Below are 57,238 nucleotides of genomic sequence, written 5' to 3'. Positions count from 1 at the left end.
GTCAGAACATGGTGTTGTCGTTGTGGGAGGTGGGTGGGATCACCTGGAGGACGTCCCAGTGTTCGACGATCTTGCCGTCTGCGTCGAAACGGAAGATGTCGATGCCGGCGTATTCCTCGGCGGGCCAGGTCTGGTGGCAGTGCAGGATCACGTGGTCGCCTTCGGCGAAGGCGCGCTTGACCTCCACTCGCTTGCCCGGGTACTCGGCGGCCATACGCTCGAAGTAGTCGACGAAGGCCTGCTTGCCGTCGCCGACGTGTGGATTGTGCTGAAGGTAGGTGTCGCCCGCGTACTGGTCGATGGCGTCTGCGGGGCGGCACTGGTTGAACATCAGGTCGTAGAACGCCTGAGCCGTGGCCTTGTTCTTCTCCGGGCCGATCATGGTGCCACCGTAGGGTCGGGTGCCGGGTGCGGCGCGGTGAGTGCGTCGAGCAGGTGGTCGGCGTCGGCGGGGACGGACAGGGTCCGGCCGGCGAGGTCGGTGGGGGTTTCGGGGTGGGCGGGGTTGACGCGTACGAGGCGTGCGTGGGGGATCCGGCGGGTGAGGTGTTCGCCCGGCCGTCGGATGACGCCGGGGGTGTTGAATCCGGCGCCGAATTCGAGGATGAGCAGGCAGGCGTCGGGTGCGGCTGTCAGCCAGTCGTGGAGGCGGCGGCCCGCGGGGAGATAGGGCTCGTCGACGAACTCGGGGCCGATGCGGACGTTGATCTCGATCTCGCCGCCGCAGTTCGGGCAGCTGGGCAAGGGGCCGGTGACGGCGCCGGTGCCTGGGTCGTACGTGGCGAGGAGCTGTGCGACGAGGGGGTGGGTGTCCCAAGTGGCCCGGGTGCAGGGGGTCGTGCACTGGTAGCGGCCGTAGTCGCCCTGCGGGGTGAAGATCCGGTCGGGGGCGAAGCCACCCCGGGCGAAGAGGGCGTCCACGTTGGACGTCATCACCCAGTGGTCCTTGCCGGCGACCAGGGAACTCAGGCGCTGGTAGAGGGGGTTGGGGTCCGGGGAGAAGCGGATGTCGTCGATGTGGACGGCCCAGTAGCCCCACCACAGCTCGGGCGGCAGGGGGACACCGACGAGGTAGCGGGAGCGCAGGCCGAGGCGGTGCAGGGCGGGGAAGAGTTCCCGGAAGCGGTCTTCGTCGCCGTAGTCGTATCCGGCGGCGGCGCTGAGTCCGGCCCCGGCGGTGATCAGGACCCGGTCGGCCTCGCCGAGCCAGGCGCGTATCGTCCCGGCGGCGGCTTCCAGGTCGAAGACGGACTCGTTCATCGGGGCTGGACTCCTTCGGTCAGTGCCTGGACGTAGGCGGCGCGGTCGTGGTCCGCGTACACGTTGAAGACCACCCGGTCGAGTCGCCCGGGGTGGAGGTCGAGCCACTCGGACACGGCGTTCAGGGCGGTGCGGGCGGCGGCCGTCCTGGGGTAGCCGAAGACGCCGGTGCTGATGCCGCAGAACGCGACACTGCGGATGCCGCCCGTGTCGGCGGCGAGGTCGAGGCAGGCACGGTACGAAGCCGCCAGGGCCCGCCGGTGCCGCGGGAGCACGGGCCCGTCGACGATCGGACCGACGGTGTGCAGGACGTAGCGGGCGGGCAGGTGGTAGCCGCGGGTGATCTTGGCTGTGCCGGTCGGCTCAGGGTGTCCCTGGAGGGACATGACGGTGTGGCAGTCGGCGCGCAGGCGGGGGCCCGCCGCGGAGTGAAGGGCGTTGTCGATGCAGGGGTGCATCGGGGCGAAGCAGCCGAGCAGGGCGCTGTTGGCGGCGTTCACGACGGCGTCCGCGTCGAGGGCGGTGAGGTCTCCCTGCCACAGCACCGTCCGGTCGGCGGCCCGGTACGTGGTGGCGGGAAGTGTGTCGCGGACGGTGGGCAGCGAGGCCGCGTCGGTGGTGACGCGGGCCAGCCGTTCACCGGCCAGGAGCGCGTCCAGCACCTTTGCGGCCCGGGTGGACAGCGGGTCCGGTTCCCGGACCGTCAGCACGGCGCGCAGAAGGAGCCGAGCGGCGGCGTCGTCGATCCGGTCGGCTGCTGCCGCGCCGGGGCGCAGCCAGGACCTGGCCGCCGCCGGGTCGTCGGCCAGCAGCGCGAGCGCCTCGCGTGCGAGACCGGCGGGCCGGGTGTCCGGGTCGTGGCCGATGCCGGGGCCGAACGGTTCGTCCAGGGCGACAGCGGCCCGGTAGGCGGCGAGCGGCAGGGAAGTCGGGCACACGGCGGTCCTCCGGGCGGTGAGCTCGTGCCGGGTCGAAGTGGGACGGGTCCGTCGAACGGCGCGCCGTCGTGCCCCCACTCCCGGGGCGTAAGGGCACGACGGCGGGTGAGGGTCTTTCAGGCGGGTTCGAGGGTCCCGGTGTGCAGTTCGGCGACGCGCCCGTCGCCCGTCTCGTAGGTCCAGAAGGCGTGGACCGTGAGGGCGTCGAGGTTCATGAGGTGGGTGATCGTCATGCCGGACGTCTCCACCCGGCCGAGCATGAACAGCCCGGGGGCCACCTCCGCGGTGTGGAGGGTGACGGTCTCCTCGGAGCCCTTGGCCGGGCCCTCGGTGGTCTCGTAGTGGAGGGTGGTGCCGTCGGCCGTGTAGGTGTTGCGGAAGACGACCCCGTTGTCGACGCGGAAGACGAAGGTCTTCCCGGCGTAGGTGAGCTCACTCATCGAGTTTCTTTTCTCGCCGGCGGTGTGCTGCTTCAGAACAGGCCGTTGGTGTGGGGCAGTTCGGCCGGGATCGGGGAGATGACGTCCCAGTGCTCGACGATCCTGCCGTCCTGGACGCGGAAGAGGTCGTAGTAGGCGACAGGGACGCCGAACTCGCCCTCGGACTGGAGCAGGACGAACTCGCCCTCGGCGATGACCTTGTGGACGGTCTTGTAGACGAGGTTCTTGCCCTGCTCGGCCCACTTCGCGGCGGCGGCGCCGAAGCCGTCGAGGCCGTCGGCGGCCTCCGGGTTGTGCTGGTCGTACGTCTCGGTGGATATGTAGTCGGTGAGCACCGAGTAGTCGGCGCCGACCAGGACCTTCTGCGCGAACTCGGCGACCAGGGCCCGGTTGGCCTCGGTCTGTTCGGGCGCGGTGACCTCGGCGCGTCCGTCGGTCTGCGAGCGCCCGGAGGCGGTGTTCTCGACCAGCGGGGTCAGGGCGTCCCAGTGCTCGGCGAGCTTGCCGTCGGCGTCGACGCGGAAGACGTCGAAGGCGATCAGCGGGGCGGGCCCGAAGCCGTGGTAGGTGCCGTGCAGGGCGACCAGGTCGCCGTCGGCGATCACCCGGGCGCCCTCGTATCCGAAGCCCTCCGGCAGGCCGGCGACCAGTCGGCGCAGGGCCTCGGGGCCGTCGGCGGCCAGGGTGCTGTGCTGGGTGTAGCCGGCGGCGACCCAGCGGTCCACCGCGCTCGGGTCCTTCCGGCCGAACAGTTCGCCGGCGGCGGTCAGGACGGTCTTCTTGGCGTTGCTCATGACGGTTCCTCAGGAATGTTGGGAGGTCCGGGAGGACGGGGCGTGGCCAGGCGTCGGCCGAGGGCGGAGATCGGGGAAGCGGCGGGGGAGGCCGCTCCGCCCCTCCGGTCTGTGCTGTGCGGGGTGTCCGAGAGCAGAGTGGTGCAGGAGAGGAGGCGCAGGCGGCGAAGCGTGCGGAAGTCGGCGCGGCCTTCAGCCGACCGGCCGAAGAGCTGAAAGCCTTGGCCACGGCGTCCGCGTTCGGGCCGGGCGCGACGGCCAGTTCCCGGCAGGCCGCTGTCTCGGACAGGCCGCGGCCGTCTACGAACCACGCTCGCCGCATTGTCTCGGCCGCTTCCGGCCCGCTGACGCCGGGCCGGTCGTGGCACGGTCGTAGCCCGTGCCGAAGGCGACTCCGGTCAGCCGCGTGACGGCGGCCGACAGATGCGCACAGGCCGAGATCAGCAGCACCCGCACCGGTGTGGAGACCGGCCGACACGACGTTGAACCGGACGCGGTGAGAGGTCTTCCCGGCGAAGGACGCAGCGTGGGCCGAAGCCGTGACACCGGGCGCCCTACGCGTCGAAGGCGTACGTCAGACCTACCCGACTGCCGAAGGCATCCCGTTCCTCCTCTCTTACTGTTTTCCGACATCGACCGATGCCGGAGGGGCTGACCTCTCCAAACTATGGCTGCTGAACAGGATGAATCGGATACGCTGGCGACTAGTGATGGTCAAAAAGCGACATGATGCCTCCCGAGGGGTCCTGGAGATCTCCTTCGCGGCACCCGTCGGCACCCCCGCCGGCGTCGAAGTGCTGTCCCTCGCCGACCTGCGCCACCGTGTATCCGGCGAGCGGCTCGCGGCGCCCCAGCGCCCGGACTTCCACCACCTGATCGCCCTCACGGGCGGAGCCCTCGGGCACACGGTCGACTTCACCGCCTACGCCCTCGAACCCGGCTCGTGGCTGTGGGTTCGCCCCGGTCAGGTGCAGCAGTGGGGGGACCTCGCCCACGCCGAGGGCACCCTGATCCTGTTCCGCCAGGACTTCCTCGACCCGGCCACCACAGCGGGCGCCCGCACCGAAGACCCGCACGCGCCGGTCCTCCGCCGGCCCCTGCCCGAGGACGCCCGGGCCCTGCGACGGGCCGCCGACCATCTCACAGCCGAGTTCCACGCCCTGGGGCGCCTGCCCCTGGAGATCCACACCGCGGCCCTGCGCCACCTGCTGGCCGTGCTCGTCCTGTGCCTGGCCCACCTCACCGCGCCTGCCGGCAGCCCCGCCCCCGAACCCGACACCACCTACCTGCGCTTCCGTGACGCGGTGGAGAGGAACTTCATCCGCACCCGCCGGGTCGAGGACTACGCCGAAACGCTCGGCTACTCGGCCCGCACCCTCGCGCGCGCCACCCTCGCCGCGGCCGGCCTGGGCGCCAAGGAGTTCATCGACCGCCGCGTCGTCCTCGAAGCCAAACGCCTGCTCGCCCACAGCGATCAGAGTGCTGCCAGAATCGCCGACCGCCTGGGCTTCTCCAGCGCCACCCACTTCAGCAAGTACTTCCACCAGCGCACCGGCCAGACTCCGATCGCCTTCCGCGACACGGTCCGCGGGCACACCCCGAGGTGACACATATGTCCCGCCGCGCTCGAAGTTCTCGACGCCAATACGCCGCCGACCCGTGCCTGCCGGCTGCAAGAACGCATACCGGAGCGGTAGGCCGGCGTCTGCCGGTGCCCTGCCGAACTGCCCTGCCGTCCCCTCAACCGCCCTCAGCACCCGCGACCGGCGCATGACTCCCAGCTTCCGGACCACGCGACATTTTCCGGAGGACAGAGGGCGGCAGTTTCGGGACCCCGCACTTCATCCCCCACATGACAACGGAAGCCTGTTCAGCGCGCATCTGGAGGGGGACGCCGGCGTCCGCGAGCCGGGTCAGTCCGGTGTGGCGGAGATCGTGGCGGCGCAGATGCTCGTAGCCGAGCCGGGTGCCCCCTCGTCCCAGTGGGTCGCGTCGCCCAGGACGACGGAGAGGACGGGCTGCGCCACGAGCGGGCGGATCTCCTCGATGATGGGAACCTTCCGGGCGTGCTTTCACTTGATGCCCTTGGGAGGTCGTTCCCGCTGTCGAGAAGGACGGCCGGACCAAGGGGCGGATGAGTGGAGCGGGACGGGGTGTCCATCCCGCGGCCCAGGTGGGCGCGTGCGGCGTAGTTGCGTCGGCGAAGACGGTGGTGCCGGGGCGCGTGGAGAGGTGTCGAAGGGCAGGCCGTCGTTGCGGGCGCTGCCCCGCGGAGTGGTCCATCGGTCAGCTCGCCGCTGTGGGCGGGGCGGTTGCGGCGCACGGCCTCGGTCCAGCGCCTCAGGTCGGCGGACCTGCGTAGATCTGCGGTGCAGTTGAGGGGAGACAGCGCTGCCCTCGTGGCGAGCGTGCTGTTGCGGCTCCCGGATCAGGGGCACAGGCAGCGGGTCCGGCTGGAACGGGCCGCAGTGGCTACGGCGGCCCGTTCGGCCGGCGTACCTCGCCTCCTCATCCGCCTCCGGTCGCCGAAACGGTCCCCTGAGCAGGGTCTCCGGGTGCCAGGGAGCGGCCGTGTCCGGGAAGGCGCGCCCGGGTCAGGAAGCAACGACGCCGCATGGCGATCCGCACGTCGAGCAGGGCGGTGCCGCAGCCTGTGACCAGCTCCGGCCCGGAGCTCCCGTTGCGCCCCGTCTGGTGCGGCGAAGTCCACACGGCCGCCTCGCGGGCTCACCCCGAGCCGCGGCAGTGGTGGGGTGCACCTCCCGCAGGGGACTCGCAGTGCCTCGGCAGCAATGGGCCGTTGGGCACGGCCTGTGACCTGTCGGGCTCATGCTTCGTGCGGCGCACGGTCAAAGACTGGATGTGGATGAGGAGTTGACCAGGCGTCAACCCGGCGAGGAGGAGAGAAGAGCCGAACGTTGATGCCGAGCACGCTGTCCGCATTCCGGCGGAGTCACGTGTTGCCGACAGACGGCACCACGCTGCAGCTCCGGCCGGCGCGGACCGATGCCCACGCGCGGGTGCTGCACCCGTACCAGGAACTGTCGCCGGAGAGCCCGCGATTGCGGTTCCTTCACGTCAGTCGGCACCCACCGGGGCAGGCCGCCGCGCCACCCGTCGCGATCTCCAGCCGCACGCCTCTCGCTTCGCGGAGTCGCTTCCGGAGGCCACCCGCGCGGCCCACGTGGTCGTACACGCAGCGCACTGTCCGGGCGTACCCGCACCCGTCTGCCCAGAACGGCGGATGGGATCGGTGGACGAAGGACGAGGCACGAAGCACGAAGCACGAAAGGAAGAAAGGGCGATGATGTATTGCAGGATCAAGGACGTCATGACCCACGAGGTCGTGCGCGCCCATGGTGAGACGCCGTTCAAGGCGGTTGCCCGACTGCTGTCGGGCAACCGCATCAGCGGGTTGCCCGTCGTGAACGACGAGGAGAAGGTTGTCGGGGTGATTTCCGAAACCGACCTCCTGCAGCACCAGGCGCATCAGACCGAGGGCTACGGGAGCAGGCGCGTCCGTCGGCCGAAGCTGACGCGCTCGGCCCGTACGGCCGCGGCCAAGGCTCGGGCCACGACCGCCGATCATCTGATGACGCGGCCCGCGGTCACCGCCACTCCGGAGCACTACGTCACGGAGGCCGCACGGATCATGCGAGAGCACGGCGTGGAACGTCTGCCCGTGGTGGACGACAAGGATCGTCTGGTCGGCATCGTCACCCGCGGTGACCTGCTGCGGGTCTTTCTGCGCACGGACGAGGAGATCCGCCGCGAGGTGTCCCGGAGGGTGGCCCTGGGGCTCGACGTTCCCCGCTACGTGGTGGACGTCGCGGTCGATGAGGGGGTGGTGACATTGAGAGGACATCTGGAGCGGCACGACGCCGTCGGACTCGCGGTGCGGATCGCCGGTCACGTGGACGGGGTCGTGGGGGTCGTCAGTCGCCTGACCCATCGCCCGACCAGCGCTCGGACACGGTCCGTCGTCGGGGCCCCCGGCCACATGTGAGGACGAACCCACGTCTGCGGGCAAGCGGTGCCGCAGGGTTTGCGTGTAGTTCACCGTGTCCGGCCGGGACAGGTCGATCGTGGAAGACGATGATCTCCATCTCGTGGGCCTGGAGGGACTCCGCAGGCCCGTCGACCCCTTGGGAGAGTCGTTCGCCCCGTCCCCGGGAGCCGCACGTGGTGCGGGAGTTCGAGGCGGGCCAGTGGGGCGGCGAACGGGGAGCGGCTTCGTCCGTACAGCTCCTCGTCGTCGACACCCCCAATGGTCGTACAGGGCGGCGATCACGGATGGCCGTGTGGTGTGTCTCGTGGGCGGCGCCGCTTCACCGTCTCGCCGCGCCCGACGCGTCGGGAACGAGTGCGTGCCGACTCGGCAACCGGCCATGTCGGCGGCCTTGATCCGGCCGAGCGCGGTGTCGATCACCGTCAGCACGGACGTCGTCGGAATCGAGATCGGTGCCGCTCTTTGCATGACGTACGACGGCGTGTTCGTGACCAACGACCGTGTCGTCGAGGACGCTGCCGGCCCGGCAGCTGATGCGGGAGCAGGAGACTCGCCCCGGCGGCAGGAGGACATCGGGTCGTCAGACGGTCTGTTCGGCCCTGGTGCTCCGGCGGTGACGCGCCTGTACTGGAGGGGAAGGGCGAACGGCAGAGGCCGGCGCCAGGGAGGGCCGAACGATGGGCATCAGCGGTGACTGGTACAACGAGATCGGCTCGCACATGCGGGTCACGTTGGACCCGGGCGGCTGCGTCACAGGCACCTACGTCTCGGCCGCCGGACACGCCGTCGGAACGTACCCGCTGGTCGGCAGGTGCGAGGCGGCTGCCGATCCGGAGCACGGGACCCCGCTCGGCTGGACGGTGGTCTGGCGCAACGGGCGGACCGACGCCGGGTCGGTGACCAGTTGGAGCGGTCAGTACTACGACGACGGACCGGAGCGGATCTGTGCCACCTGGCTGCTCACGGCCTCCGCGACCGCGGCCAACACCTGGGAGGCCACGGCCGTGGGGCAGGACGTCTTCACCCGTGAACCGCCCTCCCCGGAACAGACCGGGCAACGGCTGCGGCACACGGGAACCGTCTCCGAGCCGGACCCCGTCGGCGAGGTGACGCCGGTGTGAGGCGCACCCCGGCCCGGGGGCGGACGTCAGGCGATGGTGACGCTGTCGTCGAGGTAGACGTCCTGGACGGCGTGGAGGAGTTCGATGCCTTCGGCGGTGGGCCGCTGGAAGGCCTTGCGGCCGGTGATGAGGCCGGTGCCGCCGGCCCGTTTGTTGATGACCGCGGTGCGGACGGCCTGGGCGAGGTCGTCCTGGCCGGACGAGGCGCCGCCGCTGTTGATGAGCCCCACGCGGCCCATGTAGCAGTTGGCCACCTGCCAGCGGGTGAGGTCGATCGGGTGGTCGGTGGTGAGGGCGCCGTACACGCGGTCGTCGGTCTTGCCGAAGCCGAGCGCGCGGTAGCCGCCGTTGTTCTCGGCCTGCTTCTGCTTGACGATGTCGGCCTCGATGGTCACGCCGAGGTGGTTGGCCTGGCCGGTGAGATCGGCCGAGACCGCGTAGTCCGTGCCGTCCTTCTTGAAGGCCGGGTTGCGCAGGTAGCACCACAGCACGGTGAACATGCCCATTTCGTGGGCGCGGGCGAAGACCTCACTGGTCTCCCGCAGCTGGCGGTCCGACTGCTCGGAACCGAAGTAGACCGTGGCGCCGACGCCGATCGCGCCGAGGTCGAAGCACTGCTGGACGTCGCCGAACATGATCTGGTCGTAGTGGTTCGGGTAGGTCAGCAGTTCGTTGTGGTTGAGCTTCACGATGAACGGGATCCGGTGCGCGTAGCGCCGCGACACCGCGCCGAGCACCCCGAGTGTGCTGGCGACCGCGTTGCAGCCGCCGTCGAGGGCGAGTTCCACGATGTTCTTCGGGTCGAGGTAGCGGGGGTTGGCGGCGAACGCGGATGCCGCGGAGTGCTCGATGCCCTGGTCGACCGGCAGGATCGACACGTAGCCGGTGCCGGCCAGCCGGCCGTGGTCGAAGAGGGACTGCAGGTTGCGCAGAACCCGGGGCGAGCGGTCGGTCGCGGCCACGACCCGGTCGACGAAGTCACCTCCCGGAAGCACCAGATCGTCCCCGGGAATCCCGTGAGCGGTGTGGGTCAGCAGGTCTTTGGCCTCGTCGCCCAGTAGGGCCTGGATGTCGGTCATCGTCGTACCCCCAAGAGGTTCGTACGGCCGTCTCTCGGCTCACTGCCCACCGTGCGCCGCGGCGTGATCGTCCGGCAGAGCCGGTAGGGCCCCCGAAGGGGGTCGAACGGCCCTGGTTTCAGCCGAAGAACACCCCGAACTCGTCGTACAGCGCCGGATCCACCACCTTGGTCCTGCCCCGTGTCTCGTCGAGGGGGACACGGACGATGTCGGTGCCGCGGAGGGCGACCATGGTGCCGAAGTCTCCGTCCCTGACCGCGTCGACGGCGTGCAGCCCGAAGCGCGTGGCGAGCCATCGGTCGAAGGCGCTCGGGGTGCCGCCGCGCTGGACATGGCCGAGCACCGTGGTCCGGGCCTCGGTGCCCGTGCGCTTCTCGATCTCCTGGGCCAGCCACTCGCCGATGCCGGACAACCGGACATGGCCGTACTCGTCCAGCGACCGGTCCTTGACGATCATCTGGCCTTCGACGGGGACGGCTCCCTCGGCGGCCACCACGATCGGCGCGTAGTTGATCCTGAACCGGTCCTTCACCCACGCGCAGACCTGGTCGATGTCGAACGGCCGCTCCGGGAGGAGGATCACGTTGGCGCCGCCGGCGACGCCGGCGTGCAGGGCGATCCACCCGGAGTGGCGGCCCATCACCTCCACCACCAGGGTCCGCATGTGCGACTCGGCGGTGGTGTGGAGGCGGTCGATGGCCTCGGTGGCGATGCCGACGGCCGTGTCGAAGCCGAAGGTGTAGTCGGTGCCGGCCACGTCGTTGTCGATGGTCTTGGGAACGCCGACGAGCTTGATCCCCTGCCGGCTCAGCTCCGTGGCCGCGCCGAGGGTGTCCTCGCCGCCGATCACGACGAGAGCGTCGACCTGGTGCGCGGCCAGGGTGTCCCGGACGCGCTGCACTCCGTTCTCGTGCTTGAGGGGGTTGGTGCGGGAGGAACCGAGGATGGTTCCGCCGCGTGGCAGGATCCCTCGTACTTCGTCGATGCCCAGCGGCGTCACCTTGTCCTTGAGCGCGCCGAGCCAGCCGTCGCGCAGGCCGATGCATTCGAAGCCGTACTGCTGGACGCCCTTGCGGACGACGCTGCGGATCACGGCGTTGAGACCGGGGCAGTCACCGCCGCCGGTCAGCACTGCGATCTTCATGGCTTCCTCCCTCTCCCTCCGGGCGGAGGGAGGTCTTCGATCTCGGCGTGATGCGCCGCGGGCCGCCTTCGCGTTCGGCGGAGCGTTGGCCCACCTCCGCGGATGTGCACCCGGAGCCAGGTGTCTCCCTCCATGATGAGCGCCTCAGAACCTGGCGGCGACTCGCTCTGGGCCCGTCATTGAGGACCTTCGGCCCCGTGACCGGCCTCCGTCGGAGGCCGGCCCGTGTGAGCGTTACCGGCGCCTGCGACAGCTCCTGTGCCGCTCACTTCCCGGCAGGGGCCGTACTGGAGGTGTGGAACCGGTGTCCGATGTGCGCGGAGACCGAGACCACGCCGTCGACGTTGCGGCAGAGCCGTTCGATGACGGGGACCAGGCTGTTCGACTCGACGGTTCCTTCGAGGGTCACCTTCCCCGCGTGCACCTGGACCGCCACGTCCGCGGGCGCGAGGCACAGGGTCCGCTCCAGTACGTCCTGGGTGATCTCGTCGCGGATGGCGTCGTCCCGACGCAGGAAGATCCGCAGGAGGTCACTGCGGCTGACGATGCCCTTCAGCCGGTCCGCGTCGTCCACCACGGGCAGACGCTTGACGTTCCGCAGTGCCATCAGCCGGGCCGCCTCGACCACGGTCCACTCCGGACCGGCGCAGACGGCTGGGGCGGACATCAGCTCCTCGGCCGTGGCGCCCTCGGCCTTGGCCCGCTCCCAGGCCTCCAGGTGCGGCAGCGGTGCCCGGCTGGACGGGTCGTTCTGGGCGGAGCACTTGCGCAGCAGGTCCGCCTCGGACACCACACCCACGGGGTGGTCCATCTCGTCCACCACGGGTACCGCGGTGATGTCGTTCTCGGCCAGCAGCTCGACGATCTCCTTGAACGGTGTGTCGCGCCTGGCACGGACGACGACCCGGGTCATCAGGTCGGCAACAGTACGGTGCCGCATGTCGTCCTCCCTTCGTGGTGTGACAACGGACGCAGTCTCATGTCGAGCGTGTCAGTGGCAGGTCGTCCGCCGGAGAGCCGTCCGGGACCTGTTTCAGGGCCGGACGGCTCTGAAACAGGTCCGTCCGGTCCCCCTGACCAGGGTTCCTGAGCCCAAGCGGCCGCGGCCCACGCGTGCCATGTTGGACACAGGAGCGGATCGAGGAAGCGGGTGACGATCATGAATGCCCAGCTCGGTGACGTACTCGTCGTCGAAAGCCCGACCACCGGAGTCGGCAAGCGCGACGGCGAGATAGTCGGACTCCACCACGAGGACGGAACGCCCCCCTACGAGGTGCGCTGGTCGGACACGCACGAGGTGACCCTCGTGTTTCCGGGTCCCGACGCGCACCTGCGCCATGTCGAACGCACCCAGGGAAAGCCGGTCACCGACCTCGGCGGGGCGGCCCCGCACTGAGGCGTGCACCACGGCTCCTGCCGGGGACGGCCGGGACGCGACGACGGCCGGTGTCTCCCGGGGCCGGGCCGTCACCGTGTGCTCCGGCCGCCCGCCCGCGCCAGTGCCTCGCGGACCCGGTACAGGGCCGATCGGCCCTCGCGAGACACCGGCCGCTACCGATATGCCAGAAGTGAGGCGAAGATCCGCATGCCCCGCCCCCCGGCCCAGGTGCCGACATGGGGTCAAGAGGCATGCAGAGGAAGGGAGTTGACATGCCTGGCATGCTTGAACGGCGCAGGCCGACGCTGACCGACCTGTTCGACTGGCTGGATTCGGGTCTCCCCGCCAGGCGGGGTGGGGCCGGAGCACACGGCATCCGTGTAGAGGAGCGGCTCACCGACGAGGCGTACTGCCTGCGGGCGGAGCTTCCCGGCCTGGATGTCGACAAGGACATCCGGATCGGCATCAGGCAGGGCGTGCTCACACTGAAGGCGGAGCGCGGCGAGGAGACCGGGGAACGGCACCACACCGAGTTCCGCTACGGCACCTTCGCCCGCTCCGTGCGCCTGCCACGAGGTGCCAAGGAGGACGAGGTCACGGCCGAGTACAAGGACGGCATTCTCACCGTCACCGTGCCTCTCACCGCCGGGGAGAAGCCACCGGCCACCCGCATCGAGGTCCGCCGCGCCGAGTGAGTGTCGGACTTCTGTGGACAACGCCGGTGCGTGGTGCCTCCGATACGCCGCGCACCGGCTCGGGTGCGCGCCGCCGCCCGGAGCGACGCCGCGCGAGAACTCATCCGTTCCACGCCACGGAGGGACACGATGTCAGAGCCGAAGGCCGGCCCGCCTTTCGCCGTTCACCACCGCCGGGACGGCCGACGGCAGCTCATCGAGCTGTACGGCGAGATCGACGTGCTCGCCGTACCGTCCGGCAGTGACCTCCTCGACGACACACCCGGCGGGGCGGGCGCGGACGCCGAAGCCGTGGTCGACCTGCGAGACGTGACCTTCATCGACGGCAGCGGCCTGGACGCGCTGCTGCGGACGGCCGAACGGCTTCGGGCCCGCGGTCACACCCTCGCCGTCGTGGTCACGAACCCGTTCCATCGACGCCTTCTCCACCTCGTCGATCTCGGTCCCAACGTCACTCTGCACACCGCCGTCCCCGAGGCCGACCGGACCCGCGCGATGCCGGGCCCCCTCGCGGTTCGCGCCCGCTGACGCGCCTCGCGCGCTTCCGGGGACTTGACGTCACGGGACGGACAGGGAGGCGACGAGGCGTGCGCCAGCCATCTCGCGGCTCTCGAACGCCCGCGGTGGGGGAGTGCGTGGCCGGGGTGCAGGCCCTGCTGGACGCCCCACGCGATCTGGGTACCCCGGTGCCGGACGATGTCCGCGTGCCCTGGGACCTCGTCCTGCCCGACGAGGGCACCGGCCGACGCCACATGAGCCGGATGCAGGAACCGCAGGCCGACGAGGGTCTCATCCCCGGCGGGACGGGGGGCGAAGCCCCGCGTGACCGCTCAGGGCGCCCCCTGCTGCTGACCGCCCTCGTGGGTCCGACCAGCTCGCGACGCACGGTCGCTCGTCGCAACAGAGGAAGCCGCGTCTGTACGGCCTGTTCGACCGGCTGCGCCCATCGGACAGGCGGCGTGCTCCTGGGGGGTTCACCGGGCGCCTCTGCGAACCGGCGACGAGAGTCGGCGGGCCGTCTCGTGGTTCGCGGTCGGCGCTCTGCCCGGGAACTGCCGGTGCGGTCCAGCCGGGCTGCCGTTCGGCGTCGTGGCGGGCGTGCCCATGGTGAGGTTCCTTGCGTACGAGCACAGCGCCACCATCCCGCCGCACGGAGCCGGGGCCAGAGCCGATCGCGGGTCCGGTCCTCACACCCCGGGGCGAGGCAGGCCGCACTCGACCACGGCGGTGCGACCGTCCGCGGGAGCCGCCTGCACTGGGGCCGTGCGTCCCGGTACGCGGTACCAGTGGCCCCTGTCCTGCCTGCGTGCTCGCGCGGATGCTGGTGCCGAGAGACGGACTGCGACCGAGGGACGGTGATCGGTGATGAGCGGATCGTCCGGCGGTCGTGTCATCGTCGGCGTGGACGACTCCACGGCCGGCCTGCTGGCCCTGCGGGCCGCCGTGGCACAGGCCAGGGGACTGGACCGGGAACTGATCGCGATACGCGCCTACCCGGCGCCGGCCGGAGGCGGCACCGCCTGGCAGAGTCCGTCCGATGGGCGATTGCCCCGCCTGCCGCAGCCTCCGACGTCCGGAACCTGGCACCGGCTGCGGGCCGCCTGCGAGGAACGGGAACTGGGTGCGGTGGAGCGGATCTTCGAGCAGGCGCTGGGTGGCGTTCCCCAAGACGTGCGCGTCCACCAGGTGGCGTCGGTCGGCCCACCCGGCCGGGTGCTGGTCGCCGCGGCGCACCGGGACGACGACCTGCTGGTCGTGGGCGGGCTCACCGCACGCCGCCTGCGACGAGTCCGGCCGTGGCGCTGGTTTCGCTGCTCCACGTGCCGTTACTGCACTGCACACGCCACCTGCCCGGTGCTCACGATTCCCGTGAGCGGCCCCGCCCGCTGGAGTACCGGCAGCCTCCGACACCGGGACTCCCCGGAGAAAGCCCTCGACGTCATGCGACAACCACTTCATCCCAGGGAAACGATCCGTGACACCGATACCGAAGCTGCCGGCACGCACGGCTGGCCCACGCGGGCGTGCTGCTGCTCCGCCCCGCCACAGGTCAAGGTCCTCATGCCGTTTCGCAACGGCCGCCCGGTCGACCTGTACCTGTGCGGCCACCACTACCGGGCCTCCATCGACACGCTGGTGCTCGCCGACGCGACCACCGTCTTCCGGGACCGGCCGTCGGCCGTATCGCTCTCCGGGCACGGCTAGTTGACCGTTCGTACGCCCAACAAGCAGGCGGTGGGCGGTGGTTGGGTGATTGTCGTGGGTCACCGCCGTGTCCCTTGTATCCCTTGTGTCCCGCCGCATTCGACGCATTCGATGCTTCGACCGCACACCGTCGACGTGTGGGACTCGCCCTCGCGTCCTTGAACTCCTCCGGCACACGAACTCCTCCGGCAGACCGCGAGACCGGGCGGGCGCTGTGTCTCCTCGGAGGACAGGACCCGCGCGGTCAGCCCTTCTCCGGGTTCGGGGGATTCGCCGGTGCCGGAGTCCCGGCGGACGGCCGCGACGGCAGCGCCGCGAATGCCAGTACGGCTCCGCCCGCGGCGACCGCGGCACCCACGGTCAGGCCCAGGCTCATGCCACTGACGAACGCCGAGCGGGCCAGTGCCGCGAGCAGCCGGCCGGAAGTGCCACCCACCCGCTGGGCGAGTTCCAGCGCCCCGCCGAGCGAGCCGAGCACGCTGTCGGACAGGGCCTGCGGGAGGTGGTACGGCGCCAACGGCGGCCCCATGCGGTCCTGGTAACGGGTCGTCAGCAGACTGCCGATCACGGCGACTCCGAGCGCGCCGCCCAACTGCACGGAGACGCCGTTCGACGCCGACCCCACTCCGGTGTCGCCCGGCGGCAGCGTGCCCATCAGCGAGTCGAGAGAGGCCGGAACCACCAGCCCCGCGCCCAGACCGAGCAGCAGCATGCCGACGAGTACGTCCCCGTACGTGGCGGTGACGTCCGCGCGGGACAGCTGCCACAGCCCGCCCGCGACGACCAGCAGCCCCGTTCCTACGACCACCTTGGTGCCCACCGCACGCACCAGTACGGGCGACAGCGGTGCCACCACCGCGAGCAGTCCGGCGACGGGCAGGATACGGACGCCCGTGGCCAGGGCGGAGTAGCCGAGGCCGAACTGCAGGTACTGCGTGAGCACGAACAGCGCCCCGAACAGCCCGAACATCGCCAGGGCCACGGAGGACGTGGCGAACGAGAAGCGCCGGTCGGCGAAGAATCCCAGGTTCAGCATGGGATGGGACGTGGCACGTTCCCACAGCGCGAAGCACACCAGCACGACCACCCCGGTCCCGCCCGCGCCGAGCACGATCCCCGACGACCAGCCGCGTACCGGCGCCTCGATGATCGCCCACAGCAGCAGCCCCAGACCGGCGATCGACAGCACCGACCCGGCCGGATCGGGCCGCAGCGCGGCGGGGTTGCGGGACTCCGGCACCAGCAGCCGTGCGCACACCAGACCGGCCAGCGCGAAGGGGATGTTGACCCAGAAGACCGATCCCCACCAGAAGTGCTCCAGCAGCAGCCCGCCCGCCACCGGACCGATGGCGATGCCGAGCCCGCTGGTGGCGGCCCACATGCCGATGGCTCGGCGGCGCTCGCCGGGATCGCGGAACACGTCCGTGATGATCGACAGGGTGGCGGGCATCATCATCGCCGCGCCCACCCCCATCCCGGCGCGCGCCGCGATCAGCATCCCCACCGAGCCGGAGTAGGCGGCCCACGCCGAGGCGGCCCCGAACGCCGCGAGTCCGGCCGTGAAGACCCGCCTGCGACCGAAGCGATCGGCACCGCTGCCCGCCACCAGCATCAGTCCGGCGAACGCCAGCGCGTACGCGTCGACGATCCACTGCAACTGGGTTGTCGTCGCGCCGAGTTGCTTCACCAGCGTGGGCAGGGCGACGTTCAGGATGGTGTTGTCCAAGGTCACGATCAGCAGCGACACACACAGCACCACGAGAGCGATCCAGCGGTTCCGTCCGCCGCCCGCCTCTGGTGCCGGGGCTGCCTGGGGCATGTCACGCACGTTCGTCATGCCTCCATCGAGCGCCTCGCCAAGCTCGCCCGGCCAGGTACCGAACGTCCCGTCCAAGGGCCGGGTGGCCGGTACACGGGCGGGCGAACGCGGGCTCACGCCTGTGCCCTTCTCCAGGGGACCGCGACGCCGGGCACGGGCCCGGCGCTGCGACACCGGGTGGCACGGGCTTCTCAGTCCGGGATCTCGTCGGCCTTGCCGACCACGACGGCGAAGAGATCGGCCATCCCCGCGAGCGAGGCTTCCTGCAGCTCCGCGGCGGTCACCGGTGTGCCGTCCGCTCCCGCGAGTTCGCGAGTGGCGGTCGCGGCGGCCACGACCGTCGGCCGGTAGCCGAGGTTGAAGGCGTCACGTGCCGTGGAGTTGACGCACATGTGGGTCATGAAGCCGACGAGGACGAGGTCCTGGCGGCCTGTCTGCCGCAGCCGTTCGTCCAGGTCGGTCCCGAAGAAGGAGCTGGGATGGTCCTTCGTGACGACGGGCTCACCCGGGGTGGGCGCCACCTCGGCGCTGATCCGGCCGACGTCGGCACCGAGATCGTAGGGTGACCCCTCGCCCGCGTCGTGCCTCACGTGGACGACCGGGATGTCGGCCGCACGCGCCCGGGACAGCATTCGGGCCGCTTCGGCCAGCGCGTCCTCGACGCCCTCCAGCCTCATGACACCCCGCCGGTAGGTGTTCTGACAGTCGATCATGATCAGTACGGAGTCCTTCAGCGCCGCCGGCCGGTCGGCCAGGCCGAGCAGACTGCGCAGGGTCGCTGATGCGGGCATGGTCCTCAGCTCCTTTCACGTCCGATACCAGGACACTGGAACCGCCAACGCTGCAACCGCGCTGCACTCCGAACAGACCTGTTCCCGACGGTGTTCCGGCCCTGCTGTCCGGCCTCCGCGTGAGGGCCGGACGGCCCCTGGGCGGAGGCCGTCGACCCGGCCAGTCTGGAACGACGGCGCTCAAACGCGCCGCGGCGGACCGTGGAACGTTCCGTCACGAACACGTCCGGAGGTGAGTGATCGATGTTGGTTCACGACGAGTTGGTGCGCGCTCGACACGCCCTCGACGACCTGGTCCGAGTGGTGGATCGACTCCGGATCCCCCTCGGGAACGGCCTGGACATCAGCCGGGTCCGAGTGGACGCCGATCACCTGCGAGCGGATCTCGACCTGCTGCGGCGGAGCGCGGCGGCCGAGGAGCCGACTCCGGATCCCGCGCAGCCGCAGATCGTCTTCATTCCCCGCACGCCGTACGACCCCTCGATGTGGGCCGGTTGCGAGGACGAAGGCATCGGCTCGTGCCGCGGCCCTGAACGGCAGCCCAGCCCGGCACACCGGTTCTCCCGCCGGACCTCAGGTAGGGCATGAGACCAGATGCCACGGCGTGGCACCACTCGGCGGGACACCGTCGATAGCGCCGGTTTTGTTCGTGCGGTTCGCTCGATGCCTGTGTGCGCCCGGACCTTGAGCCCTTTCCACCCTCGGGCTGATACGTGGTGAAGGACGAGGACGGCCGTCACGACGTCGGTGATCCGGTTGGTGGTGCAGCGGAGTTTCCGCAGGAGGCGCCCGCTCTTGGGGGTGGCCGTGGACTGCCTGCGGCGGCTGCTCTGCCTGGAGCCCCGAGGCCATGCCGACATGTTCGGCGGCTTCCTCACTCCACCGGACGACGCGGGCGCGGATTTCGGCGTCCTGTTCTGGCACAAGGACGGCTTCTCGTCCGCGTGCGGGCACGGCACCATCGCGCTCGGCGCTTGGGCGGTCGAGAGCGGCCGGGTCGCGGCCGACCCGACCGGCGTCACCGACGTGACGACCGACGTTCCGTCCGGCCGGGTCGTGGCGCGTGTCCACACCGAGGCCGGGCAGTTCACCGCGGTCGACTTCGTCAACGTGCCCAGCCATGTGCTCGCCACCGACGTCGAGAGCGGGACGAGCCGGGGAAACGTCCTCGGCGACCTCGCATACGCGGGCAGTGTCTACGCCCGCCTCCGGGCCGCGGACGTCGGCCTGAGCGTGGAGCCGCGCGACGTCGACGCGCTCATCGCCCTCCGCAGAGAGGTGAAGTCCCTGCTCACCGGCGCGCCGTACGCCCAACACCCCACCGACCACGGGCACAACGGGATCTACGGAACGATCCTCTACGACGAACTGGACGAAGAGGCGAACGGCGATCTCGACCAGCGCGGCGCGACCGTCTTAGCCGACGGCGCGCTCGACCGGTCGCCCTGCGGATCCGGCTCCGCGTCACGGGTCGCGGTACTCGCGGCAAGCGGAGCGCTCAGGATGGGAAGGCGGCCGCAGCACGAGTCCGTCGTGGGTTCGCGTTTCGTCTGCGCGGTCGTGGCCGAGACCACGGCGGACGACGGAACGGCGGCCGTCGTACCGAGCGTGACCGGCATGGCCTACCCCTGCGGTTCGAGCCGGTTCACCGTTGATCCCAGAGATCCTCTCGCGTCAGGATTCGTGCTGCGATGACATCCCTCAAGCATCTTCCGATCCTCTCCGCCGACGACGTCGAGCGGGCACTGACCCGGGAGCAGGCGGCAGCGGCCCTCACCCGCGCGCTCCGGGCGGGACTGGACCCGAGCGAAGACCTGGAACGGTCCGTACTCGAAGTGACCGGCGGCCAGTTGCTGCTCATGCCGTCGGCGCGGACATCCGCCGTGGGCCTGAAGACGGTGACGCTCGCCGCGGGAAATCCCAGCCGCGGACTGCCCCGGATCCAGGGCGCCTACCTGCTGTTCGGCGCGGAGACGCTCGAACTGCGGGCGATCATGGACGGGATCGCGGTGACGAACCTCCGGACACCGGCCGTCTCCGTAGCGGCGACCGGTCCGCTGCTCACCCGGTTCACCCGCCCGGTCGAGCTGGTGGTCTTCGGCGCGGGTCCCCAGGCGGTCGGCCACGTGGACGCGATCCGGGCCGTCGACTCGGTCGAACTGGCCGACGTCACCTACGTGGTGCGCCACCCCGAGCGGGCCCGCGAGCAGCTGTCGCCCGGCGCCGCCGTCGTCGCCGCGGACTCACCGGACCTGGCGGCGCTGCTCGGGCGGGCACAGGTGGTGGTGTGCGCAACCAGCGCCAGTACGCCGCTGTTCGACTCCGCGCAGCTGGCGGACGGTACGGTCGTGATCGCGGTCGGATCCCATGAGCCCGAAGTGCGTGAACTGGACGGCCCGTTGATGGCACGTGCACACGTCGTCGTCGAAGACGTACGCACGGCGCTGCGCGAGGCCGGGGACGTCGTGCTGGCGATCCGCGAGGGCCACCTCGACGCCGACGAGCTGATCCCGATGGCGGACGTCGTCCGGGGTACGCGAACGCTTCCCCAGGACCGTATCGCGGTCTTCAAGAGCGTGGGGATGTCCTGGCAGGACCTGGTCGTGGCCGAGGAACTCATCGAGCGGCACCAGCGAGGCAGGTGATCCGGCGCGGCCGGAACCCCCGGCCGTCGGTCGCACCAGGTGCGCCGCCCCGCGACCCCGGCGGGCCGCACCGTCGCCGCCCCCCGACGTCCGACTCGCCTGCCGTCGTCGCTTTCCCGCCAATCGCCGGCCATGTCCGCGACGGCCGGGCCCACGGGTTCGCGCCAACTGCCTCAGCCGTACCCGGAGCGGTGAACTCCCCTTCCCCGTGCGGTTGATCAGTGTCGATCAGCGTCGATCAGTGTCAGGACCCGTGGGTTGCCAGTGCCAACGGTCCGGAAAACTCCCCGCCGTCACTCGGCGCAGGGCATGTTTTCCGTCCCCGGTGCACCTGCGGGCAGTCACAGATCTATCGACTCGGCGTCAAATGTTGTGCACAAATTCCACACAGACCTCTCTCCAGGCGGGCACACATGGTCTAGATTGACCTTGCTTCGCACGGTGTGACACCGGGCGACAAAGGATGATCTATGGGTCCGGCGATGCGGATGGCCAGCAGTTGTGCCGCTCGCGTCGGACTTGGGGGTGATCGATTCTGTTAGCCCGAGGGGGGCTTGGGGCGTGGAGAGCATCCGAGGTTGCGACGGGTTCCCGTGCGCTTCAAGAGGCTGGCAGGGCCTTTGGGTCCGGTGTTGCCAGGGTGGGTTGTTCGCGAAGATCTGATGTGGGCGGGACGTCGTGCGCCGGGGGCGCGGACTTCCCGAGGGGGAACAGCGGAGTGCGAGCTTCCGTGAGGGAGCTGCAGCGCGGGGGGCGGGGGCCTCCCGCAGGGGCGGGACAGTGTGCGGCGATCACGTCAAACCACTGGGGACCTTGGGGGGTTCTGTGCGACAGGGGGGAATAGTCGGGCCTTTTCCGTCGGCGCGCGAGCGTCTGGCGAACGGGGCGATCGGCCAACCGGCGATCGAATGGGAGCAGCGGTACAGACGTACCGTGATCATCAGCGACACCGTGGCCACCGCTTGCGTGGTGGCGTCGATCGGTGGCTTCTTCGGGGCCCGGGACGCGGCCAACTGGCATGAGAAGTGGGGCATTCTCGCCTTCGGCACCCAGGTGCTGGTGCTGGGCGCGCTGGCGGTGAGCCGCTCGTGGTCCCCGGCCGTACTCGGCCAGGGCGCCGAGGAATTCCGCCGGTTGGGACGTTCGCTGTTCACGGCGACCGTCGTGCTGGCGCTCGGCGGGATCGCTCTGACCTCGCGCAACATCAAGCTCTGGATCTTCGTCGCGATCCCCGCGATCGCGATCGTCACCATGACGGAGCGGTACGTGCTCCGTCTCTGGCTGCACAAACAGCGCTACGAAGGACGCTGCCTGAGACCGGTGCTCGCCGCCGGGAGCCCGGCGACCGTGCGCGATCTGATCAGCCGGACCCGCAAGTTCCCGCACCTCGGCTGGCGGGTGGAGGCCGTGTGCACGACGGACGGCCGCGGGGTCGACGGCGATCAAGGCGGCCTCGACGGCGACCAGTTGGACGGAGTGCCGGTCATAGGGCTGCTGGAGGACGTCGCCAAGCACGTCCGCCACGACGGCTACCGGGTCGTCGCGGTCACACCGGACCCGCACTGGTCACCGGACCGGCTGCAGCGCCTGGCCTGGAACCTCGAAGGCAGCGACGCCGAGATGATCGTCGCCCCCGTGCTGATGGAGGTGGCCGGCCCGCGGCTGCACGTCGACGCGGTGCTCGGGATACCGCTGCTGCGGGTCAGCATGCCGACGTTCACCGGAGGCCGCCGGGCGATCAAGGAGGTCGTCGACCGGTTGGGCGCCGCGATCCTGCTGCTCGTGTTCGCTCCACTGATGATCCTCGTGGCGCTGTTCGTGCTGACGGACAGCCGGGGCGGGGTGTTCTACCGCCAGCGCAGGGTCGGCAAGGACGGCCACGAGTTCACCATGCTCAAGTTCCGCAGCATGGTCGCCGACGCCCACCGGGGACGCGCGGAGCTCGCCGACCGCAACGAGGGCGCGGGCCTGCTGTTCAAGCTCCGCCGTGATCCCCGGGTGACCCGGGTCGGAACGGTGCTGCGCCGGTACTCGATCGACGAACTCCCGCAGCTCTTCAACGTGCTCACCGGGTCCATGTCGCTCGTCGGACCCCGGCCCCCGCTGCCGGAGGAGTCCGCCGCGTACGACCCGGACATCCGAAGACGGCTGCTGGTCAAGCCCGGGCTCACCGGCCTGTGGCAGATCAGCGGACGCAGCGACCTGCCGTGGGAGGAGGCCGTCCGCCTCGACCTGAGGTACGTGGAGGACTGGTCGCTCGCCCTCGACACAGTGATCTTGTGGAAGACCTTGCGTGCCGTGATCCACGGGCAGGGGGCCTACTGATGCGCGGGGGTCGTCCGACCGGCGCGCGGAACGCAGGCCGCAGGGGCCTGCCTGGGGGGAGAGACCGGTCATGAGAGTCAGCGTCTTCGGGCTCGGCTACGTGGGCTGTGTGTCGGCCGCGTGCCTGGCCAGCATGGGCCACGAGGTCATCGGGGTGGACGTCAACCAGGTGAAGGTCGACCTGGTCAACGACGGCAAGGCACCCGTGGTGGAGGAACGTATCGGCGAACTCATCGCCGAAGTCGTACGGACCGGAGCGCTCCGCGCCACCGACGACGTCCGCGAGGCGATCGCGGGCAGCGAGGTGTCGCTGATCTGCGTGGGCACCCCGTCGGAGCCCAACGGCAGCCTGTGCACCACCTACTTGGAGCGGGTCACCGAGGAGATCGGCGCCGCGCTCGCCGAACGGGGCGGACGGCAGACCGTCGTGTTCCGCAGCACCATGCTCCCGGGCACCTGCCTGAACCTGCTGGTGCCGATCCTGGAGAAGCACGTCGGCGGCACCGCCGGGGTGGACTTCGGGGTCGCGGTCAACCCGGAGTTCCTGCGCGAGGGCACCAGCGTGAAGGACTTCTTCGACCCGCCGAAGACCGTCATCGGTGAACTCGACCCGGCGAGCGGCGACGCGGTGGCGGCGCTCTACGAGGGTCTGCCCGGCGAGGTGTTCCGGGTGCCGGTCCCGACCGCCGAGGCCATCAAGTACGCCGACAACGCGTTCCACGGCCTCAAGATCGGCTTCGCCAACGAACTGGGCGCCGTGTGCCAGGCCCTCGGCGTGGACTCGCACCAGGTGATGGACGTGTTCCTCGCCGACCGCAAGCTGAACATCAGCCCCGCCTACCTGCGCCCCGGCTTCGCCTTCGGCGGCTCCTGCCTGCCCAAGGACCTGCGCAGCCTGGTCCACGCGGCACAGCGGGCAGACGTCTCGGTGCCCATCCTCTCCCACGTGCTGGCCTCCAACTCCGACCACCTCCAGCGCGCGGTGGACCTGGTCGAGCGCACCGGCAAGCGCAAGGTGGGCCTGTTCGGACTCTCCTTCAAACCCGGCACCGACGACCTCCGCGAGAGCCCGCTCGTCGAACTCGCGGAGCGGCTCTTCGGCAAGGGCTACGACCTCAAGATCTACGACGCCAACGTGAGCCTCTCCCGGCTGCTCGGCGCGAACCGCGAGTACATCGAGAGCCGGCTGCCGCACCTCGCGCAGCTGCTCGCCGACTCCGTCGACGAGGTGCTGGAGCACGCCGAGGTGTGCCTGGTGGGGACCAAGGACCCCGCCGTACTGTCGGCGCTGCCCCATGCGGGCGGACCGGCGATCATCGACCTCATCCGCCTTCCCGACGCCGAGGCGCGCCGGACCGAACCGGGGTACACAGGCCTTGCTTGGTAACGAGACCAGTGGCGACGGCACAAAGCGTCGCGCGCTGATCCTGGTGGAGAACCTGTCGGTCCCCTTCGACCGGCGGGTGTGGCAGGAGTGCGCCACGCTGCGCGACGCGGGCTGGGAGGTGCACGTCATCTGCCCCCGGGGGGAGAAGCGGGACACGGAGGCCGAGGCGGTGATCGACGGGGTGCGGATCCACCGCTACCCGTTGCGCGCGGCCACCGGAGGACCGGCCGGCTATCTGCGGGAGTACGGATCGGCGCTGTGGCACACGCTCCGGCTGGCCCGCAAGGTCGGCCCGGTCGACGTGGTGCACGCCTGCAACCCTCCCGACCTGCTGTTCCTGCCCGCCCTGTGGATGAAGCGGCGCGGCGCGCGCTTCGTCTTCGACCAGCACGACCTGGTGCCCGAGCTGTACCTCTCGCGGTTCGACCGCGGTGAGGACCTGCTCTACCGCGCCGTGTGCGCGCTGGAGCGGCGGACCTACCGGGCCGCGGACATCGTGCTCGCCACGAACGAGAGCTACAAGGACGTCGCGCTGCGCCGCGGCGGCCAGCGGCCCGAGGACGTCTTCGTGGTGCGCAGCGCGCCCGCCACCGACCGGTTCCAACCGGTGCCGCCGGAGCCGGAGTTGAAGCAGGGCAAGCCCCATCTCCTGTGCTATCTCGGCGTCATGGGCCCCCAGGACGGCGTCGACTACGCCCTGCGGGCCCTCGCGAAACTGCGCGACGAGGTCGGCCGGACCGACTGGCACGCCGTCTTCGTCGGCGCCGGCGACGCCTTCGACGCGATGGTCGAACTGTCCCGCGAGCTCGGTCTCTCCCAGCAGGTGGAGTTCACCGGCCGCATCCCGGACGCCGACCTGGTGCGCTACCTGTGCACCGCCGACGTATGCCTTTCCCCCGACCCGCACAATCCGCTCAACGACGTGTCGACCATGAACAAGGTCCTGGAGTACATGGCGATGGGACGGCCGATCGTCTCGTTCGACCTCCGGGAGGCCCGCGTCTCCGCCGGTGACGCCGCCGTCTACGCGCCCGCCAACGACGAGGCCCAGTTCGCCAAGCTCGTCGCGCTGCTCCTCGACGACCCGGAGAAGCGGGCCCGGATGGGCACGATCGGCCAGGAGCGGATCAGCGGACCGCTGTCCTGGGAGAACTCTCAAGCGTCACTGCTCGCCGCCTATGCCGCCGCCTGCCGGGACCAAGCCCCGGTGTCGGCGGGTGGGCCGCTCCGTACGGGGAAGAGGCCGCACCATTGAATGACGACACGATCCGCCTGGTCACGATCGGACGGATTCTCCGGCGGCGCTGGCGGCTCCTCGCCGTCCTCGCCGTAGCGGGCGCGCTCTTCGGCTACGGCACCTCGGTGCTGCTGCTTCCGCCGCGCTACACGGCAGAGGCATCGGTCCTGCTGCCGGGCCAGTGGGAAGAGCGCGAACTGCTGACCCAGGTGGACATCGCCACCAGTTCGGCGGTGGTCGACCGTGCCGCCGCCGCGCTCAAGTGGCAGGGCGTCGACGGCACCGAACTGCAGAAAGACGTCAGCGCCAAGGCTGACGACGGGAACATCATCAAGGTCTCCGGCACGGCCGACACCCCGGAGCGCGCGCAGCGGCTCTCCGACCAGCTGGCCCAGCAGTTCGTCACCTTCGCCACCCGTATCGCGGGCGGCGACACCGACCCCGCGGCGGACACGGCGACAGCGGCGCTGCGGAAGCAGGTGGCCGAGACCAACCGCCGTATCACCGAGCTGGCCGAGGCGGCCGATCCGGGGCAGACCGTGGAGGGCGTGCAGGCCCGCACGGAGCTGGAGGGCCTGCGCACCGGGCTGCAGGACGCCATGAAGAAGCTGGAGGAGGCCAACCCGGCGAGCGCCAAGGCCAACATGGTCGTCATGGGGCCGGCGCCCCGGCCGAACGGCGCGGCAGCGCCGACGAGGACGCAGCTCATCGTCGGCGGGGCGCTGCTGTTCTTCGTGCTCGCGGTCGTGGGCCATCTCGCCGCCGCGCGGGTGAGCCGCCGGCTGCGCACCGAACCGGAGATCGCCGCGGCGCTCGGCTCGCCGTTCCTCGGCGCCGTCGACGTGCCCGGCGACCGGCACGGGCACCGGCCCGAGAGCCACGGCCCGCGGACCCGGCTCCGTCGGCTGCTCGGCACCGACGTCCGGTGGGACGTGCCGGCCCCGCAGCGGTCCGGCGACGAGGCCGAGCGGCGGATCCGCTACCGGCGGGTGTGCGCCCGCCTCCGGGACCAACTGCCCGCCCCCCGGCGGCTGCTGGTCGTCGTACCGGAAGGCGACGAGGTCGCCCGGCTGGCCGCCGGACAGCTCGTCGCCGAGGCCATCGGTGACCCGCAGCTGCGGATCGTGGAGGTCTCGGTGGACCGGCCGATCGTGCCGGACCGCGACACCGAGTCCGGTGCCCTCGCCGTCCTCAGCGCGGGGAGCTGGACCGCCGGGGAACTCGCCGGCATCGCCGAGGCGTGCGTGGACGGCGGCCACGAGCTCGTCGGTGTCGTCGTCGCCGGCACGGTCCGTATCCGGTCGGCGGAGACCACCGACCGACTTTCCGACGACGCCACTTTGACGTTCGCGGTACACGGCCGCGCGACAGGAGATTCAGCGTGACGACGAGCACGACTTCGGAGTCGTCGGCCGCCACCCCGCTCCTCGACCTCCAGGCGCTGGTGGTCGCGGTGCGCAGACGCCGCCGGCTGTGGGGCGCCATGGCGCTCCTCGGACTGCTGGCCGGCGCGGCCGTGGCGGTCCTGCTGCCCCCGGCCCCGGCCGCCGTGACCAAGGTGCTGGTCGCGCACCAGGAGGACCAGCCGAACGACACCGGCACGCTGATCCGCACGGACGCCCAGCTGCTGGCGACCTCGCGGATCGCCGGTGCGGCCCTGAAGATCCTCAAGTCCCCGGAGAAACCCGAGGACTTCATGAAGGACTACCGGGGCACCGGACTGACCAACAACGTCCTTGAGATCGATGTGACCGGCAAGACCGACGCGGAAGCGGTGGCCCGGGCCAAGGCCCTGGCCGAGGCGTTCGTCGCGGACCACGCCAAGCGCATCAACGACATCGCCAACGCCAACGCCCAGGGCCTGCTCGATCAGCAGGCCCGGATGCAGGCGGAGCTCGCCGACGTCAACAAGTCGATCGGCGGCCGGTCGCCCGACACCGACCCCAAGGACGCGGCGAACCTGGAGTCGCTCTTCGCCCGGCGGGCCGAACTCACCTCGCAGATCTCCGACTTCGGCCAGCGCGCCGAGGAGGCCCGCGTCGGCGCGCCCCAACTCGTCGCGGGGACCCAGATCGTGGACGCCCCGCGCGCGGTGGCGCACTCCCTGCCCAAGGCCCTCGTCACCGACGGCGTGATCGGCCTCGTCCTCGGGCTCTTCCTCGGGCTCGCGCTGGCCGCGGTCGGAGTGGTCGTCGCGGACCGGCCCGTGCTGCGCCGGGACATCGCGGCGAACCTCGGCGCCTCGGTCATCGCGGAACTGCCGCGCCGGTCCGGCAGGTTGTGGCAGCGGCGGCGGACCCGGGTGGCCCGCGAACGGCTCACCACCACGCTGGCCCGCACCGCGCGCGGATCGGCGGAACCGCTGTCGCTCCTGGAACTCGGCTGCGCGCGCAGCACGGCCGGGATCGCCCTCGGCCTCGCCCGGGCACTGGGGGAGGCCGGACCGGTGACCGTCGTCGACGGCCTCCCCGGCACCCAGCTCTCGGGCCGCCGGCCGAAACCGGGAGACCCCACCGTGGTCGGCGGCGAACATGCCGCCACCGTGTCCCCGCAGGACCAGCGGATCGGCGTCGGCTCGGTGGCACCCGGCACGGCGTGGACCGACCTCCAGTACCTCGGCACCCGCACCGTGCTCGTCGTCCGCGCCGGGCACGGCGACGCAGCCTGGCTGCACACCGTGGCCCGGCAGCTCGCGGACCAGCGCATCCCGGTGATCGGTGTCGTACTGATCGACCCCGATCCGCGCGACCGGACCGACGGCACCCTGTGGGACGGGCTGGCCAACGCGCTGCGCGGCCGGACCGAGCGGCCGACCTGGCAGAACGCCGGGGGTACCTCCCACGCCGTTCAGGCAGTGGGGGACGGCCGGCGGCTCACCGAACGGCAGCCGATACGGGCCGCACGGGTCCCGGACAACGACCAGGAGGTGCGGTAGACGTGTGTGGCATCGCGGGCACATACCGATGGCCGGACGGAAAGGCCGTCACCGACCGGCTCACCGACACCCTCGCCCACCGCGGCCCCGACGGCTCGGGCCGCTACGGCCACCCCCTGGGCGACGGCGAGGTGCAGCTCGGACACCGCAGGCTGGCCATCGTCGACCTGTCCGAGACCGGCGCCCAGCCGATGGTCTCGGACGGTCTCGCCCTGACGTACAACGGCGAGCTCTACAACGCGCCCGAACTCCGCGCCGAGTTGGAGGCCACCGGGGTGCGCTTCCGCGGCACCTCCGACACCGAGGTGGTCCTGGAGGCCTGGCGGCGCTGGGGCACCGACTGCCTGCCCAGGCTGCGCGGCATGTTCGCGTTCGGCATCTTCGACGAGCGCACCGGCGACCTGGTGCTCGTCCGCGACCAGCTCGGCATCAAGCCGCTGTTCCTGCTCCGGCGCGGCGAGGGCCTGATGTTCGCCTCCGAGCTCAAGGCGCTCGCCGCCGCGACCGGCAAGTCGCTGGAGGTGGACCACGCGGCGCTGGTGGCGTCCCTGCTCTACTACTGGGTGCCGGACTCGCGCTGCGCGTTCCGCGAGGCGGAGAAGCTGCCTCCGGGCAGCTGGCTGCGCTGCCGGCCCGACGGCCGGGTGGAGCGCGGCAGCTTCTGGAACCTGAAGGACGTCGCCGCCGAGGGCCGGGACCGGGCGCTGGCCGGTGAACAGCCCGACCTGGCCGCCATCGTCGAGGAGTCGACCCGGCGCCACCTGATCTCCGACGTGCCCGTGGCGACCTTCCTCTCCGGCGGCCTCGACTCCAGCTATCTCACCGCGCTGGCTGCCCGCCACCAGCCCGGGATCTCCGCCTACACCATCGGGTTCCGCGCCGAGGACGCCAAGTTCGAGGCGATGCCCGACGACCTGCGCTACGCCCGGCAGGTCGCCGGGCAGTTCGGTGTCGACCTGCACGAGATCGAGATCGCCCCGAACGTGCTCGACCTGCTGCCGCAGATGACGTACAGCCTGGACGAGCCGATCGGCGACCCCGCCGCGATCAACACGTACCTGATCTGCATGGCCGCCCGGGAGGCCGGGGTCAAGGTGATGCTCTCGGGCATGGGCGCGGACGAGCTGTTCGCCGGGTACCGCAAGCACTTCGCCAACCTGCTGGCGCTGCGCTACCAGCGCGTCCCGCGACCCCTGCGGCGCGGGGTGTCCGGGGTCGTGGACCGGCTGCCGGTCGCCTCGGCCCGGCGCGGCTACCGGTCGGTGCGTTTCGCGAAGCGGTTCCTCTCCTTCGCCGATCTGCCGGAGGAGACCGCGTTCCGGCGCAGCTACACCATGTACGACCAGGACGAACTGCTCGCCCTGCTCAACCCGGACCTCGCCGGGACGGTCGACGACGTGGTCACCGAACACACGGACGTCTACCAGGACAACGACCTCGACGACTTCGTCAACCGCATGTGCCTGACCGACGCCCGCATGTTCCTGCCGGGCCTGAACCTCACCTACACGGACCGCTCCAGCATGGCCGCCTCCACCGAGGTCAGGACGCCGTACGTCGACGTCGAGGTCGTCAAGGCGGCGTTCGCCATCCCCGGCAACCGCAAGATCGTCGGCCGGCAGGGCAAGGCCGTCCTCAAGGAGGCGGCGACCTCGGTCCTGCCCCGCGAGATCGTGTACCGGCCCAAGGGCCTGTTCAGCGCCCCGCTGCGGGCCTGGATGAGCCGGGACCTGGCACCGCTGGTGCGCGAGGTGGTCAACGACGGCGAGCTCGTCCGGTCCGGGCTGCTGCGCCGCGACGCGCTGGCCCGGATGGTCGCCGAGGACGCCGCCGGACAGGCGGACTACTCCAAGCATCTGTGGCACGTACTGACCCTCGAGTACTGGTATCGCGACGCGACCTCTGGCTCCGCCCAGAGCACTCGGTCGACGGCTTAGGAATCAGGAGTTCTGGTGAAGCAGGTTGTACAGAACTACAAGAGCGGCGAGCTGGCGGTGCTCGACGTTCCGGTACCGGGGTGCAAGCCGGGCGGGGTGCTGGTGCGCAGCGCCTACTCGCTGATATCCACCGGTACCGAGCTCATGAAGGTCTCCGAGGCCGGCATGTCGATGCTGGGCAAGGCCCGCTCCCGGCCGGACCAGGTGGCCAAGGTCATGCAGAGCGTGGCCACCAACGGGGTGCCCGCCACCTACCGCAAGGTGATGGGCAAGCTGGACTCCTACACCCCGCTGGGCTACTCGCTGTGCGGGGTGGTCGAGCAGGTCGGCGCCGGGATCGACGACGTGAAGGTCGGCGACCTGGTGGCCTGCGCGGGCAACGAGCACGCGCTGCACGCCGAGTTGAACTGGGTGCCGAAGAACCTCTACGCCCCGGTCCCCGAAGGCCTCGCACCCCAGCACGCGGCCTTCGGCACCGTCGGCTCGATCGCGATGCAGGGCGTCCGCCAGGGCGAACCGCAGCTCGGCGAGGTCGCCCTGGTCATCGGCCTCGGCCTGATCGGACAGCTGGTGGTGCAGCTCCTCACCGCAGCGGGCGTCCGCGTGGTCGGCGCCGACCCGGACCCGGCGCGCTGCGAACTCGCCGAGCGCCTCGGCGCCGCGGCCTGCGGCGACCCCGCCTCCGCCGCCGTGGAAGCGGCCGTAGCCGAACTCACCGACGGCCACGGCGCGGACCAGGTCTTCCTGGCCGCCGGCGGCGGCAGCAACCAGCCCGTCGAGCTGGCCGCCCGGCTCGCACGGGACCGCGGCCGGGTCGTCGACATCGGCAAGTGCCGCCTCGACCTGCCGTGGAACGCGTACTACGAGAAGGAACTCGACGTCCGCTTCTCGCGCTCCTACGGCCCCGGCCGCTACGACCCGTCGTACGAGCTGGAGGGCCGCGACTACCCGATCGGCTACGTCCGCTGGACCGAGCGCCGCAACCTGGCGTGCTTCCTCGACCTCGTGGCCCGCGGCAGGGTCGACGTGGACCCGCTGGTCTCCCACATCGCCGACTTCGACGACGCGGTGGAGACGTACAAGCGCCTGAAGGACGGCGAACTCAAGGCCGTCGCCGTGCTGTTCCGCTACCCCGAGCAGACGGAGGAAGCGGGGGAGACGGAGGTCCCGTCGGTGGCCGTGCCCGCGGTTCGCCGCGGCGAGGGAACGGCCGCTCCGGCCCGGTCCGCGAAGAGTCCGGTGCGCCTCGCGTTCGTCGGTGCAGGCAACTACGCGACGTCGATGCTGCTTCCGCACCTGACCCAGCGCGAGGGCGTCGAGCTGTCGACCGTCGTGACCACGACGGCACTCTCCGGGGCCAATGCGCAGCGGAAGTTCGGCTTCGCCAAGGCGACCACCGACCTCGACGCCGTCCTCGGTGACAAGTCCGTGGACGCCGTGTTCGTGGTCACCCGGCACAGTTCGCACGCCGAACTGACCCGGCAGGCACTGCTGGCCGGCAAGACCGTGTTCGTGGAGAAGCCCCTGGCCCTCACAGAGGACGAGCTGGCCGGCGTACTCGCGGCGGTGGAGGAGTCCGGCAACGACCGTCTCCAGGTGGGCTTCAACCGCCGCTTCGCGCCGCTGCTGCAGGATGCCAAGGAGCGGTTCGGCGCCCGGACCGGTCCGGCGAGCCTGCGCTACCTCGTCAACGCGGGCAAGCTCCAGCACGGCAGCTGGTACCTCCAACAGGGCGCCGAGGGCTCGCGGTTCGCCGGCGAGGGCGGCCACTTCATCGACACGGCGAGCTGGCTGCTCGAAGCCGACCCGGTCTCCGTGTACGCCACGGCCGCGCCCGGCAACGAGGACCTCCAGGTCGTCCTGCGCTACCCGGACGGCTCCACCGCCACCATCAGCTACGTCACCACCGGCGCCCCCGGTTTCCCCAAGGAGACGCTGGACCTGGTCGCGGACGGCAAGGTGCTGCGGCTCGACGACTTCGTCCGTGCCTCGGTCCACGGCCGCAAGAAGTGGGTCAGTTCGCGGCTGCCCAAGGCCAGGGACAAGGGCCAGAACGCCGAACTCGCCGCGTTCATCAAGGCCGTGCGGACCGGCGGGCCGATGCCGGTGCCGCTGGAGTCGCTGGTCGCCACCACGGCGGCCACCCTCGCCGTGGGGCCCGGCCTGGCCGGCGGCGCGCCGGTGACCTTGGCGAGGACGCCATGACCATGAGCGCGGGCTGGTACCTGCGCCGCCTCTCCCGGATGGGCCCGCGTGAGATCGCGGGCCGGGCGGGCGACACCGTGCGCAGACGGCGCTGGCGGTCGGCGCGGCCCGACTGCCCGAGCGTGACCGGCGCCCGCTTCACCGCCGTCCTGCCCGCAGGGACGATCGCCGAGGTGCCCCCGGACGCCGCGAAACGTCTCGTCGCCCAGGCTGACCAACTGATGGCCGGGTACGCCGAGTTCTTCGGTGTGGACCGCGACGACCTCATGGACCCGGACTGGTCGTACGACCCGAAGACCGGGCGCCGGGCCCCGTCCGGCTACGCCTTCGACGTGCCGTACCGGAACGAGGAGTTGGCCGGGGACATCAAGCAGATCTGGGAGCCGTCGCGGCACCAGTACCTCACCGTGCTCGCCGCCGCCTACGCGGTCACCGGGGACGAGCGGTACGCCGAGCGCGTCGCCGCGCACCTGCGGTCCTGGTGGGCGGCCAACCCGCCGCTGCGAGGCGTGCACTGGATCAGCGGCATCGAGCTGGGCATCCGGCTGCTGTCCTGGGTGTGGATCCGCCGGCTGCTCGACGGCTGGCCAGGCGCGGCCGAGCTGTTCGAGGACAACCCGGTCGCGCTGAACCAGATCTGGCACCATCAGCGCTGGCTGGCCGCCTTCCCCAGCCGGGGCTCCTCGGCGAACAATCACGTCATCGCCGAGACCGCCGGACAGTTCGCGGCGGCCTGCGCGTTCAACTGGTTCCCCTCCTCGGCGCGTTGGCGCTCCGACGCGCTTCGCTCGCTGGAGCGGCAGCTGCGCGCCAACACCTTCGACTCCGGCCTCAACCGCGAGCTGGCCACCGAGTACCACGGCCTCGTCCTGGAACTCGGCCTGGCCGCGCTGACCGAGGCCGATGCCGCCGACGTGCCGGTCCCCGAGTCGCTCCGGCTGGTACTGCTGCGGATGACCGACGCGCTGGCGGCCGTGGTGGACAATCGGCTGCGCCCGCCCCGCCAGGGGGACGCGGACGACGGCTTCGGCCTGATCCTGGACGGCGAGGGCACCGACCGCTGGGGCTCGCTCCTTGCCACCGGCGACGCCGTGTTCGGCCGACTCGACTGGTGGCCGAAGGTGACCAGCACCGACGTGCGTACCCCGCTGCTGGCCGCGCTCGTCCGGCCGTACGCGACGGAGGCAGCCGCCCGCCCGGCGACCAGACCCGCCCACTTCGCCGACGCGGGGCTCACCGTCCTGCGCGGTCCTGAGGAGATCTGGTGCCGCTGCGACGGTGGTCCGCACGGCTTCCTGTCCATCGCCGCCCACGCCCACGCGGACGCGCTGTCCGTGGAGGTCCGGCACGACGGGGTGGACGTGCTCGCCGACCCGGGGACGTACTGCTACCACGGGCAGCCCGAGTGGCGGCAGTACTTCCGCTCGACCCTCGGCCACAACACCCTCCAGCTGGACGGCGGTGACCAGTCCGTCTCCGGCGGCCCGTTCCTGTGGACCCGGCACGCCCGCACCCGCGTCCTGGACGTGGACAACTCCGGCGTGGGGGTGGCCCGTTGGGCCGCAGAGCACGACGGCTACCAGGGCTCGGTGCACCGCCGCCGGGTGGAACTGACGTCCGCGAGCCAGGAGTTGAGGATCGTCGACGAGGTGACCGGCCCGCGCCGGGACGTACGACTGGCGTTCCACCTCGGCCCGGCGATCACCGCGGACCTGGTGGGACACCGCGCGGTGCTCACCTGGATCCGGGACGGCGAGGGGCGGTCCGCGGTGCTCGACCTGCCGCAGCAGCTGTCCTGGCGCGCGCACCGCGGCGAGAGCGAACCGCCGCTGGGCTGGTACTCCGCCGGATTCGGGCGCAAGGAACCCACCACCACACTGATCGGCACCGGCTCCTCCGACGGCACGGACGGGTTCACCACCGTGCTCGGGTTCCGCGGCCAGGGGGGCGAGTGCGGAACATGAGACGGCACTGGGCACCGGCGGTGGCACCGCTGGCGCTGCTCCTCCTGACGGTCACCGGCTGCGACAACACGTCGAGCGCCCCGGCCGCGACGAAGCCGGACGCGGCGCCGTCCACGTCCACCTCCGCGACCCGGTCCGTGGCCCGGGTCTGCGCCAACCCCGCCGCAGGACCGGCGAAGGCGCCGACGGGCGCGGTGACCGTGGACCCGGCAGTGGTCGGCGATCTGGCGGCGAAGACCAAGAAGAGCCCGCCGAACACCACGTTCTGGCTCAAGCCGGGCACGCACAAGCTGGAACGGGACCGCTACGCCCAGGTCATCCCCAAGAAGGGGGACCACTACATCGGCGCGCCCGGCGCGGTGCTCGACGGCCGGAAGGTCAACCAGTACGCCTTCACCGGCAACGCGGCCGACGTCACCATCCGCTATCTCACCGTCCAGGGATTCGTCGCGCCCCAGGACGAGGGCGTCGTCAACCACGACTCGGCCGACGGGTGGATCGTCGAACACACGACGATCAAGGACAACTCCGGCGCCGGACTGATGGCCGGTGCCCGCCAGCAGGTCCGCGCCGACTGCCTGCGCGACAACGGCCAGTACGGCATGAACGCCTACAAGGGCAACGGCCCCCTCACCGGGCTGGTGGTCCAGGGCAACGAGATCGTCGGCAACAACACCGGTGACTGGGAGCGGAAGCAGAAGGGCTGCGGCTGCACCGGAGGCATCAAGTTCTGGGAGGTCAACGGGGCCGACATCAGCGGGAACTGGGTGCACGACAACCGCGGCACCGGGCTGTGGGCGGACACCAACAACAACGACTTCCTCATCGAGAACAACGTGATCGAGGCCAACGACGGTGCCGCGCTGATCTACGAGACGAGCTACAACGCGGTCATCCGGGACAACACGATCCGCCGCAACAACTGGGTCGAGGGCCGCAAGGCGGCCGACAGCGGCGACAACTTCCCGTACGCGACGATCTATCTGTCCGAGTCCGGCGGCGAACCACGGGTCAAGGCCCGCACCCACAAGATCGAGATCTACGGGAACGTCCTGGACGACAACTGGTCCGGGATCACCCTGTGGGAGAACGCCGACCGGTTCTGCAACAGCCCGGCCAACACCTCGTCCGGCGACTGCACCCTGCTGGTGAAGAAGACCAGCAGCTGTGTGCGACCGGCGATCGCCAAGGCGCCGCTCTACTCGGACTGCCGGTGGAAGACCCAGTGGGTGGACATCCACGACAACCGCTTCGTGCTCGACGAGTCCGTGGTCAAGTGCACGGAGATGTGCGACCGCATGGCGGTGCTGTCCAACTACGGCACCTATCCGGACTGGTCGCCGTACCACGGCGAAGGGGTGGCCGACGCCATCACCGAGCAGCAGCACAACCGCTGGCACGGCAACGCCTACGTCGGGCCGTGGAAGTTCGTCGCCGAGGACCAGAGCAAGGTGCTCGACTTCGGGCAGTGGCAGGCGACGCCGTACCTGCAGGACAAGGACAGCACCCTCGACCTACAGGCCGGTGGTTGAGATGGGCGAGAACCTGACCCGCGGACCGGACACGGCAGCGAAGCTGCCCGCCGCCGAACCGCGCCCCGCCGCCGCACCGAAGATCGTCGGGATCGTCTGGGGGCTGTTGGTCCTCAACACGCTCGGCTCCGCCGGGGCGAAGACCATCGTCCCGCTGCCCCGCTCCCTCATCCAGATGGTCACGATGGGCTCGCTGGTCGCCGCGTTCGGCCTGGCACTCCTGGTCAACCAGCGGGTGCGCGTCCGGTCCAGCGCCTACGTGCTGCTGCTCAGCCTGCTGCTGGTGTCCAGCGTGATCTCCAGCGCGAGCCTGGAGTCCGGGATGGGCGCGCTGTTCCGCTGCTTCCGGCTGACCCTCTTCGTCGGCACCCTGTGGCTGCTCAGCCGCTGGTGGGACGGCAGCCTCACGTTCGTCCGGTACCACATCCGGGCGTACTTCGCGGTCCTCGGCTCGGTGACCCTCGGCCTGCTCGTCTCCCCGGGCAAGGCCCTGCCCGGCCTCTACGGCGGGCGCCTCGTCGGCGCGCTGTGGCCGCTCACCCCGCCGCAGATCGGGCAGTACGCGGCGGTGATCATCGGGCTCACCGCGCTGCTCGTCATCGGCAAGCGGACCGACCGGACCAGCGCCGTGCTGGTCATCGTGCCGTCGCTGGTGCTGCTCGCGCTGACCCACACCCGGACGGCCACGCTCGGCCTGCTGCTCGGGCTGACGCTGGCGATCGGCTCGCTCATCCTGACCAGCGGCGCGGCCCGCCGCTTCTTCACCTGGGCGGTGCTGATCTCGGTGGTGGCCGCGGTCGGTTTCGCCTCCGCGCTGCAGACGTGGTTCCTGCGCGGACAGAGCCAGGAGAACTTCTCCAGTCTCACCGGCCGGGCCAAGGTCTGGAACGCCCTGCTGGCCGAGCCCCGGTCGACCGCGCAGCAGCTGTTCGGCGTGGGCCTGGGCGACAAGTCGTTCGGCGGGCTGCCGATCGACAACAGCTGGCTGGCCGTCTACAACGAACAGGGCCTGATCGGTGTCACCCTCGTCGCGGTGATCATCGTCGTGCTGGGCGGTGTCGCGCTGCTGCGCCCGCCGTCGCTGCAGCGGGCCTGCGCGATCTTCCTGATCAGCTACTGCGCGATCGCCTCGTACACCGAGGCAGGCCTCGGCGACGCCTCGCCCTATCTGCTCCATCTGGCCCTGGCCGCCTCGCTGTTGGCGGCACCCGCCCGGGCCGTTCCGCTCGCGCTGCCCGAAGCCCCTCGACGGCGCGTCCCGCGCTGGGCCCGTGGATCGGAGGTGAACTGAGCATGCACGTCCTCGTGGTGCACAACCGCTACAACTCGGCGCAGCCGAGCGGGGAGAACAAGGTCGTCGACCAGGAGGTGGAGCTGCTGCGCGCGGCCGGCCACCGGGTCGAGCTGTTCGAGCGGCGCAGCGACGACATCGGTGCCCGCTCCCTCCTCGGCAAGGTCGCGGTACCGCTCCTGGTGCCGTGGAACCCGGCCGTGCGCACGGAACTCGCCGCGAAGCTGCGCACCGAGCGGCCGGACGTGGTGCACGTCCACAACGTGTTCCCGCTCCTGTCGCCCGCGGTCCTCGCCGCCTGCGCCGACGCCGGAGTGCCCGCCGTCGCCACGCTGCACAACTACACGCAGGTCTGCCCGCCCGGCACACTCCAGCGCGACGGCCGGCCCTGCACCGAGTGCGTCGGCTCGACACCGCTGCCCGCCGTCCGGCACGGCTGCTACCGCAACTCCCGCCTCGCGACCGTGCCGCTCGCGGTCAGTCTGTCGGTCAACCGGCGGCGCTGGTGGACCGGCGTGGAGCGCTTCCTGTGCATCTCCGCCGCGCAGCGCGACGTCCTGGTGCGCTCCGGCATGCCGGCCGAACGCCTCGCGGTGAAGCACAACTTCGTCCCCGAACCCGGCATCCGACGGGAGGGCGGGGGCGAGCAGGTGCTCTATCTCGGCCGGCTCGCGGAGGCCAAGGGCGTACGGCTGCTCATGGCCGCGTGGGACGAGGTCGCGGCGACCGGCGGTGTGGGCGTCCCGCTCGCGATCGCCGGCACCGGCCCGCTGGAGAAAGAGGTCACCGCCTGGGCGGCGGGTCGCGACGACGTGCGCTACGTCGGCCTGCTGGATCCGGCCGAGTGCCGCAAGGCCATCGCACGGTCCGTCGCAGTCGTCGCGCCCTCGACCTGGCTGGAGGCGTTCGGCCTGGTGGTCGTGGAGGCGATGGCGGCCGGGGTGCCGACCGTCGCCGCCGGTCACGGCGCCTTCGTCGAACTCGTCGAGGACGGCGTCACCGGGCTGCTGCACAAGCCGGGCGACACCGCCTCGCTCGCGTCCGGCATCCGCCGGATCGCGGCCGACCCGGAGCGCAACCGGGGGATGGGCGAGGCGGCCCGGCGCCGCTACGAGCAGGGATTCAGCCCGGCCGTCGGCCTGGAGCGCCTGCTGGAGGAGTACCGCACCGCGATCGCGGGGCGGTCAGCACTGGCTCGCGGTGGGGACACCCACGCGGGCAGGGGGGATGGGGACAGCACATGACACGATGCCGACTCTGCGGCTCGGAAGCGATGGCGAGCGTCGTCGACCTGGGGGCGACACCGCCGTGCGAGAGCTTTCTCGCCGCGGACCGACTGGATCTGCCGGAACCGGCGTACCCGCTGCATCTGCGGGTGTGCACCGACTGCTGGCTGGCACAGATACCGCCGCTGATCACGCCGGAGGAGACGTTCAAGGAGTACGCGTACTTCTCCTCCTTCTCGACCTCCTGGGTGGAGCACGCGCGCATCTTTGTCGACGGTGCGGTGGACCGTCTCGGCCTCGGCTCCGATTCCTTCGTGGTCGAGGTCGCGAGCAACGACGGCTACCTGCTGCGGCACGTGGTGGACCGGGGGATCCGCTGCCTGGGCATCGAGCCCTCGGTGAACGTCGGTGCCGCGGCCCGCGAGGCGGGTGTGCCCACGTTCACGGACTTCCTGAGCCCCGACACCGGCTCCGCCGTCCGCGCCGAGCACGGCCCGGCGAACCTGGTCGTGGCCAACAACGTGTACGCGCACATCCCCGACGTGGTCGGCTTCACCCAGGGCCTGCGCTCCCTGGTCGCCGACGACGGCTGGGTCTCCATCGAGGTGCAGCACCTGCTGACCCTGATCGAGGAGAACCAGTACGACACGATCTACCACGAGCACTTCCAGTACTACACGGTCGCCTCCGCGATCCGGGCCCTCGCCAGCGGCGGACTCGCCCTTGTGGACGTCGAGTTGCTGCCCACGCACGGCGGCTCCATCCGCCTGTGGGCCCGCCCGGCCGAGGTGGCGGGGGAGCCCTCACAACGGGTGGCCGACGTGCTGGCCCGCGAGAAGGCCGCCGGGCTGCAGGAGCTGGCCGGGTACACCGAGTTCTCCGCCCGGGTCGCCAAGGTGCGCCGGGACCTGCTGCGGTTCCTCATCGACGCGGCCGACCGCGGCGAGACGGTCGTCGGCTACGGCGCCCCCGGCAAGGGCAACACCCTGCTCAACCACTGCGGCATCCGCCCCGACCTGCTCGCGTACACGGTCGACCGCAACCCGTACAAGCACGGCCGGTTCACCCCCGGCACCCGCATCCCGATCCTGCCGCCCGAGCAGATAGCGGCCGACAAGCCGGACTACGTCCTCGTCCTCCCCTGGAACCTGCGGGCCGAACTGGTCGAGCAGCTGTCCTTCGTCCACGAGTGGGGCGGTCGGCTCGTCTTCCCCATCCCGGAACTGAGCATCGTCGAGGCGGCGCAGTCGAAAGAGGTCACAGCATGAAGGTCGTCCTGTTCTGCGGCGGTTACGGGATGCGCATGCGCAACGGAACCTCCGACGACGTCCCCAAGCCGATGGCGATGGTCGGGCCGAGACCCCTGATCTGGCACGTCATGCGCTACTACGCGCACTTCGGGCACAAGGAGTTCATCCTGTGCCTCGGCTACGGCGCCCACCACATCAAGAACTTCTTCCTCAACTACGAGGAGACCGCCTCCAACGACTTCGTACTGCGCGGCGGGCAGACCGAGTTGCTCTCCACCGACATCGCCGACTGGACGATCACCTTCGCGCAGACCGGCATCGAGTCGCCCATCGGGGAGCGGCTGCGCCGGGTGCGCCACCACCTGGACGGCGACGAGATGTTCCTCGCCAACTACGCCGACGTGCTGACCGACGCCCCGCTGCCGGAGATGATCGACCGCTTCGCCCAGCGCGACGCCGGCGCGTCGATGATGGTCGTACCGCCCCAATCCTCGTTCCACTGTGTGGAGTTGGGCGAGGACGGACTGGTGGGCGGCATCACCGCGGTGAGCGACATGCCGCTGTGGGAGAACGGCGGCTACTTCGTGCTCCGCCAGGAGATCTTCGACCACATACCGGAGAACGGCGACCTGGTCGCCGACGGATGTTCCCAACTCGCCAAGCGGGGACGGCTGGTGGCACACCAGCACCGCGGCTTCTGGAAGCCGACCGACACCGTGAAGGAGCGGGCCGCGCTCGACGAGGCCCACGCCCGGGGCGACCGCCCCTGGGCCGTCTGGGAGCAGGACAGCGCGGGGGTGCGTGCGTGATCAGGCTCGGAGCCGGCCGACTCGACCGGATCGTCGTCGTGGGCGCCCACTGCGACGACATCGCCATCGGCGCCGGCGGCACCCTGCTGACGCTCTGCCGGGCCCGGCCCGGCGTCCGCGTCGACGCGCTGGTGCTCTCCGGCGGCGGCAGTGAGCGCGAGCAGGAGGAACAGGCCGCGCTCACCGCCTTCTGCCCGGGCGCCGACCTGCGGCTGACCGTGCACAAACTGCCGGACGGACGGCTGCCCGCGCACTGGGAGGAGGCCAAGGCCGCCGTCGAGGAACTGCGCGCGCAGACCGAGCCCGAGCTGGTCCTCGCCCCGCGCACCGACGACGCCCACCAGGACCACCGCGGCCTGGCGAAGCTGATGACCACCGCGTTCCGCGACCACCTCGTGCTCGGCTACGAGATCGTCAAGTGGGACGGCGACCTCGGCCGGCCGGCGGCCTACCAGCCGCTGGAGACCGAGACCGCCGAACAGAAGGTGCAACTGCTGCAGGAGCACTACCCCTCGCAGCGCCACCGCCCGTGGTACGACCGGGAGGCCTTCCTCGGCCTGGCCCGGATCCGCGGTATCGAATGCCACGCGCGCTACGCCGAGGCCTTCGCCGTCACCAAACTCACGCTCAACCTGGGGGGTTGAACACCTTGCGCGTACTACTGACCGGACACCAGGGATATCTGGGCACCGTGATGGCACCCGTCCTCACCGCCGCCGGACACGAGGTCGTCGGCCTCGACTCCGGCCTGTTCGCCGACTCCGTCCTCGGCCCGCAGCCCGCCGACCCGCCCGGGGTGCGGGTGGACCTGCGTGACATCACGGCCGAGCACGTGGCCGGGGTGGACGCGGTCATCCACCTGGCCGCGCTCTCCAACGACCCGCTCGGCTCGCTGGCGCCGGAACTCACCTACGACATCAACCACCACGCGTCCGTACGACTGGCGAAACTGGCCCGCGACGCGGGAGTCCGGCGCTTCCTGTACGCGTCGACCTGCTCCGTCTACGGCGCCTCCGGCGGCGACGACCTGGTCACCGAGGACGCCCCGCTGCGCCCCGTGACGCCGTACGCGGAGTCGAAGGTGCGGGTCGAGGACGACGTGCACGCGCTCGCCGACGACGACTTCACCCCGGTCTTCATGCGCAACGCCACCGCCTTCGGCTACTCGCCCCGGCTGCGCGCCGACATCGTGCTGAACAACCTGGTCGGCCACGCGCTGCTCTCCGGCGAGGTGCTGGTCCTCTCCGACGGCACCCCCTGGCGCCCGCTGGTGCACGCCGCCGACATCGCACGCGCCTTCACGGCCGCCCTGACCGCCCCGCGCGAGGCGGTCCACGACCGGGCGTTCAACATCGGCAGCGAGATCAACAACGTCACCGTCGCCGAGATCGCCGAACAGGTCGCCGAGGCGGTGTCCGGCGCGAAGGTCGTCATCACCGGGGAGAACGGCGCCGACCCGCGGTCCTACCGCGTGGACTTCTCCCGCTTCCGCACCGCGATCCCCGACTTCGACTGCGAGTGGACGGTGAAGCAGGGCGCCCTCGAACTCGCCGACGCCTACCGGAAGTTCGACCTGACCCGGGAGGACTTCGAGCAGCGCTTCACCCGCCTCGCCGTGCTCAAGGCGGCCTCCGGGGCCGGCACCGTCGACGACACCCTGCGGTGGCGCCGATGACCGCAGTCGGCGAGGAGATGCACGCACTGGTGGAGCGGCTGTACCCGCTCTGCCGGAGCATCACCGGCGACGGCGTGCGCGCCACCCTGGACATCGTCGGCGAGTACGTCCCGTTGCAGGTGCACGAGGTGCCGACCGGGACGCAGGTGCTCGACTGGACGGTTCCGCAGGAGTGGAACATCCGGGACGCGTACATCGCCGACGCCACCGGCCGGCGCGTCGTCGACTTCGCCGCGTCCAGCCTGCACGTGCTCGGCTACAGCGTCCCGGTGTCGAGGACCATGCCGCTCACCGAGCTGCGCGAACACCTGCACACGCTGCCGGAGCACCCGTCCTGGGTGCCGTACCGCACGAGTTACTACAAGCCGGAATGGGGATTCTGCCTGGCCCAGGAGACCCTGGACGCGCTGCCGGACGGCGAGTACGAGGTCCGCATCGACTCGACGCTGGAAGACGGCCACCTCACCTACGCCGAGCACGTGGTCCCCGGACAGGTGGCCGACGAGGTCATCGTCTCCTGCCACACCTGCCATCCGTCGCTGGCCAACGACAACCTGGCCGGCATCGCGGTCGCGACCTTCCTCGCCCGCGCGCTGGCGGAGCAGACGCCGTACTACACCTACCGGTTCATCTACGCGCCCGGCACCATCGGGGCGATCACCTGGCTGGCCCGCAACGCGGAACGGGTGGACCGGGTCAAGCACGGCCTCGTGCTGGCCTGCGCGGGCGACTCGGGGCAACTGACGTACAAACAAAGCCGACGCGGCGACGCGGAGATCGACCGCGTGCTGCGGCACGTACTGGCCGCGTCCGAACGCCCGCACCGAGTCGACGAGTTCACGCCGTACGGCTACGACGAGCGGCAGTACTGCTCACCCGGGTTCAACCTCGGCGTCGGGTCGCTCAGCCGGACCCCGTACGCCGGGTACCCCGAGTACCACACCTCGGCGGACAACCCGGACTTCGTCTCCCCGGAGGCGATGGCCGACACCCTCGCCGTCTGCCGCGAGGCGTTCGCCGTTCTCGACCGCAACCGGCGCTACCTCAACCTCAGCCCCTACGGCGAACCCCAGCTGGGCCGGCGCGGGTTGTACGACGCGCTCGGCGGGCGCAGCGACACCAAGCAGGCCCAGATGGCCATGCTCTGGGTGCTCAACCTCTCCGACGGCGAGCACAGTCTGCTGGACGTCGCCGAGCGGTCCGGGCTGCCGTTCGACAGCGTCGCCGGCGCGGCCGACGCCCTGCACGAGGCCGGGCTGATCAAGACATGACGCAGACGACGGCGAGACCGGCCCGGTCCGCCAAGCGGGCCCTCGTCGGCCGGCTGTCCTGGGGACTGGCCGACCAGGCGGCCTCCAGCATCAGCAACTTCGCGGTGGGCATCTATGTGGCCCGCTCGCTGGGGGTGACCGCGTTCGGCGTGTTCAGCCTCGCCTGGGTGACCTACGGCGTGGTGCTCAACGTCTCCCGCGGCCTGGCCACCGACCCGCTCGTGGTCCGCTTCAGCGGAGTCCCGGAGGCGTCCTGGCGCGGGGCGGTGGCCCGCTCGACGGGCACCGCGCTCGGCGTCGGCACGGCCCTCGGAGTGCTGTGCCTGGCGGCGGGCCTCGGCCTCGGCGGCCGGGTCGGGCCCGCCTTCGCCGCCCTCGGTCTCATGATGCCGGGGCTGCTGCTCCAGGACGCCTGGCGGTTCTCGTTCTTCGCCGCCGGCAACGGACGCAAGGCGTTCGTCAACGACATCGTGTGGGGCATCGCCCTTGTCCCCGCCATGGTGGTGGCGGCCCACGTCGGCACCGTGGCCGCCTTCGTGCTCGCCTGGGGCGCGTCCGCCACGGTCGCGGCGGGGTACGGCTGTGTCCAGTCCGGCATCCGGCCCCGGCCGGCCCAGGCCCGCGGCTGGCTGCGCGAACAGCGTGACCTCGGCTACCGGTACCTGGTCGAGAACGTCAGCCTCAGCGGCGCGAGCCAGCTGCGGGCGTACGGCCTCGGCGTGATCGTCGGAGTGAGCGCGGTGGGCGCGGTGCGCGGCGCCGAACTCCTCCTCGGCCCTTTCCTCGCCGTACTCATGGGGCTCTCGCTGGTGACCGTCCCCGAGGCGGCCCGCGTGCTGCGGCAGGCCCCGCACCAACTCGGCAGGTTCTGCCTGATGCTCGGCGGGGGACAGGCCGCCGGAGCCCTGCTCTGGGGTGCGGCGCTGCTCCTGATGCCGGGCCGGCTCGGCGAGTTGGCGCTCGGCGACGTCTGGCACTCCTCCTCGCACCTCATCGTGCAGATCACCCTCAGCGTCGCCGGAGCGGGCCTCGGCACCGGCGCCGCGGCCGGACTCCGCGCGCTCGGCGCCGCCCGCCGCAGCCTGCGCTGCCAGCTGTTCGCCTCCGCCTGCTACGTCGGCGGCGGCCTCGGCGGGGCGGTCCTCGGCGGTACGGCCGGCTCGGCCTGGGGCGTCGCCGCCGCGACCATCAGCGGCTCGGCCGTGTGGTGGCTGCAACTGCGCTCCGCCCTGCGCGAGCACCACCGCGAACCCATCCCCGAAGTGAGGACCTCATGACCGACCGACCGAGGCTGAGCATCGGCCTGCCCGTGTACAACGGCGAGGAGTACCTGGCCGAGTCGTTCGACGCCCTCCTCGGCCAGACCTACGAGGACTTCGAACTGGTCGTCTCCGACAACGCCTCGACCGACGGCACCGAGGCCATCTGCCGCAAGTACGCCGCGCAGGACTCCCGCATCCGCTATATCCGGCTGCCCCGCAACATCGGCGCCACCCCGAACCACAACCACGTCTTCGCCGAGTCCCGCGGCGAACTCTTCAAGTGGGCCTCGCACGACGACCTCTACGGCCGCGACCTGCTGCGGCGCTGCGTAGAAGCGCTGGACGAGCGGCCGGACGTCATCCTCGCCCACACCGACCAGGCGGTCATCGACGGCGACGGCCAGGTGACGGTGCCCTACGAGTACACGCTCGCCACCGGCTCCCCGAGCGCGCCCGAGCGCTTCCGCAGTCTCCTGTTCGAGCCGGGCGGCGACGACTTCTACGGAGTGATGCGCGCCGACATGCTGCGCCGGGTGAAACCGATGGACAGCTACCACCACGCGGACCGCACGTTCGTCGCCGAGATCACCCTGCACGGACGCTTCCACCAGGTCCCGGAACTGCTCTACTTCCGCCGCGACCACCCCACCCGCGCCGAACGCGCGAACCCCTCCAAGCGCGCCCGCTGCGTCAACCTGGACCCGCGCCGGGCGGGCGCGCTGCATCCGACGCCCCGGCTGCTCGCCGAGTACGTCTGGGGCTTCGCCTCCGCGATCCGGCGGGCACCGCTGTCCCCGTCCGACCGGCGCGCCTGCTACCGCCACCTGGCCTCCTGGATGACCAGCCGGGTCCGCCCGGGCGCCGGCGAGCGGGTCGAGGACCGCGCCCCGGTCGACCCCGCCCAGCTCACGGTCTCCGTCGATGCCCTGGTCGCCGGCCGTGAAGGGAGGCACGCATGACGTCCGCGCCCGAACTGCCGGTGCGCGTCGGGGTGTTCGGCCTGCTCGGCTCCGGCAACCTCGGCAACGACGGCTCGCTCGAAGCCGTCCTCGCATACCTCCGCGCCGACCACCCGGACGCGGTCGTGGACGCCCTGTGCGGCGGCCCCGAGGCCGTGACCGCCCGCTTCGGGATCCCCGCCACCCGGATGCACTGGAACCGCGCCGAGTACCGCACCGCGTCCCGCGTGGGCTCGATCGCCGCGAAAGGGCTGGGCAAGTTCGTCGACATCTTCCGCACCGCCGCCTGGGTGCGCCGCCACGACGTGGTGATCGTGCCGGGCATGGGCGTCCTGGAAGCCACCCTGCCGCTACGGCCCTGGGGCTTCCCGTACTCCCTGTTCCTGCTCTGCGCGAGCGGCCGGCTGACGCGCACCCGCGTCGCGCTGGTCAGCGTCGGTGCCGCAGAGATTCGCAACCGGCCCACCCGCGCCCTGGTCCGCTGGTCGGGGCGGCTGGCCGCCTACCGGTCCTACCGGGACGCCCAGTCCAGGGACGCGATGCGGGCGATGGGCGTGGACACCGCACGCGACGAGGTCTACCCGGACCTCGCCTTCTCCCTGTCGGCACCGCCGTCGAGCCCGCCCTCGGACACGCCGGGCCCGGTCTGCGTCGGCGTCATGGACTTCCACGGCGGCAACGACGACCGCGCCCGCGCCGACGAGATCTACCGGCGCTATCTCGACGGGACGATCCGGTTCGTCCGCACGCTGGTCGAGGAGGGCAGACCGGTCCGGCTGCTCACCGGCGACCGGTGCGACGCCACGGTGGTCGCCGCGATCCTCTCAGCCGTCGACTCACCGTTGGTCACCGCGGCCGAACCGGCCTCCCTGGACGACCTGATGAACGAGATGGTGGCCGCCGACACCGTGGTGGCGGTCCGCTACCACAACCTGATCTGCGCGCTGAAGACCGGCACACCGGTGCTCGCGCTCAGCTACGCGGCGAAGAGCGACGCGCTCATGGAGCGGATGGGCCTCGGCGCGTACTGCCACCCGGCGCGCGAGGTCGACGCCGACAGGTTGCTGGAGCAATTCCGGGCGCTGGAGAAGCGATCGCCCGAACTGCGGCAGACCCTCGCCGAGCGGAACCAGGCCGCCGCACGCCAACTGGACGACCAGTTCGGCTCGTTGACCGCGGCCGTGTTCCCCGCGACCCACCACACCCACGCCCGCCAGGAGTCTCCATGAAAGCCACCGAAGTCCCGGAGATCGCCGGCGCGTACCTCTTCGAGCCGACGCCGTACACCGACGAACGCGGCTTCTTCTGCCGCACCTTCGACGCCGACGTGGTCCGCTCGGTGGGCCTCGATCCGGACGCCTTCGTCCAGGACAGCCTGTCCCGCTCGGTCCGGGGCGTGGTGCGCGGCCTGCACCTGCGCTCCGGCGCGGGCGAGGCCAAGCTGGTGCGCTGCTCGTACGGGCGGATCTTCGACGTCGTCGTGGACCTGCGGCCGGATTCTCCGACTTACCGTAATTGGACCTCCTTTGAACTCACAGGAGAATCACAACCAACTCTTTACATTCCCGCGGGATGCGCGCACGGTTTTCAGGCACTGACCGATACCGCCGACACCTCGTACCGGATCGACCGCCCGCACGATCCGGCCGAGGACGTGACCATCGCGTTCGACGACCCGGAGCTCGCCATTCCCTGGCCACTGCCGGTCGCCCTGATGTCCCAACGGGACCGGGAGGCGCCGAGCCTCGCCGAGGTCCTGAAGCACAGAGAAAGTTGAGGTCCTCGTGGACACCGAAGTGCTTGACCTGCCCCTGTCGCGGACAGCCAACGAACGGCTGCACGCGTTGATCCCCGGGGGCGCTCACACCTACGCCAAGGGCGACGACCAGTACCCGGAGAACCTGGCCCCGGTCATCAGCCACGGCAGCGGTGCCCACGTGTGGGACGTCGACGGCAACCGCTACATCGAGTACGGCTCCGGCCTGCGGTCGGTCAGCCTCGGCCACGCCCACCCGCGCGTGATCGAGGCGGTGCGGCGGGAACTCGGCCGCGGCAGCAACTTCGTCCGGCCGTCCATCGTGGAGGTCGAGGCCGCGGAGCGCTTCCTGGCCACCGTGCCGACGGCGGAGATGGTGAAGTTCGCGAAGAACGGCTCCGACGCCACCTCCGCCGCGGTACGCCTCGCCCGCGCCGCCACCGGCCGCACGCGGGTGGCCCTCTGCTCCGACCATCCGTTCTTCTCCGTCGACGACTGGTTCATCGGCACCACACCGATGTCCGCCGGTATCCCGTCGACGACCACCGAGCTCGTCGCGACCTTCCCCTACGGCGACCTGGCCGCCACGGAGGAGCTGCTCGCCCGGTACCCGGACGAGATCGCCTGCCTGATCCTCGAACCCGCCACCCACACCGAGCCGCCGCCGGGCTACCTCGCCGGCCTGCGCGAACTGGCCGACCGGCACGGCTGCGTACTGATCTTCGACGAGATGATCACCGGCTTCCGCTGGTCCGAGGCGGGCGCCCAGGGCCTCTACGGCGTCGTCCCCGACCTTTCCACCTTCGGCAAGGCGCTGGGCAACGGATTCGCCGTCTCCGCGCTGGCCGGGCGCCGCGAGCTGATGGAGCGCGGCGGGCTGCGCAACTCCGGCGACCGGGTCTTCCTGCTGTCCACCACGCACGGCGCCGAGACGCACTCCCTGGCGGCCGCGATGGCCGTGCAGACCACCTACGTCGAGGAGGGCATCACCGCGCGGCTGCACGCCCTCGGCGAGCGGCTGGCGGCCGGTGTCCGCGACGCCGCGGAGGCCATGGGCGTCGGCGACCACGTCGTCGTCCGGGGCCGGGCCAGCAACCTGGTCTTCGCCACCCTCGACGAGAACGGGCAGCCGTCGCAGCAGTACCGCACCCTGTTCCTGCGCCGGCTCCTCGCGGGCGGGGTGCTCGCCCCGTCCTTCGTGGTGAGCAGCGCGCTCGGCGACGAGGACATCGACCGCACCGTCGATGTGGTGGCCCAGGCATGCGTGGTGTACCGGAAGGCACTGGACGCCGCCGACCCCACCCCCTGGCTGGCCGGGCGGGCGGTGAAGCCGGTGTTCCGTCGCCTTGCGTGAGGCGACGTCAGAGGGGCTCGCGCCGACCGGCGTCGGCCGTCCGACGGGACCGGCGGTCGCCCAGTGGGCCGGCCGCCCGGTCGACCAGCCACGCGGTCGCCGGAATGACCGCCAGCGCGGTGCACCAGCCTCCGAGCGCGTCGGTCGGGTAGTGCGCGCCGAGCCCGACCTCCGCCCAGCCCATGACCGCGCCGGCCACCAGCCCCGCCGCCAGCACGAGTGACGTACCGGCCGCCCTCCCGAGGCCGAGCCGGTCCGTCGCCAACAGCGCCGCCATGACGGCGAGCGCGGTGGCGAAGGCGGTGTGCCCGCTCGGGTAGGACAGGTTGCCGGGCCCGTGGATGGTCCGCCCCACCACATGCTTGAGCAGCGTGGTCGTCCCCACGGTCGCGCCGGCGCCGGCGACGACGAGCACGGCCGCCCGGGGAAGCCGAAGCACCAGGCAGCCCACCACACCGGCCACGACCACCGTCGCCGACCCCGCGGGTTCCCCCAAGAAGTCCAGGACCAGGGCGACTTGGCGCCACGGCGACCCCACGCTGTCCGCCGTCGGCGGGCGGATCCAGCTGTCCACCGCACCGGGTGCGCTGTGACCGGAGTACAGCACCCCCAGCACCACGACCACCAGCGCGGCGAGCACCGCGACCAGCCCGAGCCGGGGACGCAGCGACGGCGGCAGCACCGCGCGCGCCGCGAACTCGCCGGGGCCGGTTTCCAGGTCTTCTCCTGCCGCACGATCCAACGCGAGCCCCCCGTCGTGTCCCCTGCGCGAGCCATCAGCACCCTAACTCCTGGGCATCGAGGACGCGCAGATGAGGAGATTGCGGGCGGCTGGACTCCGCCAGGTGGCAACGGCGGTGGAGGGGTACGAGTTCGGGCTGCTGGGGGCGCCGAGAAGGACGGCAGTGCGGTCTCGACGACCTCATCGACGCGCTGTGGGAAGAGCCGCCGGGCAACGCGGTGCGCTCGGTGCAGACGTACGCCTACCGCATCCGTCTCTCGCTGGGCGAGGAGCGGTCCCGGCAGGAGACCACGCAGGGCGGATACCGGCTCGACATCCCGGAGCGGGCCGTCGACGCCCCGCGCTTCGAGCGGCTCGTCCGTGACGGCGAGGAACTGCGGGCCGCCCGGCAGACCGGCCGCGCGCTGCGCGCGTTCGACACCGCGCTCGCACTGTGGTCGGGGAGCCGCCGTCCGGGGTGCCCGGTCCCCACGCCCAGCGGCACCGCCGGCGGTTCGCCGAGCTGCGGCCGAACGCCCAGGTGGCGCGGCTGGGTGCGCCGGGGAACTGGGCGAGCACGCCCGGGTGGCGACGGAACTGGTCTCCCTGATCGCCGACCGTCCCCTGCGGGAGGACCTGCACGCGCTCCGCATGCGCGCCCTCCACCGCGCCGGGCGGGCGGCGGAGGCCCTCGCGGTCTATGCCGCCGTCCGCGACACGATGGTTGCCGAGAGTGCGTACCGAGGCGGTCGCGCGCATGGAGGAACAGCACCACCGCCTCGAAGAACTCGTCACGGCGGTGCGAGGCGCACTGGACGCACCCGCCGCCGACCCCCGGCCGCCCCTCGCCGAGCAGGTCGCGGATCGGCTCACCGAACTGGGCTCGGTGTCGAGCGCGCACATGGACGTGGAGGAGAACACCGTCCTGCCGCCGGCCGCCGAACATCTGAGCGTCGCCGAATGGGGGGAACTCGGCGAGATCGGCCTGGCGAAGCTGGACAAGAAGCATCTGCTGCGCGCCTTCAGTGCGTTGATGGCCGTGGCGACTCCCGAGGAGCAGCGGACGCTCCTCACCAACGCCCCGGCCCCCGCCCGCCTCCTCTGGCGCCTCTCCGGCCGCCGCGCGCACGCCCGCAGGGAGGCCCGTCTGCGCTCGGGCCACGGGGGCTGAGCGACCGTGGCTCATGTCGGCGCGGAGTTGCTTATGGTGAGGCATGTTGCGTGAGAAGCAACGTCAAACCCGGGGTTCGCCTGTCCTCTGGATGCCTTGACAAGGGTTTGGGGGCGCCCTCAAACTGGCGTTGCGCTTACCGCAATCCGTTTCGCTATACGCACCGAGGTGTCATGATGATTCCCGCGTGCCTTCTCGTGGATCTGCCGCGAGGCGAGGCCTACCGGCTCGACATCGATCCGCCGGTTTCGGTGTTCCACACCGACGACGGCGAGGTCTTCGCCATCGACGACACGTGCACTCACCAGGACGCCTCGCTCGCCGACGGCTGGCTGGAGGGCTGCGAGGTGGAATGCCCGCTGCACGCTTCGAAGTTCGACCTGCGGACGGGAGCGGTCGACGCCCCGCCGGCCAAGCGCCCGGTGCGTACCCATGAAGTGCTCGTCCAGAACGGCATGATCTACGTCGTGCCGTCCACGGACGCCCCGAACCTGCCGCCCTGCGTCGCGTCCCGGCTCGCCGGCGGACCCGCGTGAGGACCGTGGCCGTGGTCGGCGCCTCGCTGGCCGGGCTGTCGGCGGCACGCTCGCTGCGCAAACAGGGCTACGACGGACGGCTCGTCGTCATCGGCGACGAACCCCATCGCCCGTACGACAGACCGCCGTTGTCCAAGGAGTTCCTGGCCGGAACGCTCGGCGAAGCCGATCTCCTGCTGGAGACGGACGGCGAGGACCTGCGCGCGGAGTGGCTGCTCGGCGCCCGTGCCGTAGCCCTCCAGGTGGACGGCGCGGAACGGGTGTTGCTGCTCGACGACGGCCGGGAGGTCCGCGCCGACGGGGTCGTCCTGGCGACCGGCGCGGCGGCGCGGAACCTGCCGGGCACGGACGGCCTGGCCGGCGTCCACACCCTGCGCACCCTGGACGACGCCCGCGCCCTGCGCGAGGAACTGGCCCTGGGCGGACGGCTGGTGGTGATCGGCGGCGGCTTCATCGGCGCCGAGGTCGCCTCCACCGCGTACGCCCTCGGGCTCGACGTGACGGTGATCGAAGCGGCACCGACCCCCCTCGCCGGCCCCCTCGGCGAAACCATGGGCAGCATCGTCTCCGCCCTCCACGAGGCCCACGGCGTACGGCTGTTGTGCGGTGTCGGGGTGAAAGGACTGAGCGGAGAGACCCGCGTCGACGCCGTGCTGCTGGAGGACGGACGCACCGTCCCCGCCGACGTCGTCGTCGTGGGAGTGGGCGCGCGCCCCTGTGTCGAATGGCTCGAAGGCTCGGGCGTCGAGCTCGACAACGGCGTCAAGTGCGGTGCGGACGGCCGTACCGGCGTCGCCGGCGTGGTCGCCGTAGGAGACTGCGCGTCCTGGTACGACCCGCGGGCCGGGTTCCATCGTCGGGTCGAGCACTGGACCGGTGCGCGGGAGCGGCCCGACGCGGCGGTGGCCGCGCTGCTGTCGTGGGGGGCGGCGGAACCGGGGGTGCCCCGGCCGCCGTACTTCTGGTCGGACCAGTACGGCGTGAAGATCCAGTTCGCCGGTCACGCGGCCGGTGCCGACAGTGTGACCGTCGAGGAGGGCGCCCCGGGCGACCGGAGTTTCCTCGCCGTCTACCGGCGCGGCGGGCAGCCGGTCGCCGTGCTCGCGATGGACCAGCCGCGACTGTTCACCCGGTGGCGCAAGCAGCTTGCCGCCAGGGTGAGTTGACCCGTACCTACGCCGTCCGGAGTCGCTCTTCCCGGCGCGTGACCGACCGATCCACGACGTTCTCCGAGGAGTGCACTGTGACCTCGACCAGCCTGCCGGACAGCCTGATCGCCACCCTGCCCGGCTCCTCCTACACGGACCCGGCCGTCTTCACCCAGGAACAGGAACGCATCTTCGAGACGATGTGGTTCTGCGTCGTGCGTTCCTCGGACCTGGCCAAACCCGGGGCCTTCCGGACCGTGGACGTCGGCCGCGAGAGCATCCTCGTCACCCGCGCCCGCGACAACTCCATACGCGCCTACTTCAACGTCTGCCGGCACCGCGGCGCCAAGCTCTGCACCGAGGAGGCAGGCGAGGTCAAGCGGGCCTTCCAATGCCCGTACCACGCCTGGACGTACGACCTGAACGGCAAGCTCGTAGCGGCCCCCAACCTCACCAAGATGCCCGATGTCGGCCGCACCGAATTCGGCTTGGTGAGCGTCGCCGTCCGCGAATGGCTCGGCTATGTGTGGGTCAACCTGGCGGAGAACCCGCCGTCGTTCGACGAGGACGTCATCAGCGAGGTCGTCACCCGGCTCGGCGACGTGGAGTCGCTGGAGCACTACGACATCGACCACCTCTCGGTGGGCCGGCGCATCGTCTACGACGTCAGGGCCAACTGGAAGCTCATCATCGAGAACTTCATGGAGTGCTACCACTGCGCCACGATCCACCCCGAACTCACCGAAGTACTCCCGGAGTTCGCCGACGGCTATGCCGCCCAGTACTACGTCGGCCACGGCGCCGAGTTCGGCGAGGAGGTCCAGGGATTCACCGTCGACGGCTCGGAAGGGCTCGACCGCATCCCGGGGGTGAGCGAGGACCAGGACCGCCGTTACTACGCGATCACCATCAAGCCGCAGGTCTTCATCAACCTCGTCCCCGACCACGTGATCTTCCACCGTATGTACCCGGTGGCCGTCGACCGCACGATCGTCGAGTGCGACTGGCTCTACCTCCCGCACGTCGTCGAGAGCGGCAAGGACGTCACCCGGTCCGTGGAACTCTTCGACCGGGTCAACCGCCAGGACTTCGAGGCCTGCGAGCGCACGCAGCCCGGAATGAGTTCACGGATGTACGCCAAGGGCGGGGTGCTGGTGCCCAGCGAGCATCACATCGGCGCGTTCCACGACTGGGTGAACGAGCGCCTCGGGGGACCGCAGGGGTGACGCGGGCTCAGCCCAGGTAACCCATGCGGTGGCTGATCTCCTCGGCGCCCTTGACCAGGATCGGGGCGAGTTCGTGCAGCCGCTCCTCGGTGAACCGGTAGGCCGGTCCCGAGGCGCTGACCGCCGCGATGACCTCGCCGTCCCGGTTGCGCACCGGTGCGGCCACGGCGTGCAGCCCGACCTCCAACTCCTCCAGCGTCCAGGCGTATCCGCGCTCCCGGGCCTCGGCGAGGTTCTTCTCCAGCTTCGTCTTCGAGGTGATGGTCTGCGGGGTCACCTTCTTCAGGCCTGCCTCCGACAGCAGCGCGGCGCGCTCCTTCGCAGGCAGGTGAGCCAGCAGGACCTTGCCGCTGGAGGTGGCGTGCAACGGGGTCAGTTCACCGACCCAGTTGTGCGCGGTGACGGCGCCGGGGCCGCGGACCTCGTACAGGTTGATCGCGTACTGCTCCTGCATCACCGCGATGTTGACGGTCTCGCCGATCTCCTCGGCGAGGCGCTCGCAGACCGGGCGGCCCTGCTGGGTGATGTCGATCCGTCCGGTGACCGCACCGGCCAGCCGGACGATCCCGAAGCCGAGCCGGTACTTGCCGCGCTCACCCGCCTGCTCCACGAGCCCGCGCGCCTCCAGAGCGCCGAGCAGCCGGAACGCGGTCGACTTGTGCACGTCGATCTCGCCGGCCACCTCACTGACACCGGCCTCGCCGCGCTGCGCGAGAATCTCCAGCACGCTGATGGCGCGGTCCACGGACTGCACCCCGCCGGACTGCGAACCTGTCGTTTCAGTATCTGGACTGTAGTTGCTCACAGCGAAACTATACGCGTAGTACGCTACAAGGTGTTTACTGTGGAGACTCTGACCAGGTCTTTTCGGTTGGTAGCGGATGATTCATGTACCGGGAGGCACCCCGCTTCTACCTGCGAGTTCCCGGAAGTTCCCGCGAGAATGTGCGCTGATTGTGCACGGGGTCCGGGTGGCGGGGGAGACGATCAGGTGGAGGGCGGCGGTTCCCGCGGCGCCGATCCTTTGCCGGCATGCGCATTGATGGCCTTGCGGAAGGAACTCCGGGTCGGTGCCGTCCGGTCGCGACAGCTCACTGCTCTTGTTCGGATAGAACGCTCCGGAAGTAGGGGTGTTGGTCGATCGCAGGATTCGGTAGGTGGGCCTGACTGAGGGCGTTCTCGGACAATTCCCTTAGTGGCACTGCCTGTTGTGGCGGTGGAGATGCCTTCGGGCTTGGCCGGTGCGGGTGGTGTCCTCGGTCGGGCGCCGGCTGCGGATCGTGGACGGCACCCTGGTCCCGGTCCGCGACCGGTACGTGGGCTCCTCGTCACGCACCTACCGGTTCCCGGCGAACGCGCGGGTCATCGTCGATGCCGACCCGCGTCTGGTGATCGCGGCGGCCCGGCCGGTACCGGGCACCAGACGCGCGCGCCCATGCGGCGTGCCTCCGGCCCGGCCGAGTACTGCCGGGTCTCGACCGTGCCGGGCGACGGCGTCTGCGTCAACTGCGGGATGGTCACCCCGCACCGCAGACGCCCCCATCGGGCCCTGCTGGCGGGCGAGGAAGAGGGCAACGCCGCCCACCGCAAGGTCCGCGCGCGGGTGGAGCATGTGATCGGCCGGATGAAGAACTGCCAGGCGTCAGCCCGTCTTCCGGCCCCAGGTCGGCCCCACCAGTTTCCACTCCGTGTCCCAGGAGTCGATACGGCGCTGGTTCAGCCGGTACCGCACCACGGCCCCGGTGCCGAACGCCAGACCCGCGAGGGCGAGTGCCGCGGTCAGGCCCAGGACGGCGGACTCGAGAGTCGCCTCGGTCCGGCTCGGCGGTTCGATGGTGAGAGCGCCCGCGGAGTCCACCCAGACCACGACCTTGGATCCTGCCTTCTTCCCCGTCTCCACCAGCGTGCTGCCGGTACGGCGGGTGCCGTCGGCGGTCGTCCAGCGGACCTTCGCCTTGATCAGGTCCCGGGCTCCGCCGACCGTCGAGGTGGGGGAGGGGGTGTCCGTGAGGAGCACCGCTTGTACCGAGTGCCGCTCGGTGCGCTGCGCGGAGAACACCTCGTCCGCGGCGTGGAACGTCACGAGGCCGGAGAGGGCGCCGCCCACCAGGACCACCGCCCACATCACCAGGACGATCCAGGCCTCGACGATGTCGTCGTGCCGGCGCAACGGGTTGCTCCGCAGCCGCCACAGCCGCTTCTTCAGACGTCGGTTCCTGCCCACGGGTCCGCACCTCCTCGGCATGGTCTCCCTTACGAACGTGTCAGTCCGGAGTGCGGGGTGGCATGGGCCGAAGAGGGACTGCCGGGTACCCCATCGGCACCTCGTCCCGGGCCCGGACGGGCCGTTCAGCCCGCTGCGGCGGAGGCGCCGCCGGGCTCCGGCCCGGCGGACAGGGCCTTCGACAGCCGCGCGTGGATCTCGAAGGCATCGCCGAGCCGGGCGTGGTGCAGGATCCGCAGGAAGCCCGTCCTGCCGGTGACGAGCCGGAGGCGTCCTCCCCGGGCCGCGGTCCGGTTCCGTGCCCGGCACAGGACGCCCAGCCCGGCACAGTCGATGAACGACACGGCGCGCAGGTCCAGTACGAGATCGGGGCAGGGGCCCGCGGTCAGCGCGTCCAGACGGGCCGACAGCGGCTGCCCCGTGAGGAGGTCGATCTCGCCGTGCAGCTCCACGACGGTCGTCCCGGCGATCACGCGTTCCGAGGAGCGCAGCGTGGCACTGGTGTGGATCTCGGTCATGGTACGAGCCAATCGGCCGACTGGTCCCGCCGGGAAGGGCCGACCGGACCTGTCCACATGTTCGACCTGGGCCGTTCGGCCCGGCCCGTGGCCACCCGGTCGCGACGACCCCGTCCGGCCGCCCGATGAGGGCCGACCGGCCCAAGCGGGGAGAAACGGACCCCGACACGCTGGACGTGCGGGGGGCAGTCGACCGAGTGGGGAAGGAACGTCATGAAGGGCTATGTCTTCCACGGGCCGGGTCGGTCCTCCTGGGACGACGTCCCGGATCCGGGTATCAAGGATCCCACTGATGTGATCGTGCGTGTTGATGCCGTCACGATCTGTGGAACCGATCTGCACATTCTGAAGGGTGATGTGCCCGAGGTGCGCCCGGGGACGGTGCTGGGTCATGAGGCGGTGGGGGAGGTGGTGGAGGCGGGTTCCGACGTGCGTACCGTGCGGCCCGGGGACCGGGTCCTGGTCTCCTGCATCACGGCTTGCGGGCGTTGTGTGTACTGCCGTCGGGCCATGTACGGGCAGTGCCGCGGTGGCGGGGGCTGGATCCTGGGGCATCTGATCGACGGTACGCAGGCGGAGTACGTGCGGGTCCCGCACGCGGATCTGTCCGTCCATCCGCTGCCCAGCGCGCTGGATGCCAGGGACGCGGTGCTGCTGGCGGACATCTTCCCCACCGGGTACGAGGTGGGTGTGCTCAACGGACAGGTGCGTCCCGGTGACACCGTCGCTGTGGTCGGTGCCGGTCCGGTGGGGCTGGCGGCGATCGCCACGGCGCGGTTGTTCTCGCCGGAGCGGGTCGTCGCGGTGGATGTGGCCGCTGCCCGGCTGGAGGCGGCGAAGCGGTTCGGTGCGGATGCGGTGGTGGATGCCCGTGAAGCTCCCGAGCAGCTGGTCGCCGATCTGACCGGCGGGATGGGGGCGGACGTCGTGATCGAGGCGGTGGGGGTGCCGGAGACGTTCGAGCTGTGCACGCGGATGGTGCGTCCGGGTGGTCATGTCGC

Annotated in this window: 49 protein-coding genes and 6 pseudogenes; 39 read left to right on the top strand and 16 right to left on the bottom strand. The window is 71.0% G+C overall.

Annotated elements, in window-relative coordinates; all coding sequences use genetic code 11:
• Position 1 precedes the first annotated feature (1 nt).
• The 5 genes from AB0I51_RS20495 to AB0I51_RS20475 all read right to left on the bottom strand — a co-directional run bounded on the left by AB0I51_RS20495 (position 2) and on the right by AB0I51_RS20475 (position 3,432).
• On the bottom strand, positions 2–382 hold the full coding sequence (locus AB0I51_RS20495) for a nuclear transport factor 2 family protein (RefSeq protein WP_362977026.1): 381 nt from the start codon (positions 380–382) through the stop codon (positions 2–4).
• Positions 379–1,260, bottom strand: a complete 882-nt coding sequence (locus AB0I51_RS20490) for an NAD-dependent protein deacetylase of SIR2 family (protein ID WP_362977024.1) — start codon at positions 1,258–1,260, stop codon at positions 379–381. Before AB0I51_RS20490 ends, AB0I51_RS20495 begins: the two co-directional genes overlap by 4 nt.
• Entirely contained in the window at positions 1,257–2,198 is a 942-nt protein-coding gene (locus AB0I51_RS20485) for a protein-ADP-ribose hydrolase (RefSeq protein WP_362977022.1), read from the bottom strand. Before AB0I51_RS20485 ends, AB0I51_RS20490 begins: the two co-directional genes overlap by 4 nt.
• A 116-nt stretch (positions 2,199–2,314) precedes the next feature.
• A complete protein-coding gene (locus AB0I51_RS20480) occupies positions 2,315–2,638 on the bottom strand; it encodes a hypothetical protein (RefSeq protein ID WP_362977020.1) in 324 nt (107 codons plus the stop codon).
• Between the two features lie 32 nt (positions 2,639–2,670).
• On the bottom strand, positions 2,671–3,432 hold the full coding sequence (locus AB0I51_RS20475; RefSeq protein ID WP_362977018.1) for a nuclear transport factor 2 family protein: 762 nt from the start codon (positions 3,430–3,432) through the stop codon (positions 2,671–2,673).
• 710 nt (positions 3,433–4,142) lie between these two features.
• Here AB0I51_RS20475 and AB0I51_RS20470 point away from each other — a divergent pair.
• Positions 4,143–5,039: a helix-turn-helix domain-containing protein gene (locus tag AB0I51_RS20470; protein WP_362977016.1), complete on the top strand. Its 897-nt coding sequence runs from the start codon at positions 4,143–4,145 to the stop codon at positions 5,037–5,039.
• A gap of 271 nt (positions 5,040–5,310) precedes the next feature.
• Here AB0I51_RS20470 and AB0I51_RS20465 read toward each other — a convergent pair.
• A pseudogene (locus AB0I51_RS20465) lies at positions 5,311–5,519 on the bottom strand (site-specific integrase); the annotation flags it as partial.
• 1,217 nt (positions 5,520–6,736) lie between these two features.
• Here AB0I51_RS20465 and AB0I51_RS20460 point away from each other — a divergent pair.
• A complete protein-coding gene (locus AB0I51_RS20460) occupies positions 6,737–7,438 on the top strand; it encodes a CBS domain-containing protein (RefSeq protein ID WP_362977014.1) in 702 nt (233 codons plus the stop codon).
• A 680-nt stretch (positions 7,439–8,118) separates the two neighbouring features.
• Entirely contained in the window at positions 8,119–8,562 is a 444-nt protein-coding gene (locus AB0I51_RS20455; protein WP_362977012.1) for an avidin/streptavidin family protein, read from the top strand.
• 26 nt (positions 8,563–8,588) lie between these two features.
• Here the strand turns inward: AB0I51_RS20455 and AB0I51_RS20450 are convergent, their stop codons facing one another.
• The 3 genes from AB0I51_RS20450 to AB0I51_RS20440 form a co-directional block, all read right to left on the bottom strand.
• Positions 8,589–9,641, bottom strand: coding sequence for a class I fructose-bisphosphate aldolase (locus tag AB0I51_RS20450; protein ID WP_362977010.1), 1,053 nt, complete (start codon positions 9,639–9,641; stop codon positions 8,589–8,591).
• A 118-nt stretch (positions 9,642–9,759) separates the two neighbouring features.
• Entirely contained in the window at positions 9,760–10,785 is a 1,026-nt protein-coding gene (locus AB0I51_RS20445; RefSeq protein WP_362977008.1) for a 6-phosphofructokinase, read from the bottom strand.
• Between the two features lie 265 nt (positions 10,786–11,050).
• Positions 11,051–11,725 carry a CBS domain-containing protein gene (locus tag AB0I51_RS20440; RefSeq protein WP_362977006.1) on the bottom strand — a complete coding sequence of 225 codons (675 nt, stop codon included), beginning with the start codon at positions 11,723–11,725 and terminating at the stop codon, positions 11,051–11,053.
• A gap of 219 nt (positions 11,726–11,944) precedes the next feature.
• Here AB0I51_RS20440 and AB0I51_RS20435 point away from each other — a divergent pair.
• The 4 genes and pseudogenes from AB0I51_RS20435 to AB0I51_RS20420 form a co-directional block, all read left to right on the top strand.
• Positions 11,945–12,127: pseudogene (locus AB0I51_RS20435) on the top strand (DUF1918 domain-containing protein); the annotation flags it as partial.
• A gap of 308 nt (positions 12,128–12,435) precedes the next feature.
• Complete coding sequence (locus tag AB0I51_RS20430) at positions 12,436–12,858, top strand: Hsp20/alpha crystallin family protein (RefSeq protein WP_362977004.1); 423 nt, start codon at positions 12,436–12,438, stop codon at positions 12,856–12,858.
• Positions 12,859–12,987: 129 nt separating this feature from the next.
• Positions 12,988–13,386 carry an STAS domain-containing protein gene (locus AB0I51_RS20425; protein WP_362977002.1) on the top strand — a complete coding sequence of 133 codons (399 nt, stop codon included), beginning with the start codon at positions 12,988–12,990 and terminating at the stop codon, positions 13,384–13,386.
• 837 nt (positions 13,387–14,223) lie between these two features.
• The gene (locus AB0I51_RS20420; RefSeq protein WP_362977000.1) at positions 14,224–15,063 is read left to right on the top strand and encodes a universal stress protein; all 840 of its coding nucleotides are present in this window, start codon (positions 14,224–14,226) and stop codon (positions 15,061–15,063) included.
• 244 nt (positions 15,064–15,307) lie between these two features.
• Here AB0I51_RS20420 and AB0I51_RS20415 read toward each other — a convergent pair whose 3' ends face one another.
• A complete protein-coding gene (locus AB0I51_RS20415; protein WP_362976998.1) occupies positions 15,308–16,900 on the bottom strand; it encodes an MFS transporter in 1,593 nt (530 codons plus the stop codon).
• A 173-nt stretch (positions 16,901–17,073) separates the two neighbouring features.
• A complete protein-coding gene (locus tag AB0I51_RS20410) occupies positions 17,074–17,673 on the bottom strand; it encodes a cysteine hydrolase family protein (protein WP_362976996.1) in 600 nt (199 codons plus the stop codon).
• Between the two features lie 243 nt (positions 17,674–17,916).
• Here AB0I51_RS20410 and AB0I51_RS20405 point away from each other — a divergent pair, with 243 nt between their 5' ends.
• Positions 17,917–18,261, top strand: coding sequence for a hypothetical protein (locus tag AB0I51_RS20405; RefSeq protein ID WP_362976994.1), 345 nt, complete (start codon positions 17,917–17,919; stop codon positions 18,259–18,261).
• A gap of 116 nt (positions 18,262–18,377) precedes the next feature.
• Here AB0I51_RS20405 and AB0I51_RS20400 read toward each other — a convergent pair.
• A pseudogene (locus tag AB0I51_RS20400) lies at positions 18,378–18,488 on the bottom strand (IS5/IS1182 family transposase); the annotation flags it as partial.
• Between AB0I51_RS20400 and AB0I51_RS20395 the strand changes: the two are divergent.
• The 23 genes from AB0I51_RS20395 (at position 18,475) to AB0I51_RS20285 (ending at position 48,693) form a co-directional block, all read left to right on the top strand.
• Positions 18,475–19,368, top strand: a complete 894-nt coding sequence (locus AB0I51_RS20395; protein WP_362977300.1) for a proline racemase family protein — start codon at positions 18,475–18,477, stop codon at positions 19,366–19,368. The pseudogene AB0I51_RS20400 and the gene AB0I51_RS20395 overlap by 14 nt on opposite strands.
• Positions 19,365–20,318, top strand: coding sequence for an ornithine cyclodeaminase family protein (locus tag AB0I51_RS20390; protein ID WP_362976992.1), 954 nt, complete (start codon positions 19,365–19,367; stop codon positions 20,316–20,318). Before AB0I51_RS20395 ends, AB0I51_RS20390 begins: the two co-directional genes overlap by 4 nt.
• A gap of 825 nt (positions 20,319–21,143) precedes the next feature.
• Positions 21,144–22,643: a sugar transferase gene (locus AB0I51_RS20385; protein ID WP_362976990.1), complete on the top strand. Its 1,500-nt coding sequence runs from the start codon at positions 21,144–21,146 to the stop codon at positions 22,641–22,643.
• Between the two features lie 70 nt (positions 22,644–22,713).
• Positions 22,714–24,030: a nucleotide sugar dehydrogenase gene (locus AB0I51_RS20380; protein WP_362976988.1), complete on the top strand. Its 1,317-nt coding sequence runs from the start codon at positions 22,714–22,716 to the stop codon at positions 24,028–24,030.
• The gene (locus tag AB0I51_RS20375; RefSeq protein WP_362976986.1) at positions 24,020–25,285 is read left to right on the top strand and encodes a glycosyltransferase family 4 protein; all 1,266 of its coding nucleotides are present in this window, start codon (positions 24,020–24,022) and stop codon (positions 25,283–25,285) included. Before AB0I51_RS20380 ends, AB0I51_RS20375 begins: the two co-directional genes overlap by 11 nt.
• On the top strand, positions 25,282–26,652 hold the full coding sequence (locus AB0I51_RS20370) for a Wzz/FepE/Etk N-terminal domain-containing protein (RefSeq protein WP_362976984.1): 1,371 nt from the start codon (positions 25,282–25,284) through the stop codon (positions 26,650–26,652). Before AB0I51_RS20375 ends, AB0I51_RS20370 begins: the two co-directional genes overlap by 4 nt.
• The gene (locus AB0I51_RS20365) at positions 26,649–28,202 is read left to right on the top strand and encodes a Wzz/FepE/Etk N-terminal domain-containing protein (RefSeq protein WP_362976982.1); all 1,554 of its coding nucleotides are present in this window, start codon (positions 26,649–26,651) and stop codon (positions 28,200–28,202) included. The genes AB0I51_RS20370 and AB0I51_RS20365 overlap by 4 nt, the downstream gene beginning before the upstream one ends.
• A 2-nt stretch (positions 28,203–28,204) precedes the next feature.
• Positions 28,205–30,139 (top strand): asparagine synthase (glutamine-hydrolyzing), encoded by a 1,935-nt coding sequence (gene asnB, locus AB0I51_RS20360; protein ID WP_362976980.1) that lies wholly within the window; start codon positions 28,205–28,207, stop codon positions 30,137–30,139.
• A 15-nt stretch (positions 30,140–30,154) separates the two neighbouring features.
• Positions 30,155–32,344, top strand: a complete 2,190-nt coding sequence (locus AB0I51_RS20355; RefSeq protein WP_362976978.1) for a bi-domain-containing oxidoreductase — start codon at positions 30,155–30,157, stop codon at positions 32,342–32,344.
• Complete coding sequence (locus AB0I51_RS20350; protein ID WP_362976976.1) at positions 32,341–34,308, top strand: alginate lyase family protein; 1,968 nt, start codon at positions 32,341–32,343, stop codon at positions 34,306–34,308. The genes AB0I51_RS20355 and AB0I51_RS20350 overlap by 4 nt, the downstream gene beginning before the upstream one ends.
• Positions 34,305–35,840 (top strand): right-handed parallel beta-helix repeat-containing protein, encoded by a 1,536-nt coding sequence (locus tag AB0I51_RS20345; RefSeq protein WP_362976974.1) that lies wholly within the window; start codon positions 34,305–34,307, stop codon positions 35,838–35,840. The genes AB0I51_RS20350 and AB0I51_RS20345 overlap by 4 nt, the downstream gene beginning before the upstream one ends.
• 1 nt (position 35,841) lies before the next feature.
• Positions 35,842–37,131 (top strand): O-antigen ligase domain-containing protein, encoded by a 1,290-nt coding sequence (locus tag AB0I51_RS20340; RefSeq protein WP_362976972.1) that lies wholly within the window; start codon positions 35,842–35,844, stop codon positions 37,129–37,131.
• 2 nt (positions 37,132–37,133) lie between these two features.
• Complete coding sequence (locus tag AB0I51_RS20335; protein WP_362976970.1) at positions 37,134–38,375, top strand: glycosyltransferase family 4 protein; 1,242 nt, start codon at positions 37,134–37,136, stop codon at positions 38,373–38,375.
• Positions 38,372–39,625 carry a class I SAM-dependent methyltransferase gene (locus AB0I51_RS20330; protein ID WP_362976968.1) on the top strand — a complete coding sequence of 418 codons (1,254 nt, stop codon included), beginning with the start codon at positions 38,372–38,374 and terminating at the stop codon, positions 39,623–39,625. The genes AB0I51_RS20335 and AB0I51_RS20330 overlap by 4 nt, the downstream gene beginning before the upstream one ends.
• Positions 39,622–40,416 carry a sugar phosphate nucleotidyltransferase gene (locus tag AB0I51_RS20325; protein WP_362976966.1) on the top strand — a complete coding sequence of 265 codons (795 nt, stop codon included), beginning with the start codon at positions 39,622–39,624 and terminating at the stop codon, positions 40,414–40,416. Before AB0I51_RS20330 ends, AB0I51_RS20325 begins: the two co-directional genes overlap by 4 nt.
• Positions 40,413–41,060: a PIG-L deacetylase family protein gene (locus tag AB0I51_RS20320; RefSeq protein ID WP_362976964.1), complete on the top strand. Its 648-nt coding sequence runs from the start codon at positions 40,413–40,415 to the stop codon at positions 41,058–41,060. Before AB0I51_RS20325 ends, AB0I51_RS20320 begins: the two co-directional genes overlap by 4 nt.
• Positions 41,061–41,065: 5 nt before the next feature.
• Positions 41,066–42,091 (top strand): SDR family oxidoreductase, encoded by a 1,026-nt coding sequence (locus AB0I51_RS20315; protein WP_362977298.1) that lies wholly within the window; start codon positions 41,066–41,068, stop codon positions 42,089–42,091.
• Positions 42,088–43,362: a DUF4910 domain-containing protein gene (locus tag AB0I51_RS20310; RefSeq protein ID WP_362976962.1), complete on the top strand. Its 1,275-nt coding sequence runs from the start codon at positions 42,088–42,090 to the stop codon at positions 43,360–43,362. The genes AB0I51_RS20315 and AB0I51_RS20310 overlap by 4 nt, the downstream gene beginning before the upstream one ends.
• Positions 43,359–44,639, top strand: a complete 1,281-nt coding sequence (locus AB0I51_RS20305) for a hypothetical protein (protein ID WP_362976960.1) — start codon at positions 43,359–43,361, stop codon at positions 44,637–44,639. The genes AB0I51_RS20310 and AB0I51_RS20305 overlap by 4 nt, the downstream gene beginning before the upstream one ends.
• A complete protein-coding gene (locus AB0I51_RS20300; RefSeq protein ID WP_362976958.1) occupies positions 44,636–45,583 on the top strand; it encodes a glycosyltransferase family 2 protein in 948 nt (315 codons plus the stop codon). Before AB0I51_RS20305 ends, AB0I51_RS20300 begins: the two co-directional genes overlap by 4 nt.
• Entirely contained in the window at positions 45,580–46,812 is a 1,233-nt protein-coding gene (locus tag AB0I51_RS20295; RefSeq protein WP_362976956.1) for a polysaccharide pyruvyl transferase family protein, read from the top strand. Before AB0I51_RS20300 ends, AB0I51_RS20295 begins: the two co-directional genes overlap by 4 nt.
• A complete protein-coding gene (gene rfbC / locus AB0I51_RS20290; RefSeq protein WP_362976954.1) occupies positions 46,809–47,360 on the top strand; it encodes a dTDP-4-dehydrorhamnose 3,5-epimerase in 552 nt (183 codons plus the stop codon). Before AB0I51_RS20295 ends, rfbC begins: the two co-directional genes overlap by 4 nt.
• A gap of 7 nt (positions 47,361–47,367) precedes the next feature.
• Positions 47,368–48,693, top strand: coding sequence for a glutamate-1-semialdehyde 2,1-aminomutase (locus AB0I51_RS20285; RefSeq protein WP_362976952.1), 1,326 nt, complete (start codon positions 47,368–47,370; stop codon positions 48,691–48,693).
• Positions 48,694–48,700: 7 nt separating this feature from the next.
• On the opposite strand, the gene AB0I51_RS20280 is transcribed toward AB0I51_RS20285, so the two are convergent.
• Positions 48,701–49,435 (bottom strand): phosphatase PAP2 family protein, encoded by a 735-nt coding sequence (locus tag AB0I51_RS20280; RefSeq protein WP_362976950.1) that lies wholly within the window; start codon positions 49,433–49,435, stop codon positions 48,701–48,703.
• Between the two features lie 218 nt (positions 49,436–49,653).
• On the opposite strand from AB0I51_RS20280, the pseudogene AB0I51_RS20275 reads away from it, so the two are divergent.
• The 6 genes and pseudogenes from AB0I51_RS20275 to AB0I51_RS20250 all read left to right on the top strand — a co-directional run.
• Positions 49,654–49,827: pseudogene (locus tag AB0I51_RS20275) on the top strand (hypothetical protein); the annotation flags it as partial.
• Positions 49,796–50,086, top strand: a pseudogene (locus tag AB0I51_RS20270) (BTAD domain-containing putative transcriptional regulator); the annotation flags it as partial. The pseudogenes AB0I51_RS20275 and AB0I51_RS20270, both read left to right, overlap by 32 nt.
• A gap of 61 nt (positions 50,087–50,147) precedes the next feature.
• Positions 50,148–50,585, top strand: coding sequence for a hypothetical protein (locus tag AB0I51_RS20265; protein WP_362977318.1), 438 nt, complete (start codon positions 50,148–50,150; stop codon positions 50,583–50,585).
• A gap of 173 nt (positions 50,586–50,758) precedes the next feature.
• Entirely contained in the window at positions 50,759–51,121 is a 363-nt protein-coding gene (locus AB0I51_RS20260; protein ID WP_362977296.1) for a bifunctional 3-phenylpropionate/cinnamic acid dioxygenase ferredoxin subunit, read from the top strand.
• The gene (locus tag AB0I51_RS20255) at positions 51,118–52,287 is read left to right on the top strand and encodes an FAD-dependent oxidoreductase (protein ID WP_362976948.1); all 1,170 of its coding nucleotides are present in this window, start codon (positions 51,118–51,120) and stop codon (positions 52,285–52,287) included. The genes AB0I51_RS20260 and AB0I51_RS20255 overlap by 4 nt, the downstream gene beginning before the upstream one ends.
• 77 nt (positions 52,288–52,364) lie before the next feature.
• Positions 52,365–53,495 carry an aromatic ring-hydroxylating dioxygenase subunit alpha gene (locus AB0I51_RS20250; RefSeq protein ID WP_362976946.1) on the top strand — a complete coding sequence of 377 codons (1,131 nt, stop codon included), beginning with the start codon at positions 52,365–52,367 and terminating at the stop codon, positions 53,493–53,495.
• A 7-nt stretch (positions 53,496–53,502) separates the two neighbouring features.
• On the opposite strand, the gene AB0I51_RS20245 is transcribed toward AB0I51_RS20250, so the two are convergent.
• A complete protein-coding gene (locus tag AB0I51_RS20245; RefSeq protein WP_362977294.1) occupies positions 53,503–54,249 on the bottom strand; it encodes an IclR family transcriptional regulator in 747 nt (248 codons plus the stop codon).
• Between the two features lie 514 nt (positions 54,250–54,763).
• On the opposite strand from AB0I51_RS20245, the pseudogene AB0I51_RS20240 reads away from it, so the two are divergent.
• A pseudogene (locus tag AB0I51_RS20240) lies at positions 54,764–55,128 on the top strand (IS5/IS1182 family transposase); the annotation flags it as partial.
• Positions 55,129–55,137: 9 nt separating this feature from the next.
• Here the strand turns inward: AB0I51_RS20240 and AB0I51_RS20235 are convergent.
• Both AB0I51_RS20235 and AB0I51_RS20230 read right to left on the bottom strand, forming a co-directional pair.
• A complete protein-coding gene (locus tag AB0I51_RS20235) occupies positions 55,138–55,719 on the bottom strand; it encodes a hypothetical protein (protein WP_362976944.1) in 582 nt (193 codons plus the stop codon).
• Between the two features lie 125 nt (positions 55,720–55,844).
• Positions 55,845–56,237 carry an STAS domain-containing protein gene (locus AB0I51_RS20230; protein ID WP_362976942.1) on the bottom strand — a complete coding sequence of 131 codons (393 nt, stop codon included), beginning with the start codon at positions 56,235–56,237 and terminating at the stop codon, positions 55,845–55,847.
• A gap of 213 nt (positions 56,238–56,450) precedes the next feature.
• Between AB0I51_RS20230 and AB0I51_RS20225 the strand changes: the two genes are divergently transcribed.
• A partial coding sequence (locus AB0I51_RS20225; RefSeq protein ID WP_362976940.1) for an alcohol dehydrogenase catalytic domain-containing protein occupies positions 56,451–57,238 on the top strand: 788 nt, incomplete at its 3' end.

Source organism: Streptomyces sp. NPDC050549 (assembly GCF_040655035.1).
GTDB lineage: Bacteria > Actinomycetota > Actinomycetes > Streptomycetales > Streptomycetaceae > Streptomyces.
Note: the sequence above shows the minus strand (reverse complement) of the source record. Positions and strands in the feature narration are given on the sequence as shown.

Bases quoted from the DNA above. Each gene is read 5' to 3' on its own strand.
- AB0I51_RS20495 (WP_362977026.1), bottom strand. From the start codon at position 382: ATGATCGGCCCGGAGAAGAACAAGGCCACGGCTCAGGCGTTCTACGAC.
- AB0I51_RS20490 (WP_362977024.1), bottom strand. From the start codon at position 1,260: ATGAACGAGTCCGTCTTCGACCTGGAAGCCGCCGCCGGGACGATACGC.
- AB0I51_RS20480 (WP_362977020.1), bottom strand. From the start codon at position 2,638: ATGAGTGAGCTCACCTACGCCGGGAAGACCTTCGTCTTCCGCGTCGAC.
- AB0I51_RS20475 (WP_362977018.1), bottom strand. From the start codon at position 3,432: ATGAGCAACGCCAAGAAGACCGTCCTGACCGCCGCCGGCGAACTGTTC.
- AB0I51_RS20470 (WP_362977016.1), top strand. From the start codon at position 4,143: ATGGTCAAAAAGCGACATGATGCCTCCCGAGGGGTCCTGGAGATCTCC.
- AB0I51_RS20460 (WP_362977014.1), top strand. From the start codon at position 6,737: ATGATGTATTGCAGGATCAAGGACGTCATGACCCACGAGGTCGTGCGC.
- AB0I51_RS20455 (WP_362977012.1), top strand. From the start codon at position 8,119: ATGGGCATCAGCGGTGACTGGTACAACGAGATCGGCTCGCACATGCGG.
- AB0I51_RS20450 (WP_362977010.1), bottom strand. From the start codon at position 9,641: ATGACCGACATCCAGGCCCTACTGGGCGACGAGGCCAAAGACCTGCTG.
- AB0I51_RS20445 (WP_362977008.1), bottom strand. From the start codon at position 10,785: ATGAAGATCGCAGTGCTGACCGGCGGCGGTGACTGCCCCGGTCTCAAC.
- AB0I51_RS20440 (WP_362977006.1), bottom strand. From the start codon at position 11,725: ATGCGGCACCGTACTGTTGCCGACCTGATGACCCGGGTCGTCGTCCGT.
- AB0I51_RS20430 (WP_362977004.1), top strand. From the start codon at position 12,436: ATGCCTGGCATGCTTGAACGGCGCAGGCCGACGCTGACCGACCTGTTC.
- AB0I51_RS20425 (WP_362977002.1), top strand. From the start codon at position 12,988: ATGTCAGAGCCGAAGGCCGGCCCGCCTTTCGCCGTTCACCACCGCCGG.
- AB0I51_RS20420 (WP_362977000.1), top strand. From the start codon at position 14,224: ATGAGCGGATCGTCCGGCGGTCGTGTCATCGTCGGCGTGGACGACTCC.
- AB0I51_RS20415 (WP_362976998.1), bottom strand. From the start codon at position 16,900: ATGACGAACGTGCGTGACATGCCCCAGGCAGCCCCGGCACCAGAGGCG.
- AB0I51_RS20410 (WP_362976996.1), bottom strand. From the start codon at position 17,673: ATGCCCGCATCAGCGACCCTGCGCAGTCTGCTCGGCCTGGCCGACCGG.
- AB0I51_RS20405 (WP_362976994.1), top strand. From the start codon at position 17,917: ATGTTGGTTCACGACGAGTTGGTGCGCGCTCGACACGCCCTCGACGAC.
- AB0I51_RS20390 (WP_362976992.1), top strand. From the start codon at position 19,365: ATGACATCCCTCAAGCATCTTCCGATCCTCTCCGCCGACGACGTCGAG.
- AB0I51_RS20380 (WP_362976988.1), top strand. From the start codon at position 22,714: ATGAGAGTCAGCGTCTTCGGGCTCGGCTACGTGGGCTGTGTGTCGGCC.
- AB0I51_RS20350 (WP_362976976.1), top strand. From the start codon at position 32,341: ATGACCATGAGCGCGGGCTGGTACCTGCGCCGCCTCTCCCGGATGGGC.
- AB0I51_RS20345 (WP_362976974.1), top strand. From the start codon at position 34,305: ATGAGACGGCACTGGGCACCGGCGGTGGCACCGCTGGCGCTGCTCCTC.
- AB0I51_RS20340 (WP_362976972.1), top strand. From the start codon at position 35,842: ATGGGCGAGAACCTGACCCGCGGACCGGACACGGCAGCGAAGCTGCCC.
- AB0I51_RS20335 (WP_362976970.1), top strand. From the start codon at position 37,134: ATGCACGTCCTCGTGGTGCACAACCGCTACAACTCGGCGCAGCCGAGC.
- AB0I51_RS20330 (WP_362976968.1), top strand. From the start codon at position 38,372: ATGACACGATGCCGACTCTGCGGCTCGGAAGCGATGGCGAGCGTCGTC.
- AB0I51_RS20325 (WP_362976966.1), top strand. From the start codon at position 39,622: ATGAAGGTCGTCCTGTTCTGCGGCGGTTACGGGATGCGCATGCGCAAC.
- AB0I51_RS20310 (WP_362976962.1), top strand. From the start codon at position 42,088: ATGACCGCAGTCGGCGAGGAGATGCACGCACTGGTGGAGCGGCTGTAC.
- AB0I51_RS20305 (WP_362976960.1), top strand. From the start codon at position 43,359: ATGACGCAGACGACGGCGAGACCGGCCCGGTCCGCCAAGCGGGCCCTC.
- AB0I51_RS20300 (WP_362976958.1), top strand. From the start codon at position 44,636: ATGACCGACCGACCGAGGCTGAGCATCGGCCTGCCCGTGTACAACGGC.
- AB0I51_RS20295 (WP_362976956.1), top strand. From the start codon at position 45,580: ATGACGTCCGCGCCCGAACTGCCGGTGCGCGTCGGGGTGTTCGGCCTG.
- rfbC (WP_362976954.1), top strand. From the start codon at position 46,809: ATGAAAGCCACCGAAGTCCCGGAGATCGCCGGCGCGTACCTCTTCGAG.
- AB0I51_RS20260 (WP_362977296.1), top strand. From the start codon at position 50,759: ATGATGATTCCCGCGTGCCTTCTCGTGGATCTGCCGCGAGGCGAGGCC.
- AB0I51_RS20230 (WP_362976942.1), bottom strand. From the start codon at position 56,237: ATGACCGAGATCCACACCAGTGCCACGCTGCGCTCCTCGGAACGCGTG.